The sequence below is a fragment of the uncultured Alteromonas sp. genome (assembly GCF_963976965.1).
GTDB lineage: Bacteria > Pseudomonadota > Gammaproteobacteria > Enterobacterales > Alteromonadaceae > Alteromonas > Alteromonas naphthalenivorans.
The window spans coordinates 115,343-173,013 of record NZ_CAXBMP010000003.1 but is presented as its reverse complement, the minus strand read 5'-3'; the positions used below and the strand labels follow the sequence as shown (position 1 = coordinate 173,013).

Here is a 57,671-nt window from a genome sequence, read left to right as displayed (position 1 = left end):
ATTTAAAATACCCACCGTGTTCTCTTGCTTGATTTGCCACCAATCGACTGTAAGGGTTAACGCTTTGGTAGGCGTAAGTACTACACCAAACGAGTAGTTTTCACTTTCTTCGGGGCTTAAGGTATCGCTACCATTTCGAAGTTCTAGCGTACCGCGACTCGTTTGTGTCAACGGATCGGTTCTGGTATTTGAACGGGCAACATTTACTGCTGTGGTTTGTGGCAACCCTGGCGCTTTGAAGCCCCCTGAATAAGCACCACGAATTAACGCGTTTTCATTTACCGTCCATGCAAGGGCAAATTTAGGTTTAAATATGCTGCCTACGTCAGAGAAATCTTCGTATCGGCCAGCCACCTGCAAATTCAAACTTTCAATAAAGGGTTTATCGGCCAGCAACGGAATAGCAAATTCCGCGTACGCAGATACCACATTGCGACTTCCGCTGGCATCAGGCGTGGGGCTACTTCCTAATACTTGGCTAGCAATTTCAGACGAAGTGCCACCCACTACGTCACTGAAAAACACCGTGCCGTTCAAATCATCGGTACGTTTGTCGAAAAAGCTTTCATAGCGATATTCAATACCTGCGGCAAAACCTACATCACCGGCGGGTAAACTAAATAAATCTGGTCGAGATACTTTGGCATCAATTGAAGCAAGTTCTGTTTCTGACTCCCGCTCAACGTCTACCATAAAGCTATCGATAACACTTTGTGATACCGGCGTATCGTCAACCGTATTTGGGTTAGTTACACTGGCGCCGCTAAAAATATTGTAAGCCGTGCTTTCATCGGTACTATTAACCGCTTGTTGGAACAAGGTGGTGTTAATTCGATTTGCGGTATCGATAGTATTGGCTTTTGAATACAACACGGCTGAATCGAAGTCCCAATCGCCGATATAACCCCGAAAGCCTGCCAATAAACGATAACTGTAGTCATCGACTTCGATATTTCGTGGGCCTGTATCAATGGGACGATAGCGACGCACTGTCACGTCCTCACCAAAAGGGTTGTAAAATGCGTCAGCCGACACCGTAAAACGCTGTGCTGTTAGATTGCCCGATTGTTCACGAATACGTTTTGCCGTTGCTGAGTAGTAAAGGGCTTCACCGTATATCTCAACGTCATCGTTGATTTGATGATTCACCAAAGTGTATAGGTTCAGCCTATCGACTTCAGAGCTCAAGCTACGCTGTGAGTTTGAATCGAAGCGCATATCTCGAGGTGTTGACCCGGAAGACGCGCATACATCGTCGCTAGCGTCTGCGATACAGTCGTTGTATGAGGCTGGCTCTAAATGAAATGTACCTAAAGTGTCAGTCGAAAACTCGCCCCAAGGTGTTACCGTTGAACGGTTATCTAGTTGCGTATCCCCGACAAAATCAGCAGGTACTTCGCTGTAGTTACGTAAGTCAGAACTGGCTGAATAATCTCTCTCACTCGCCATGACCATGTCACGATGATAGTACCCACCACTAAAAGTAACGTGAGTTTTATCATTATTAAATAACCAGCCACCAGCGCCTGATAAATTGATTTGGTCGCGACCTGTACCTTGACTACTACCATATTGGGCTTGAAGCTCACCGCCGGTATACTTATCGTCTAATACATAATTCACTACACCTGATATGGCATCAGTACCGTAAATAGCCGCAGCGCCATCGCGTAACACTTCAACGCGTTTTAGCCCTTTAACTGGCAGCGTATTTGAATTCACAGTAGTAACAGGCACTAAGTTTTCGGCTTGCGTACCTGGGTGCAGCACTAATCGGCGACCATTCAACAGCGTAAGTGTGTAGCCTGTACCTATACCACGTAAGTTTACTGATGAGACATCGCCACGTGCGTCGTTAACACCACCAACTACACGCTCGCTATTAAAATTTACGGCACCTTGTTGCGGTAACTCCGCTAAGATTTCAGCGCCACTGCTTAAGCCCAAACCGTCAATATCTTCAGATGACATCATGGTAACCGGCAAAGCGCCAGTATCTTGCATACCACGGATGTTCGAACCGGTAACTTGAATACGCTCTACGCTTGCTTCTTGCTTTTGAACGTCAGTAGGAGCAGAGGTAGCAGGGCGCGTACCTGATTGGCTCTCCTCTTTATTTTCAATTGGAGTAACAATGTAAGTGCTTTTAGATGTCTGCTTGTAGGTAAAGCCAGTGTCTTTAAGCAAGGTAGAAAGTGCATCCTGCAAATCCATACTGCCTTCTAGCTTAGGGCTTAGTTTTTGCTTTATTCTAGCGTCTGAAAACAGAATTTGAATTTCACTGTGCTGTGCCAGTGAGAGCAATGCGTTATCGAGTGTGGTGGCTTGAATTGAAATGTTGTCTATTTGCTGTGCTTTGATACTTGCACTTAGTGATAGTGCGACACACAGAGCTAACGTACTTGTTGTGGTTTTTGGCAACTTCATGGCTGCTCCTATAGTATTTTGTTGTGTTCCCATAAGCTAATACGCAGCCAAAAACAAAATCCTCCGCTATTTTTTCACTAATTTAACCTTTTCATTCTCTTTTTTTATTTCTACAGGCAAGGTCGCTTCAAGTGCCGTTAAAATAGCATCACCATCTGAAAGTTTAAAAACGCCACTAATACGTAAATCAGCAATCTCTTGGCTAATCACTATTTTTTTGCTTCTATAGCGGTTAAAACTGGTAATCACTTTCTCTAGCCGTTCTTCATCAAAACGTAAGTAACCGGTACGCCAACTTTGCGCTTTTACTACACTGTCCACACTTTGTTTTGCGATAAGAGCACTGGTATCATTGAACGACGCGACTGCGCCGGCTTCCAATAACACTTGAGTATCATCTTTCGCTGGTTTGTCGGTGTTCGGCTCTGCCTTTTCTTCTATGGCAACGATACCTTCTTCTACTGCGATATTAAATCCAGCCTGTGATAGCTTAATATTAAACTTCGTTCCTACGACTCTCACCGTCTTGTTTGCGGTATGAATTAGGAATGGACGAGACCGATCTTTAGCAATATCAAAAAATGCCTCACCTTGTTCTAGCCAGAGCTCTCTGTGCGCTTCACTAAACTTTATATTAATGCGGGTATCTGTATTTAACGTAATGGTAGAGCCATCTGATAATCCAACATTGCTTACCTCGCCAATGGCAGTAGAGTAATTATTGGCAAGCTCACTGTTATCAATACTTTGGTCAGGCGCATTGTGATGAGTGATGAGTAAAAAGCAGAACGATGCAACAACAATAGATGCCGCTAGATAGCGCATTCGATAGAAGCGCTTTTCCAGCTTTTGCCGCCAGCCTACATGAGGAGCAATTTGAGCTGAAGTTTCCCACAAATAAAGCGCATCGTTAAAAGCAGCTTGATGTGCGCCTTTCGCATCGCACCACTCAAGGATCTCACTTTCTTCTTTAGCTGTCAGTTCACCAGAGTAAAGACGCACAACATATTCGCTTGCACGTTTATTAATTGAATGCTGGTTCAAAGCCGTAGCCATTAATCTTGCACCTTATTTCGAATAGCCATCAGTGCGGCTGAAATATATTTTTCTACTGTACTCACAGAAACGCCTAATATGTCGCTGATTTCCCGGTAAGCCTTACCTTCAACGCGGCAAAGCACAAATGCAGATTTGTGATGAGGGTTAATATTTTCAAGCACGTTTTCAATTTCAATTAGCTTCTCAGCAATCCCTGCACACTTTTCCGGCTCATTGTTCCACGTAGAATATAGAGTATCAGAAAATGGTTCGTGAGCATCATGAGCGCGCACTTTTGCCCGCCGTTCCCTATCTATAATTAAATTAGTCACAACGGTAAACAAAAAGCTTCGAAACGTATCTTGTCGCGCTTCAACCTTCTGTGCCAATTCATCAAGTGAAAAGAGTTTGGCGTACATTTCTTGAAGTATGTCTTCTACCTCAGGGGCATTCGCACGGGCTCGAACACGAATAAACCGACGAAGCGCGGGCTCATGTTCAGAAATGAGTTCGTAAAGCATAGCATTGTCGCTTTGAGACTGCGCTATAGCTGATTGAGTATTTAAATAAACGACTTTCACACTAATTCTTCATTCATTTCTGGCTTAACTACTAATACGCAGTAGAGCATAACCCCCTCCACTATTATTCATTTTATTAGCGCCAGAAAATAAAAAACCCGGCATGAGCCGGGTTTTTTGCACAATATATAAAACGTAAAATTAACGTTTTGAGAATTGTGGACGCTTACGTGCTTTGTGTAGACCCACTTTCTTACGTTCAACTTGACGAGCGTCACGAGTAACGAAGCCAGCTTTACGTAGAGCAGGACGTAACGTCTCATCGTACTCCATAAGAGCACGAGTGATGCCGTGACGAATTGCGCCAGCTTGACCGTTAGAACCACCACCTTTAACAGTGACGTATAGGTCAAACTTTTCCAACATTTCAACAAGTTCTAGAGGTTGACGAACAACCATGCACTCAGTCTCGCGACCAAAGTACTCGTCTAGAGCACGTTTGTTTACTTGAATGTTACCTGAGCCTGGACGCAGGAACACACGAGCGGTAGAACTTTTGCGGCGGCCGGTGCCGTAGTATTGAGTATCTGCCATGTCGATTGCCCCTTAGATGTCCAAAACTTGTGGTTGCTGTGCTGCGTGCTTATGTTCAGCACCAGCGTAAACTTTCATTTTACGGAACATTGCACGGCCTAGAGGACCTTTTGGCAGCATTCCTTTCACTGCTTTCTCAATAACCATTTCTGGTTTGAAAGCTAGCAGCTTTTCAAAGTTAGTTTCTTTCAGACCACCTGGATAGCCACTGTGTGCATAATAGATTTTGTTCAATGCTTTACGGCCAGTAACCGTAATTTTATCAGCATTGATAACTACAATGTAATCACCAGTGTCCACGTGAGGCGTGTACTCTGGCTTATGCTTACCACGAAGGCGCAATGCGATTTCTGAAGCCAAACGGCCTAGAGTTTTGTCTGTGGCGTCAACCACGTACCAGTCACGTTGTACCGTTTCTGGCTTTGCAACAAAAGTTTTCATTTAAATATCACCCGAATAATATCGTCGTTACTGATTTCTGAACACCAGAAATCACCATAAAATCAACACAAAGACCCCTTCGAGCCGGTCGATTCTTCCACCTTCCCAAAGGTGGGCGTAACTGGGCAGGGCGCGAATTATACAGGTTTTGACGAAAATGCGAACCCCTAATTTGCAATTATGGGTTCTTTTTCTGCACAAATTTTCTACAGAAACCGTGACAAGCCTAATTAATTCCGTTAATTTCAAGTAGAAGATTTTTCTGAAGAGAATGAATAGGGAAATAATGCGTTTATCGGCCTTGGTTTTAGTTGTGCTTCAATTTGTGGCAAGTACTCATGTTAAAGCCGAATTTAATGATGTCACGCTCACACAGGCATTCGCCGATGACAACTATGGTTTGTATCAGCAAAAAGTCCTTGAGGCTGTTTTTTCGGCAACGCCCGAATATGGTGAAATACAGATTTCGCTACATCCTCAACCAATGTCACAAAGTCGACAAGTAGTAACTCTGTTAAAAGGTGATGCCCATGTAATGTGGAGTGTGACCAATGCTGAGCGTGAGAAATTACTCACCCCAATTAAATTCCCCCTCTTAAAAGGATTGGCTGGGTACCGAGTATTAGTGATTGCAAAAAATGCCCAACACAATTTCCAACAGACATTAACTACCGATGAACTTAAAACCCGCACCTTGGTGCAGGGGAACGACTGGCCTGACTTACACGTACTTAAATCGAACGGGTTTAATGCGGAAGGCGAAGAATGGAGTTTATGGTTTACATCAATGTACACCATGGTGGAAAAAGGTATCGTGGACGGCTTTCCTCGAAATGTTACTGAGGCAAACAGAGATTTAATACGTCATGCCGATAAAGCCGTTACTATCGATAAAAATCATCTATTTATTTACCCCAATTACGAATACTTCTTCGTGCACCCTGATAACAGCGCTCTAGCAAAAAGAATTCGTGTTGGCCTGTCACGACTGATTGAAAACGGTACCCTTGAAGCCCTGTTCAATCAATTCGAGTCTCATAAACTCGCCCTTACATTGGCGGACGACCCTCATCGCGCTAGGCATTTACTGCAAAACCATTCTTTACCTTATGTGCTTGATTACGCCCGATGGGATTTAGAAAAAGCAAAAGCCATTAAGGCCCTTTTAAGCGAATAATTACCTCGTGTGGCCATTTTTCTTGTTTTATACCCCGTATTACTGGTAAAACACCCGCCTAAAACTCTACTTACCATCAATTAGGAACCCCACAATGCGCAGTAAACGTGGACTTATCTCGGTTTGTATCTCTCTTATGGTTTATGCCAATCTTACCTTTGCTGACAACAGCAGCACATTGCTTAATATCCAGCAGCAGTGGGCGTCAATCAATTATGACGCTGATAGCAGCGAAAAAGAAAAAGCCTTTATAGCGCTTATCGCTGATGCTAGAGCCTTTGTTGCATCATCGAATAACAGTGCCGAAGCCCTCACGTGGTTAGCCATTACCCAATCTAGTGCTGCGAAAGCTAAAGGTGGCCTAGGTGCGCTCGACTTTGCAAAAGCAGCTAGAGCAAACCTTGAAAAAGCATTAGAGCAGGATGAGCAAGTATTACAAGGTACAGCATTAACTGTATTAGCGGCGCTATATCACAATGTACCTGGCTGGCCGGTTGCGTTTGGCAGTGACAAAAAAGCAGCGCGCTTGTTTGACAAAGCGCTAGCGCTTTACCCAAACAGTATGGATACGCACTACTTTTACGCAGAATACTTGTTTGATGATGGCGAGTATGAAGAGGCAGCTCGGCATTTGACATTAGCCAAAAGCGCGCCTGAAAAACAAAACCGTCCTATTGCGGATAAAGGCCGCAGAGCAGAAATAGAAAGTTTAGAGGCCAAGGTAGCGAACAAGCTTTAAAAGTAGCGAGCAAGCTTTAACGGCTAAGCTTTAGTAAGACCGGTAAAGCGTTATGAATTAGCAGTAGTGATTTTTGCTTGCTGCCATAGTGCTTCCATCTCATCAAGCGTCATATTAGCTAATGGTGAGCCCTTACTCTCGGGCCCGCCTTCTATTATCGACAAGTTTTCTGAGTCTATTTTATGGGCTGATTGTGCTTTGAAGGCTAAAGACTCTACCACTTTAAAACGTTTGGCGAATTTGTTACTGGCGTTACGTAACGCCGTATCTGCATCGACTTTACAATGTCTTGCCAAATTAACCATAGCAAACAACGCATCGCCAATTTCTTCTTCTAAGGCTTGCTGATTCAGGGTTTCGGCGTCAAGTTCTTGTTGAATTTCTTCAACTTCTTCTCGCACTTTATCTAAAACAGGCGCAACGTCTGGCCAATCAAAACCCACCTTTGCACAGGCTTTTTGTAATTTTTGGGCATACATTAATGCCGGCATTCCCACTGGCACATCATCAAGTAGACTCGGGAAAGTCGGTTCATTATCTTTACTCGGCGATGTAGAAGTCAGTTTTTGCTTTAAAGCCCGTTGCCTTGAATTCTCATGCTTTAACGCTTTTTCTTGCGCTTTTATACTGTCCCACTGTGCAGTTAAGCCTTCTTCGCTACTTGGCTGCGCTGAAGCATTGCCGAATACATGTGGATGACGGCGGGTCATTTTGTCGCTAATGCTTTTCGCAACATCGTTAAAGGTGAAATTGCCTTCTTCCTCTGCAATACGGGAATAGAACACCACCTGAAACAACAAGTCACCCAGTTCGTCCCGAATATCTGAAGGCTCCCCTTTCGCGATAGCATCAGCCACTTCGTAGGCTTCTTCAATGGTATAGCGGGTTAGGCTTTCCATCGTTTGCTGAATATCCCACGGGCAGCCAGATTCCGGATCACGAAGCGTCGCCATTATTTCTTGAAGTCGCTTTATCTCAGGCAACTCAGAATTGTTTGCGTTTTGCATCCGTAATGCCTTTTAACTGACGTAATCGTGCAAGTACTTTTGATAAGGTATCTAAGTCTTGTACTTCAATAGAAATGGTAATTAGCGCCGTTTGCCTATGTTTATCACTTAAACTGTTCACACCCAGTAATGGCACGTTTTCATTTGCCAGCACGGTAGTGATATCACGCAACAAACCGGTTCTGTCGTGACAAAAGATATCAACTGAGGTTTCAAAACCTACTTTAAGCTCTTGTGACCAGTTCACCTCAATTTGACGTTCTGGGTGCTGCTCAAGCAAATGCTGCAACTGATCGCAGCTTTCTTTATGTACGCTTACTCCACGCCCTTGCGTGATATACCCCATGATGGGCTCACCCGGAACGGGTTTACAGCAATTGGCCAACTGGCTCATCAAGTGGCCAACCCCTTGTACAACAACTGCGTCTTTCTTGCCTGCGCCTTTAGCCGTTCGCTTTGTTTTTACTTTAGGGCTAATTTCAGGCTCTTCTGGCTCAGGCTCTTGTAAGAAATGAATAAAGTTGATGACTTGCATCACCCTCACATCGCCCGTACCTATAGCTGCATACAAATCGTCAACGCAATGTCCATTGAACTTCTCGTATACTTCACTGGTGATCTTCAAAGGCAAATGGGCGCGATGCAATTCACGCTCTAGCAGTTCTTTACCCGCAGCTAAGTTTTTATCCCTGTCTTGTTTTTTGAAATAGGAATGGATAGTAGCGCGAGCGCGAGATGAGTGAACATAGCCCAAGCCTGGGTGCATCCAATCGCGACTGGGGTTAAGCTCTTTGCCAGTAAGCACTTCCACTTGATCGCCGCTATGCAGCTGATAAGTAAAAGGCACAATTCGTCCATTGGCTTTCGCCCCAATGCAGCGATGCCCTACATTGCTGTGAATATAGTAGGCAAAGTCGAGGGGCGTAGCGCCTTGTGGCAAGTCGATAACATCGCCTTTTGGGGTAAACACATACACACGGTCATCAAATACCTGACTGCGCAACTCTTCCACCATATCACCAGATTCGGCCACTTCTTCTTGCCAGGCTAATATGCGGCGAAGCCAGTTTATGCGTTCATCGTAGCCCGACTGTTTACCCGTACTGCCTTCTTTATATTTCCAATGCGCTGCAACACCTAGCTCGGCGTCTTGATGCATTTTGTGAGTACGAATTTGGATTTCTACTGGTTTACCTTCAGGACCCACAATAACGGTGTGAATAGACTGATAGCCATTCGCTTTAGGCGTGGCAATATAATCGTCGAATTCATTGGGCAAGTGCTTGTAACTGGCGTGCACGGTGCCAAGCGCGGCATAACAATCTTGTAACCGCTCGGCGATAACCCGCACAGCACGTATATCGAAAAGTTGTTCGAAGGTAAGGCGCTTTTTCTGCATTTTTTTCCAAATGCTGAAAATGTGTTTTGGCCTGCCGTACACATCCGCGCGAATATTTTCGCTATTCATTAATGATTGAAGGTCATCAACGATGCCATCAATATAATCGGCTCGCTCTCGACGTTTACCGTCAAGTTGCTTAGCGATTTGTTTGTAGGTAATAGGATGCAAATAGCGAAAGGCTAAATCTTCCAATTCCCATTTTAACTGACCTATTCCTAAACGGTTGGCCAACGGGGCATAAATGCTGGCACATTCACGGGCCACCATAACCCGCGTTTCTTCATCCGCTTTTTTCGCTTGTTGAAGGGCGCAAATACGTTCTGCCATTTTAATCACAACGGCACGTACATCTTCAACCATAGCAAGCAACATACGACGAATACTATCTATATGTTGTTCATCAGATTTTTCGTTGAACGGCGAGCCATTATTTTTTCTAGCGTGTAAGGTTTTAATGGCGTCCATACGCCTAACCCCCACGACTAAGTCACGAATTTCAATATCGAATTCTTGCTCAATATCAGCTTCGGTTAAACAGTGTTGTTCGCAGTAAGGAAAGACCAATGCCGCCTGCAAGGTGACGTCATCCATATTTAACTGACAGAGTATTTCGACCATTTCTTGGCCTACTAGAAGACGCTCTGGCATAGAAGACACACTGCGTAGTTTGTCTTTCGTTTCTTCACTTAAATCGAGGCTGTCTAGCCACACCTCAAAAGGAGGCCTATCGGCTGCATGCACTTTTCTTGTTGTCACCATAACCGCTGCTCGCTATTGCTGTTGGCGTGTAAATAGCGCCATCGTTTCCATGTGATGGGTAAAGGGGAACATTTCAATCACACCCGCTTTTTGCATTTGATAACCTCCATCTATCAGTACACGCGCATCCCGCGAAAAAGTGTTCGGGTTGCAAGAAACATACACTATCGTACTAGGAGTTGCTCGAACCAGGGCATGACAAACCGTCAATGCTCCTTCTCGAGACGGATCAAGCAAGACTTTATCGAAGCCACCCGCTAACGCTTTATCCACTGATTTTTCATCAGCCAAGTCAAGCTGCATCCAATCCACGTTCGTTATGCCCTGTTCAAGGGCGTTACTTTTGGCGCGCTGCACCATTTCAGCAACCCCTTCTACCGCGCTTACGGTGGCGCCACTGTTGGCAATAGGCAAAGTAAAATTACCTAAACCACTGAACCAATCGGCTATACGTTCACCGGCTTTTGGTGCTAACCACGACAGGGCTTGCGCCACCATTTTAGTATTTACTTCTGCGTTCACCTGAACAAAATCATTAGGCCCAGGTTGCAAATAGAAGCCATCTACTGTGTTACAGGTAATTGGCGCTATTTCATGCAAATGAGTAAATTCGCCATTACCGTCTTCGATTGTCATATTCACGTTTTGTTCCACAGCGAACTGGGAAAGCGACGCAATAAAGTCGTTGGCCAATGAACGGGTATGCTTTACCGTGACTTGCACCGCGTTTTCTCCGGCCAACAAGCTGACATGCCCAACCAAGCGAGCGCTAGCATAGCCAGTAATGGCAGATTTAAGTGGCGCGATAAGTTGGCTTAACGATTCAACTAAAACTGGGCAGCCTTCGATATCAACAATGTTTTTGCCTGCATTTTCTCGAAAGCCAAGTTTTATTTTATCTGGATTTCTTGCATCAATTGCTAGTCGAGCTTTACGGCGGTAGCGTGGTCGATTACCACTGACGGGCGCTTGCCAGGCCCCCTCGTTGAAACCGAGTTTACGCTGGAACATACTTTTAAGCGCATCGTCTCGCAGTGCGAGGGCTTCCTGAGGCTCTACGTGCTGGAGCTGACAACCACCGCACTGATTTGCCACCCCGCAAAACGGTTTTTGGCGGTGCTCTGAGGGTGTATTCACTTTAGTGACTTTCGCGTTAACAATCTGCTTGTTGCTTGAAAGTGCTTTTATTTCTACGGTTTCACCAGGTAAAGCGCCATCAACAAAAAATAAGGTTTCACCCCGAGCAACGCCCTGCCCCTGCCAATCCATACCATCAATGGTTACCGCTTCATTAGCAGTATTAATGTCATCAACCGAGGGCCATGATTGTTTAGTTTTTACAATGTGCTGCTTTTCACCTGAGCCAGCGCCGCGCACTCGCCCTTTCAGATTACTTTTGTTTTTGCCTTTGCTCGGCTTATAAAATATGGCCACGTGGTGCTCCCGTTACATTAATTTTCAAGAATAACGGTAGCAACCGCATAGTGAGTTTCATCGGAAATGCTGATAACACTAGAGGTAATAGCTCGCTGTTCACACAGCATGGCAACCTCTCCAGTAAAATGAAGTTCTGGCGCGCCTAAAGCATTATTGCGCACTTCAATATGTTGCCAACTGACGCCGTTACCAATACCTGTCCCTAACGCCTTCACTGTTGCTTCTTTAGCGGCGAATCGCTTGGCTAAATAGCGCACGGGCTCATTACTAGCAACATAAAGGTTAAGCTCGTAAGGCGTGAGTACACGTTTGGCGAGGCGCTCGGTAGTAGCGTCGCTTTTATTCAAACGTGCAATTTCAATAATGTCTGTGCCTAATCCAGCTATGGCCACAAGGTATTCTCTTTTTGGTTTTTAGCGTTTACTTTCAATTTTACTTGTTTAGCAACTTAAACGGATGTGACGTTAGATTCCACTTCTTGCTTCTAACATGAGCTTACGCATATCAGCCACCGCAGTGGCTAAGCCATCAAACGCCGCTCTTGCGATAATTGCATGGCCAATGTTCAGCTCAATAAGTTGAGGGATAGCCGCAATCGGTTTCACGTTATGGTAATGCAAACCATGACCAGCATTCACTTTAAGACCTCGTTTATCGGCATACTCAATACCTTCCACTAATCGAGCTAGCTCTTCTTCAAGTTCGGCTTCACTGGTTGCTTCAGCATACTGGCCAGTATGAATTTCTATATAAGGCGCACCGCACTCAACCGCTGCATCTATTTGTTGTTTATCTGCATCGATAAACAAAGACACCAAAATGTTCGCGGCCGCCAAACGCTCGCATGCTTGTTTCATCACGGCCAAATTACCCGCTACGTCAAGACCGCCTTCAGTGGTTAGTTCTTCACGCTTCTCGGGCACTAAGCAACAAAATACCGGTTTAACTTCCTCGGCAATCGCTAGCATCTCGTCGGTAACCGCCATCTCCAAGTTTAGGCGGGTATTGATAGTTTGCGCCAAAATGCGTACATCTCTGTCTTTTATATGGCGACGATCTTCACGTAAGTGAACAGTAATACCGTCCGCTCCAGCGCGCTCCGCAACATCTGCTGCATGCACAGGATCGGGGTAGTTGGTACCACGGGCATTTCGAAGTGTGGCAATGTGATCGATGTTAACGCCAAGAAGAAGTGTACTCATTAACAGATACCTATAGTAGAACAAGCCTTTGGTAATCAGCGCTTCATAGTAAAGGCGCGTATTACCTATCTAAAATTGATTAAGCGCTATTGTAACAAACTTTCGAACCATCACATGGCAAAAAGCGTGATTAAATATGCGTAACACTTATTGTTTTATTACTTTCTAACCACAAACAATTCTCTACTTTTTAGTGGTTTATCGCCAATAAGCGGCTTGAGTAAATCACGGCATAGCACTTTGGCCACACGTTTACTCATAGGCGTAAATTCACCTTGTGCTAGGGCGAGTAGCGCACTACCCGGCAAGCCCTTGCGAGTATGGCTATTTGACACATCATCTGGCAGCGCACAAAAGCCAAATTCCGGCTGCAGTACATAGTGCTTTTCGGCCTCGATGGGCATTTCATATTCTACATCTTCAGTGAAATCAGGCAGTAATCCCATTTCATCTAGAAGTGACAGTTCAAACTTTCGCAGGGTAATTTCAATGTCATCATCGCTAAATAGCGCCGTAAGCGCCTGTCCGTAAGCCTCAAATACCGCATCACTGGCAAGGCCAGCAGGCATTATTCGATTGGTAAGTTCATTGAGGTACATAGCACAAAATAGCGGCGTGCCCACTAAATTAATGGATGGCGCAGTGCTTTCGACATGCCGCAAGTTTTTTAAATCAGATTTACCGGCAAGTTGTAGTTTGAGAGCTTGAAAAGGTTGAAGCAGACTTTTTTTATCAGACTTGCTGTTACGTACACCTTTCGCCACGGCACTCACTTTGCCTTGTTCTAGGGTAAAGAAATCGACGATATAACTGGTCTCTCTATAGGCTCGGCGGTGCAACACAAAAGCAGTCAACCAGTCGTTATTCATTCATTTTCCCGTATGTATTAGCAACTCTAACAGAGTAATGGGCTTAGCTTCGTTTAATGCGTACCACTTTCATGGTTTCAAACTCAATCCCTGCCACCTCTTCTACCTGTCGGTAGTAAGTGATATTGACCCGCGCCCCTTTTAGGCTTTGGTATAGCTTTTTTCGGCGATAAATAAACGGCACATCAATGCCTTCTAACATTACGGTGTTGCGCACCCAATCATCTTCTTCACGCTGGACGTGCGACACCACCTTCATATTATCTGATTGATTTAATTGGCCATGCTTGCTGATTAATTTGTCAGTCTCTGATTTCATATTATTCACCTTGCACCGCGTTGTATTCTGATATGCGAACCTTAAGCGCTTTGCCTTTAAGTACTCTAGCTGTTTGATTTATGCGCTTTCTAGCTGTTCGATAATAAGCTGTACCGACTCCTGGCCGCGAAATACGTTTACATCTAATCGGTAGGCAATGCGTACTTGTTTCACCATGGCATTGGGCCACGCTTTAATATCAATATTAAAGGCAATCGCATCCACTTCGCCAACCGAAGGCTCTCGTAGTACCAACTTTAAGTGTTTTTCACCCACCAGTCGCTGTTGCACTACTTGAAACTCGCCATCGAATAATGGCGATTCAAAGCCCTGCCCAAACGGGCCAGCTTGCCTAAGCAAATGGGCGAATGGCAACGATAGCTCTTGGCCCGTTAGGCTGCCGTCAGACAGTAACACTTGGTTACCGTCTAGTTTATCCATATGTTGCTTAGCAATATCGATGAACGCCTTTTGGAATGCGGCTAAATTAGCCACCGGCAAACTTAGCCCTGCTGCCATTGCATGGCCACCAAATTTGTCAATAACACCCGGAAAACGCGTATTCACTTCATCGAGTACATCGCGAATATGTACCCCTGGAATAGAGCGAGCCGAGCCTTTTATTGTCGTCTCGTCTTGATGAGCAAAAGCGATAACCGGTTTCAAATACTGTTCTTTTAAGCGTCCCGCCACAATACCAATCACACCTTGATGGAAATCGGCTTGATACACCACTAACGCGGCAGGAATATCGCCTTCGGTAAGAGACATTTTTTCTAGCACTTGTTCTGCTTGCGCCTTCATTCCGGTTTCTATTTCTCGGCGTTCACGGTTAAGTGCATCTAGCTCCGAGGCTATCATGCGAGCTTGCATCGTATCGTCTTCTAGCAGGCAAGCTATGCCTTGAGACATATCATCTAACCTGCCGGCAGCATTTAAGCGAGGGCCAATAACAAAACCTAAATCGGTTGAAGTAAGGTGAGCGCAATCACGGTTAGCCACTTCAACTAACGCTTTAATACCCGGTCTGCATTTACCTGCACGAATCCGCTGCAGGCCTTGATGTACCAAAATTCGGTTATTTTTATCTAAAACCACCACGTCGGCCACCGTACCCACGGCTACAATATCTAGTAACGATGCCAAATTAGGCGCTGGAAGATTCTTTTTAGTAAACCAATTTCGTTGTTGTAGCTCGGTTTTAAGTGCAAGCATGATGTAGAACGCCACGCCAACCCCCGCTAGGTTTTTAGAGGGGAAAGTACAGCCTGGTTGATTGGGGTTCACAATAGCATCGGCAGGGGGAAGGTCGTCACCGGGTAAGTGGTGATCAGTAACAATAACCTCTATGCCCAAGGCTTTTGCATGCGTTACTCCGTCGATACAGGCAATGCCGTTATCTACCGTAATAATAACGTCAGCGCCTTGCTGCTTGGCGATATCCACAATAGGGACACTAAGGCCATAACCAAAATCGAAACGATTTGGCACCAAATAATCAACCTTATTAAACCCCATCATATGCAATGAATGAATACACACTGCAATACTGGTCGCCCCATCTGCATCGAAATCACCCACAATAACAAGCGTCTTATCTTGCTCAATAGTGTCTGCCAGAATACTTGCTGCACCGGCCATGCCTTTTAGCTCATTGAAATGGGTAAGGCCCTTCAGCCCATTTTCTAATTCACTAACATCTTGCACATTTCTGCCGCGATAAATACGGTCTATTACAGGGTGCAAAGTAGAAGCAAGAGGGGCGTCACCAGTTTCACGGCGCACTACAGGCAATATCATCGACATTCATCACTACGGTTAATTAGAGGGTAATGATACCCAAGGGAATGAGGTAGGTAAAATCAGAACATAAAAAAACGCACCTAGCCTGAGTATTCACTTTTGCTACGGTGCGTTTTAAAAAATTAAAATTGGCGCTATTCGGCTTGCTCAATAGCCTGTGCAATCATACCTGCAGGTTGGTAACCTGGAATTAGCGAGCCATCTGGCAATACGATGTTAGGGGTACCATTTACACCTAGTTTTTGTCCCAACAAATATTGCTCTGCCACTTTGTTAGCACATTTAGCGGTTGCCACATCGTTGCCCGCTTTTGCATCAGTTAATGCTTTTTGCGGATTTGCTGCACACCATACCGACACCATATCTTGGTAATTCTGGCTGTCTAACCCTGCACGAGGAAAAGCCAAGTAGTTTACCGTAATCCCCATGTCGTTTAAGTCGCCCACTTCTTTATGAAGCTTTCGGCAATAACCACAGGTGGTATCGGTGAAAACACTGATCACATGCTTTTCGTTTTTAGCTTTAAACGTAATGGCTGATGATTCCATTTCCTTCACACCTTCGATGCGAAGGTCCGAATAGGCGGCTTCGGTTTCATTACGCATGCCTTCATCTATATTTAGAATACGCGCCTGAACCAAATATTTAGCATCATCACTGACATAGAAGAAACCACGATTGGTCGATACTTGTACCAAGCCTGGAATGGGTGAATCGGCAAGAGAGTCAACCTCTAGCCCCAGCATATTAGTCAGCTTACTCTTAATTGCCGTTTCATCTGCTGCGCTTGCGACACTCGCGAAAAGGCTCGTAGTGAACACCATTGCAACCAATAAGCTAAATTTTACTACTTTCACTATATTTACTCCGACAGCAATCATGCTTTCAAAATATTAAAATGGGATATAACTAAGACCGCCCATGCAAGAGAAAAATTTCATTTGCGCATTTCACTAAAGCGATACTTAGCGAGTATTTAACGTAATGCTATCACACCACTCGCTGGGTAACACTGAAGTTTGCCTTACCAATTAGTGGAGTTATCCCCTAGGGTGATGGCTGTGAATGAGCGTTTGTAAACGCTCGGTCGCCACATGGGTATAAATTTGGGTCGTCGACAAATCGCTGTGCCCCAACAACATCTGCACAACCCGCAAATCGGCGCCATGATTGAGCAAATGGGTGGCAAAGGCATGACGCAAAGTGTGTGGAGACAGATGCTGTTCAATATTCGCTTTAACAGCATAATATTTAATACGATGCCAAAAAGTTTGCCGCGTCATTTTTTGACCACGTTTGCTCAAATACACATAGTCTGATTGCTTAGTGGCCAGCACGGGGCGGGCAGTTTTTATATACGTTAATAGCCATTCTATGGCATCTTCACCCAATGGCACTAACCTGTCTTTATTACCTTTACCGGTAACCCGCACCACGCCTTGCTGTAAGCTTACCTCGCTCATTTGCAAACCGATAAGCTCACTTACCCGCAATCCTGTGGCATAAAGCACTTCTAGCATGCTTTTATCTCTGCACTCTATCGGGTCTTCTACTAAGGGGGCAGCGAGTAAATCTTCAACTTGGCGTTCACTTAAAGAGGCAGGCAAAGATTTAGGTAGTTTGGGATTTGATAAGGAAGATATAGGATTATCTACCCGTATTTGTTTACCGATTAGATACGTATAAAAGGCTCGTAGCGCACTCATTGCCCGTTGTGTGCTTCGCGCCGAAAGTCCCTTGTCGTGGCGGTAGGCAAGATAGTCTTGCATCATTTCGGTGGTCAGTACCGCAATGTCTTTAATGCCTTGGTTATTACAGAATATAGCCAGTTTAGTTAAATCGGTACGATAGCTTTGCTGCGTATGATCAGACAACCCCTTCTCAAGCCACAGCATGTCTATAAAGTCATCGATATGTGCCTGACTAGCAGCAGGCACATAAGTAAGCTCACGCGCCATTAAAAGCCACGCTTTTGCTTGATAAGCTCATAAGCAGATTGAATATCTTGGGTCTTTTTCTTCGCCATCTCCATAGCTTGCTCAGGTAACCCTTTCGAGACGAGTTTATCTGGATGGTGCTCAGACATACGTTTTCGGTAGGCACGCTTAATCGTTTTTTCATCATCTGATGCACTAACACCCAAAATACGATAAGCATCATCAAGAGATTGTTTTTCGGTATAGGCACTTTGTTGCGAAGAACGCTGGCGTCCATTGGGGCCTTGTCCATTGGGGCCACTTTGTCCGCCTCGCTGCCTAAAGCGTATTTCGGCTTCAAACATGGAAATAAGATAATCGAGATCACGGCGTCTAAAACCCAGCGGCTTCGCTACTTTTTCTAAAACCACATACTCTTCTTGGGTTAACTTGCCATCGGCAAATGCCGCTTGAATCAATATCTCCAAGAAAACTTGTAATATATCTCGGCGACCATGACTGGCCTCGTACAACCCTTTCAATGTATCAGTAATAGGGAAGTCTCTGGCTTTACCTTCACGAAACGCTTCTTGTGCTTCTTTTCGTGCATCACCGGTTAACTTCATGTCATCCATGAGTGCAGTAGCAATTTGAATTTCACGACTGGTTACTTTGCCATCAGATTTCGCTAAATGACCCAGCGCTGAGAACAAGCTATGAAAAAATACCGCTTGTTGCTTCATACTATTCTGATCGGTAAAGAAACGGCCAAACCCACCGAGTTGATTAAAGTCTTGGCTGTACGCCTTATCGAAGAAATGCCCTACGATTAGCCCTAAAATAGCGCCGGGGATTTTTAAAAACATAAACCCAAAAAGCACACCAAGGATTTTTCCCCACACGGCCATGTCAGTATTCTCCTGTAATCATTAGCGCATTATTGATGATGATTTTGCACTCAACCCACGTCTGAAATCGTTGTTTAAGCACTATGATCTGCAAGCCTTAAAAGGCTATAAAAATAAAGTAATCATTAGAAGTAGGTACAGCTTGACGCTTTTCAAGCTAAAAACTCGTCTATTCGCTTCATTAATTGAGACGATTTTTACCCAATAAGTCAGTAAATATGCGGTAAATCCCTATTTAGATAAAGAGAAATACGATTTTTTTAATCCAATGGTTGGTAAATACAACAGAAGTGCTTAGAATTGACGGCTAATTACATTGCGTTAACTGCCAACGCTACTAGGTTGGCGTATTATTAACTCTATGCAGAACTATATGTGCGCCTTAAGGTCACATCATTATAGTGTCAGCACCGAATAACAAAACAGGCCATTCACCACCGCATGAAAAAGACCTGCGCCATGCTTGTTTCCGCGACCTTGTCTACTCACGTCGCGTTTGCACAGGAAGCTAATCCAGAATCAGTCTCACCGCTAGCCTTTTGCTCGGTGGAGCCCATTGTCTTTAAAAGCTCAGCACTTATGCCGAAGGGGCATGTGAAAGTTGAAGCTAACCGAACTGAAATCATCGAAAATAAAGTAGCACTGTTTTCAGGTAATGTTGATATTACATCTGATAGCGCCATCATCAGTGCGTCTCAAGCACAAGTAAATGGCAATGGTGAAGACGTGCTAGCAAAAGGCGATGTGCATTTTCGCGATGCACAGTTAAGCGTAGAAAGTGATGCGGTGTCACTTCGTTCAAAAGAAGAACGCTTAGAAATGCAAAATACCCGTTATCAACTCACTGGGTTTGTTGGACAAGGCGCAGCCGAAGACATATTGGTTGATACCAATGAAGGTATTGTTTTAAAGGAAGTGAGTTTTACTACCTGCCCCGAAGGCCATGAAGATTGGATGATTCGGGCCAGTGAGATTAGCATTGAAAAAGGCACAGCATGGGGTAAAGCCAAACATACCCGCTTTTATGTCGCTGACGTTCCTGTTTTCTATCTTCCTTATTTCGCATTTCCAGTAAGTAATGAACGTCAAACGGGTTTATTGTTTCCCGAAATAACAAGCTCTAGCAATACCGGCATCGATTACACACAACCATTTTATTGGAATATTGCCCCTAATTTTGACATGACCATTTCGCCTCGAGTGATGACCCAGCGCGGTATTCAGCTAAATACAGAGTTTCGTTACCTAACCGAAAAAAGTGAAGGGACCGCGTACGTAGAATACTTGCCAAGTGACAGTGATATTGAAGGGTCTCCCGATCGTTATTTCTACCGTTTACAGCATCAAGGTCAACTTAACGATAACTGGGTACTGGGTATCGATTTCAATGGTTTGAGTGATGACAACTACATTGTTGATTTAGGCTCTGATTATTATAACAGCGCAGATACACACCTTTATCGTACCGTAAACTTGGGTTATTACACCCGAGATCTCACAGTAAATATGCAAGTAAAAGACTTCGAAATATTGGGTGATACCGCCGACAGTTATCGTGCGCTTCCTGAAGTTAAAATTGATTACCGTACGCCTTTTGGCCGCTATTTCGAATTTAGTGTTAACTCTGAACTAGCGTATTTTGACAACACTTCTGAAACCGCGCCAACAGCAACCCGCTTTCATGTAGCTCCCACCCTCTCTATGCCTATTCGTGCAGCATGGGGTGAATTTGTTGCTGAAACCACTGTGTTGCAAACGGTTTATAAGCAAGAAAATATTCAAGATACTGACTTAGAAGAAAATGTAGAGCGTACTTTAGGTCAAGCTCGCCTATTCGGCGCGCTGTATTTCGAAAAAGATTCCTCATGGTTTGGTCACGATACCGCCATGACGTTAGAACCTAAAATTCAGTATCTTTACACCTCATATGAAGACCAAACAGCGATTGGGCTGTATGATTCAACGCCTCTGTTAACCGATGTTGAAGGGCTATTCAGAGGGCAAGAATTTACCGGATTGGATAGAATTTCAGATAACAACCAAGTTACCCTTGGTATAACCAGTCGAATATTGGATAAAAACAATAGGGAACAATTTGTACTTAGCTTGGGTCAGATATTCTACCTTGAAGATAACAAGGTTATTGCCGCGACTAAAAATCAAGACCGTTCGGCGCTAGCCGCTGAGATGGACTGGCGCTTTAACAAAAACTGGTACGCCCATTCTGATATTCAAGTGACTACCGACACCGACAAAGTTGACTTAAGTAGTGTTGGCTTAGAATATCGACAAGATGCAAAGCGATTTATTCAGTTGAGTCACCGATATGTTCGTGATTTAAGTGGTGAAACCATTGACCAAGTGGGAATATCGGCGAGTTGGCCTATTGCTGAAAACTGGCAATGGGTGGGTAGAACTTACCGTGACATCGAGCGCGATAGAAGTATTGAGACTTATGCAGGTATTCAGTATGAATCCTGTTGTTGGGCAATACGCTTAGTGGCAGAAAGAAGTTTAAGCAACCGTTATGATTCATCGGGTGAACAATCTACCGACGATTTCGATACGGGTGTGTCATTACAATTTATATTCAAAGGTATCGGTACGTCTGGTACACAAAGAAGCATGTTACAAGATGGCATGTTTGGCTATCGTCAGCCATATAGTTTAAATTAATCCGTTGTAGCGTGGGGAGTAGCCCTACGTTAAGCATTAACCAATAATAAAAGAGTGAGTATGAAGTTCATAATCCGGGCCTTGTTAGTCAGTGCAGTGTTGTCGTTTAGCAGCTACGCGCAAGAAGTAATGCTTGACCGCGTAGCGGTTATTGTCGATCAGGGTGTTGTACTTCAAAGTGAAGTAGATGCACTCATGAATGACGTTAAACGTAACGCAGAGGCAAATGGGCAAGACCTTCCTTCTGACCGCGCACTGCGTACTCAAGCCATTGAGCGTTTAATCACCAAAAGTCTTCAATTGCAGATGGCACAAAGAATGGGTATTCAAATAAGCGACCCACAGCTTGAACAAACCATTGCAAATATTGCTGCAAACCAAAATACCACGGTAGATGAACTACGCAGACAATTGCGTTTAGAAGGCATCGCTTATGAAGATTACCGTGAAGATATACGCGAAGAAATCGTGATGGGTGAAGTACGTCGCGCGAATGTTCGCCGCCGTGTTTATATTACCGACCAAGAAAGAGAAACCCTTATTGAACTTATGGAACAACAAGGTGCAGAACAAGAAGAATACCGTCTAGGCCACATTCTTATTGGCTTTCCATCGGATCCTTCCGACGAACAAATCGATGCAGCAAGAGAGCGTGCAGACAAAGTACTTTCTCTATTAAATTCTGGGTCAGATTTTGCTAAAATAGCTATCGCATCATCATCAGGTAATGAAGCCTTAGAAGGTGGTGACATGGGTTGGTTGAACATTAACGCTATGCCTACCTTGTTTGCTGAAGCGATTCAGGGGAAAGCAAAAGACGAGCTAGTCGGCCCTATCCGAAGTGGTGCTGGTTTTCATATCTTGAAAGTATTAGATACTCGAGGCATTGAAAAAGTCACTATTGAAGAGGTTAACTCTCGTCATATCCTCGTTAAGCCTTCAATCATACTCAGTGAAGACAAAGCCAAAGCGATGCTAGTAAAATTCAGAGCTCAGCTTGAAGCGGGTGAAGTTGAATTTGAAGATCTTGCTAAAGAGCATTCAGAAGATCCAGGTTCAGCCCTTAAAGGCGGCGAGCTTGGTTGGTCAGATCCAAACAACTACGTACCAGCTTTTAAAGACGCCCTTGCGCAATTATCAGCTGGTGAATACAGCGACCCAGTACGTTCAGTACACGGTTGGCACTTAATCCAATTAATCGATAGACGTGTAGACGACGCAACAGAGCGCCGCAAAGAAGACAAAGCGTATCAGCTTATTTTCAACAGAAAGTTCGCAGAAGAAACGGAAAACTGGTTACGTGAAATGCGCGACGCTGCCTACATTGAAGTTATCGAGTAATATATAGAGCATAAATGACACCGATAAAAATTGCAGTAACACCAGGTGAGCCTGCCGGTATTGGGCCAGACTTAATTATCAAGCTGGCTCAAGAATCATGGCAAGCTCAGTTAGTGGTATTCGCCGATGGCGAGATACTTGAAACCAGAGCGAAAGCACTTGGTTTACCGCTTACACTGCTTCCTTATGATGCATCAAACCCGCAGGTTCAGCCTGCGGGTTCGCTGTTTATTAAGCAAATTGATAAAGCGGCCGATGTGGTTGCAGGAACCTTAGATAGTGAGAACGGGTTATACGTAGTAGAAACCCTTCGACAAGCGTGCCAAGCAAACATGGAAGGCGACTTTCATGCGGTAGTCACCGGACCGGTGCACAAGGGCATTATCAATAAGGCTGGCGTATCTTTCAGTGGTCATACTGAATTCTTCGCGTATCAATCCAATACGATTGATGTTGTCATGTTGTTGGCAACAGAAGGCTTAAATGTCGCACTAGCCACTACGCATATTCCTTTAGAATATGTATCTCGCGCCATTACTAAAGAACGCCTTCACAAAGTGCTCCATATTATTAACACCGACTTTAAACTAAAATTTGGTGTTCGTAATCCGCATATCTACGTGTGTGGGCTTAATCCCCATGCAGGTGAAGATGGTCATATTGGCACAGAAGAAATTCAAACCATTATTCCGGCGCTAAACGAGTTACGTGAAGAAGGGCTAAATATTACCGGGCCACTTCCTGCCGATACTATATTTCAGCCTAAATATCTGGAAGATGCAGATGTTGTTCTTGCGATGTACCACGACCAAGGCCTTCCCGTGCTAAAATATAAAGGGTTTGGCGCTTCGGTTAACATTACCCTTGGCCTTCCATTTATAAGAACATCCGTCGATCACGGTACTGCACTAGATTTAGCAGGCCATGGTAATGCCGATCCTGGCAGTTTCAGAAAAGCATTGGAAAAAGCCATTGAGCTTGCACATCATCAACAATGAGTAAAACACATTTAGGCCACACGGCCAGAAAACGCTTCGGACAAAACTTCCTTCACGACGACTATGTGATTGGACAAATCGTGTCGGCCATTAATCCGCAACACGAGCAAAACTTGGTTGAAATCGGCCCTGGCTTAGGCGCGCTAACCGATCCTGTTTGCGATGAAGTTGAAGCACTTACTGTTATCGAGCTTGACCGAGATTTGGCTAAGCGTTTACGAGAACATCCGTTTAACGGCGATAAGCTAACTGTTATTGAACAAGACGCCATGACCATGGATTTCACCGAGCTGGCTAAAACTATGCCCGTGAAAGATAAAGGGTTGCGCGTTTTTGGTAACTTACCGTATAACATTTCAACGCCGCTAATGTTTCACCTGTTCTCTCACGCTGCGTGCGTAGATGACATGCACTTCATGCTACAAAAAGAAGTGGTGAATCGTTTAGCTGCAGGGCATGGCTCTAAAAGCTATGGCCGATTATCGGTAATGGCCCAATACTATTGTAAGGTTATGCCGGTACTCAATGTGCCACCAGGTGCCTTTAAGCCGCCCCCGAAGGTTGATTCTGCGGTAGTACGTCTTATTCCGCACAAAACACCTCCAGTGGATGTGGTCTCAGTGGCTACCCTCGAACGAGTATGCGCACAGGCGTTCAATCAACGTCGCAAGACAATACGCAACTCGTTAAAAGAAAGTCTTACTGAAGCACAAATCAGCGCGCTGGGTATAAACCCAACCGTAAGGGCTGAAGTGCTATCCTTGCAGGATTTCGCCACTATAGCGAATGCAGTATCAGCGTTAGAAGAAGCACAAGAAAATTAAAGTTAGCTTATGAATGAGTCTGAAATTAAGGTGCGGGTGAAAACCCGTCACCTTCCCGAGCACCTACCTTCTGATTCGCCACAATTTGCGTTCGCTTATCACGTGACCATTGTGAATGACAGCCAGGAAACGGTACAACTTATTAATCGTTACTGGCAAATTACCGATGCTAATGGTAAAACCTCAGAGGTGAGTGGCTCAGGTGTTGTGGGTAAACAGCCCATATTAAAACCGGGCGAAGATTTTGACTATACCAGTGGTGCAGTACTTGATACCCCGGTAGGAAATATGCAAGGCTATTACGAAATGGAGCGTGAAAACGGAGAACGTTTTCGTGTTCCAATTGAAGTATTCCGTTTAGCGGTTCCCAACATTCTTCACTGATTTTTGAGATTTATGACTTATCGCAACACCTTCGTCGTGGGTGATATTCAAGGTTGTTATAGTGGGCTACAGCGACTGCTGGAGAAAGCCAAATTCTCTGCGGATAAAGATAAACTCTTCGCCGTCGGCGACTTAGTTGCCAGAGGCGAAGACTCGTTAAGCACCTTACGGTTTCTAAAAAGCTTAGGTAGCAGTTTTGAAACCGTACTAGGAAACCATGATCTTCACTTGCTGGCGGTCGCGAACAAAATTCGTAAACCTAAGAAAGCTGACAACCTACAGCCCTTGCTTGATGCTCCCGATTTAAAAGCACTACTAGATTGGCTTCGCCAATTTCCCCTCGCGAAAAAAATCAATGACAATCACACCATCGTACATGCCGGTCTCTACCCTCACTGGAGTACAGACATACTCGTCAGCTTAAGCGATGAAGTCAGTAAGAAATTACAATCGAAGCACTACACTGATTTTTTAAAAAACATGTATGGCAACACACCGGTTAAATGGTCTGATAAACTTGAAGGTGAATCGCGAACCCGCTTTATTGTAAACGCGTGCACCAGAATGCGCTTTCTACACGCAGATACTAGCTTAGAGTTTGAGACGAAAACCCACCCTGGTCAGGCTTCGAAATCTGTTGTTCCTTGGTTCAAGGTAGATAACCTCCATCTTAAGGCACAAGAACAGGTACTCTTCGGTCATTGGGCTGCACTTAACAGCGAGACGCAAGATGATCGTTTTGTCGCGCTAGATACTGGGTATGTTTGGGGTCAAGAAATGACCATGCTGGATGTCAATACAGGTAAACACATCAGAGTAAATGCGTAAATGACTTAATTGCTAAAGCAAACTACTAAATCGCAATTTCTTATGCTTTACTTGTTAACTTAATGGCTTACCTGCCGATACGTTGGTTATATACGTTAGTCTATAATCCCATTACCGTTCATGTTATACATTTTAATACCTTCCTCTAGGTCATTGAGGTGTATTTTGGACGTAGTGCGGGGTAGTATCGTCACGCAAAAGAATAAAAAATAGTCTAGGAGTTTCAATGAAGATTACAGTAGCCACTCGCGTAGTCGGCGGTTTTGTAGCAATTACTTGTCTACTGATTGTCATTAGCGTTGTTTCGTTGTTTAACCTCAATTCCATTGGTTCAGCAACCGAAGAAGTAAATGACGTTGCGCTTCCTACAGTAGCGGGTAGTAACGCCTTAAAAGCGAACTTCCTAAACATGGGTAGATTGACATTCGAAGCCTATATTGAAGAAGATTTGTCTGGCCTTCAGGAAAAGCGTACAGCGTTCAATCAAAGCCGAGACATGTTCGAAACTGAATATAAGAAGCTAGCGACTGCAGTTGCCAATGAACCTGAACTTCAGAGTAAACTAAACAGCGTTCGAGCTTCCTTTGACAACTATATTAAAAATGTTGAAGCGGTCTATTTGAACCACCAAAAATTCATGGATATCCGAAACACCATTGACGACCGTTTAGGTGATGCTGAAGATAACGCTGACGATGCGTCTACTTACCTACTAGACTTTTCTGACCTTGACGCAGTGCAAAGTGACCCAAATCTTAGACGCGCAGCAGATATTGGTAGCCAACTAGAAACCTCATTACTTTCTCTACTTACCGTTTCTTATGAATACGTAAAGACTGAAACTATCGTACGCTCTCAAACCCTGGGTAACGAAGTGGACTTAGTGGTAGATAAGGTTGCTACTTTACTTAGCGATATGAGCCAAGCCGCTGGGCAGCGAGATCAGTCAGGTACGCTTAGCGATATTAATGAATTGGTTAACGATGCCCTTAATGCGATTACAGCCAGTGACGGCGTAATGGCGTTGCATGTAGAGAGGCTAGAACGCAGAAACGATTCTGAGGCGGCACTTAATGCATCAGATAAGAACATTGCAAATGGTATTGTTGAACTTGAACAATTACTAGCGCTTGCGGACGCCAAAGCAAAAGACGTAGAAAATCAAGTGAATGGTGCTATTACTACAGGCAATATCATCATTATAGCGGTGGTAATATTTTCAATTTTGATAGCCGCTGCGATTGGTTACGTGACGGTAAGAGCTATTACCCGTCCTCTTTATCGCGTGAACGAGTTGCTTACCGTGGCATCATCTGGAGACTTAACACATCGCCTTGACGATTCTGCTCAAGATGAATTTGGTCTGTTAGCTAAAAACTGTAATACCCTAATTGGCAACCTCAAAGAGCTGATTTCAGGAATTAATACCCGTGCCGAGCAACTTGCCGCGGCATCAGAACAAACCTCAGCCGTTACTGCGCAAACCACGCATTCGATTCAAGATCAGAAGTCGCAAATTGGCCAAGTGGCAACCGCCACTACAGAGATGCACTCTACCTCACAATTAGTAGTGCAAAACGCTGAAGATACGCTGAGCCAAATTCGCCATGCTGATGCCGAAGCTGAAAATGTACGTCAAATCTCACTTGAGAATAAACGTATTATCGAAATTCTCGCCAAAGACGTTCAAGACGCTGCCGATGTTATCAACAAGCTTCATCAAGACAGCGCTAGCATCGGGGGTATTCTTGATGTTATACGCGGCGTGGCCGACCAAACTAACCTACTTGCCTTGAATGCCGCCATTGAAGCTGCCCGTGCGGGTGAGCAAGGTAGAGGCTTTGCGGTAGTTGCTGATGAAGTACGTACACTAGCGAGCCGAACGCAACAGTCTACGCAAGAAATTAACGCGATGATTGAGGTACTTCAAGCGGGTGCTGAACGCGCGGTATCAGTAATGAATCAAGGTAAAGAGCAAACAGTAGCCTGTGTAGAGCAAACGGAAAAAGCGACACAAGCGCTAGATATCATCTCTGAAGCGGTACACAAAGCCCACGACGTAAGTTCTCAAATTGAACAATCCGCACGTGAACAAAATACGGTATCACAAGAAATTAGCGAGAAGCTTGAAACTATCGTTAATATTGCTGAAGAGACCACTTCAGGTGCCCAGCAAACCTCTGACTCTAGCCACGAAGTGGCAAGGCTTGCTGAAGAACTACAGCAATCTATCCGTCAGTTTAAGGTATAAAATCACACTGAGTATTTGGTTTAGTTTAATTGGATTGGATTAACTTAAACACTCAGCGTTAAATGAAAAAGGGAAGGTTAACACCTTCCCTTTTTTGTCTGTGAAAAACACATTACACGCTACTCAAAAAGCGCTTTATGTAAGTCCTTCACTATTTTATCGCTGTCAGTTTCATTCACTAAGAATGACAGGTTGTGCGGGTTAGCACCGAAACAAATCATGCGTAAGTTAAAGTCAGACACCGCAGCAAAAATCTTGCTAGACACACCAATGGCGGTTTGCATGTGGTTACCTACTACAGTGACTAAGTCGTAACCGTTCTCTACTTTCACATCACAAATAGTTTCAAGTTCTGCAATGGTTTCTTTGTTTAAGCGCTGTGCCACTGAATTGGCAGGGTTGTCTAAGGTAAACGACACCGAGATTTCTGATGTAGTCACCAAATCAACACTTAGCTTGTGCTTAGCGATGATGGCAAAAACCTGCTGTAGGAAGCCCTGTGCGTACATCATCTTAGGTGTTTTCACTGTTACCATAACTTGGTCTTTACGGCGAGTAATGGCACGATAAGGTGGCTCTTCTACACAGTCTCGAACAATCCAAGTACCGCCTTTTTCTGGCTCTTTACTTGAACCTACAAACACTTTAATGTTTTTACGAAGGGCTGGTTCCATGGTGGCAGGATGCAGCACCTTAGCACCAAATGTCGCCATTTCAGCCGCTTCTTCAAAGCTAAGTTCTGGTAATGGGCGAGCAGCAGCAGTGATACGTGGATCGGTAGTATAAACCCCAATCACGTCTGTCCATATTTCACAGGCGTCAGCGTCTAATGCTTCTGCGAGAAGCGCGGCAGTAAAATCAGAACCACCACGACCTAAGGTCGTAGTTCGGCCTTCATCATCAGCACCCACAAACCCTTGTGTAACCACAATAGCATTTTCAATTTCAGGGGCCAGCAATTGCTTTGCCAAAGCTTCAATGGTGTCTATCTGTGGCACTGCTTCACCAAATTCACTGTCGGTGCGCAAGACTTTGCGTACATCGAAGTTCATGGTAGTCACATTTTGTTCAGCTACTTTTTGTTCGGCTAAGACTGCACTGAACATCAATGACGACATGCGCTCCCCCATAGAAAGCAACTGATCTTTCAAATCGTTTCTATGTAAAATCTCTTCGTGAAATGCTAGGGATTTCATTTCATCCAGCAAATCATTTAGCTTGCTTTCAACCGAGCTTTTATCTGCAAGCTTGTTGAGAATGGCAAGTTCAATATCAACAATAGACTGGCAAGTAGATTCTATTTGCTCTTGGGTAAGTGGGCTGTGCGCTAAATTCACCAGGTGGTTTGTCACCCCTGCTGATGCACTAACAACCACGATACGGGTCGCACTGTTTGAGGCAACAATTCGCGCACAGTTTTGCATCACTTCATAGTTCGCAACACTGGTTCCGCCGAACTTGGCGATGGTTAAAGCATTTGCCACGATTTTACTCCGAATTTCTTTTACCGAGCATAGTGCTCGATAATGACCGGCGAATAGGTTATTCGCACCGGTTTAACGATTAATTTCTATCTGGTCACCCACACTGATATTGTGTGAAGCGAACCACCCTTGGTTCATTTCTAGCGCGTAGAGTACCTCTTTAGTTGCCTGCACAGACGTTAGGTCGTGAGGCTCTAGAGGTTTTATATCTGTAATTACGCCATTTCTGTCGATATAGGCGACATCTAAAGCAATATTCGTATTCTTCATCCACATGCTGGCGTATCGCGACGATGCAAACTTAAAGAACATTCCACAGTCATCACACAGAGATTCTCTGAACATTAACCCTTGGGCACGTTGATCAAAAGAGTGCGCGTATTCCATTTGGTAAAGTTTTCCATCAATCGTTAAGGTGATTTGATCAAACTCTACGCTAGGTTCCATTTGTGCGCTGGCATTAAAAGCGCCATATCCTAGAAGCACAAATAGCGCGATTGCGATGAAAGTAGTTTTAGCCATTAGACATTCCTTTTACCCATAAAAAAAGCCGGACACTTACGGTGCCCGGCTTTGTAGTTTATACACTAAATCAGGCAACATTCAATGTTGGAATGATATTGGCCTTTGCCTCTTCCTCAGCCTTCTTGAAACTTGGCATTTTATCGAAGTTTAAGTAGCGGAATACTTCAGACGACATGGAGTTAATTTTGCTCGCATATTCCATGTATTCTTCTGCCGTTGGAATACGACCAACGATAGCACCTACCGCCGCTAACTCGGCCGACGTAAGGTACACGTTCGCCCCATCACCTAAACGATTAGGGAAGTTTCTGGTAGAGGTAGACAGCACCGTAGCACCTGCATTTACACGTGCTTGGTTACCCATACACAATGAACACCCGGGCATTTCTGTACGCACGCCCACTCGCCCATAAATGTTGTAGTAGCCCTCTTCCATCAACTGAGCCTTATCCATTTTCGTGGGTGGCGACATCCACAAACGGGTAGGTAAGGTTTTATTGAACTGCTCAAGTAATTTACCGGCCGCTCTAAAATGACCAATGTTAGTCATACATGAACCGATAAAGACTTCATCTACGTTCTCACCAGCAACATCTGATAGCGTTTTCGCGTCATCAGGGTCATTCGGGCAGCACACAATAGGCTCTTTAATGTCGTTGAGGTCTATCTCGATAATTTCCTTGTACTCAGCATCTGCATCGGCGCGCATAAGTTCAGGGTTGGCCAGCCACTCTTCCATCTTCTGAGCACGGCGTTCAAGCGTACGTGGGTCGCCGTAACCTTCGTTAATCATCCAACGAAGCATAGTGATGTTTGAATTAAGGTATTCAGCAATAGACTCTTCTGAAAGGTTAATACTACAGCCCGCCGCTGAACGCTCTGCCGATGCGTCAGATAATTCAAATGCTTGTTCTACCGTTAGGTGTTCCAGCCCTTCAATTTCAAGTACGCGACCAGAGAACGCATTAATTTTGCCTTTCTTCTCTACGGTAAGTAAGCCTTGCTTAATACCGTATAACGGAATGGCGTGTACTAAATCACGCAGGGTAATGCCAGGCTGCATTTCGCCTTTAAAACGAACCAGAATGGATTCAGGCATATCTAGGGGCATCACACCGGTTGCTGCAGCAAAAGCCACTAAGCCAGATCCTGCTGGGAATGAAATACCTAATGGGAAACGAGTGTGTGAATCGCCACCGGTACCAACTGTGTCTGGCAACAACATGCGATTTAACCAGCTGTGAATAATGCCGTCGCCGGGACGAAGGGATACACCGCCTCGGTTCATCATGAAGTCTGGCAAGGTATGCTGTGTTTCAATATCAACAGGCTTAGGATACGCCGCAGTATGACAGAACGACTGCATGGTTAAGTCGGCAGTGAAACCAAGACAGGCTAAATCTTTTAGCTCATCTCGCGTCATAGGGCCTGTAGTATCTTGCGAACCAACCGTGGTCATCTTAGGTTCGCAATAAGTACCAGGGCGAATGCCTTCAACGCCACACGCTTTACCTACCATCTTTTGGGCAAGGGTGTAGCCTTTACCAGTATCGGTAGGTTGTTCTGGAGTGCGGAACAAATCTGTTGCACCTAAACCTAATGTTTCTCGTGCTTTTTCAGTAAGCGCGCGGCCAATAATAAGGTTAATTCGTCCACCAGCGCGTACTTCATCTAAAATGACTTTAGATTTGTATTCGTACTCCGCTAACACTTCACCTGTTTCATGGTTGGTAATTTTGCCTTCAAACGGGTAGATGTCGATGACATCGCCCATGTTCATTTTTTCTACATCAGCTTCAAATACCAAGGCCCCTGCGTCTTCCATAGTATTGAAGAAAATAGGTGCTACTTTGCTACCAATACATACACCGCCACCGCGCTTATTTGGCACGCCTGGTAAGTCTTCACCAAAGAACCACAACACTGAATTGGTGGCCGATTTACGTGATGAACCTGTGCCTACCACATCGCCAACAAAGGCAACGGGATAACTTTGGTTTTTTACATCTTCAATTTGTTGCATTGGCCCTTTAACGCCATGTTCTTCGGGCTCTAAGCCATCACGGGTCATCTTATAAGCGGCTAAGGCGTGAAGAGGAATGTCTGGGCGCGACCACGCATCTGGGGCGGGAGACAAGTCGTCGGTATTGGTTTCACCGGTCACTTTAAATACAGAGTAAGTGATCTTATCGTCCATTAATTTACGCGACGTAAACCACTCTCCTTCTGCCCACGACTTAATAACGTCAGTGGCAAATTGATTTCCGGCTTTGTGCTTTTCTTCAACATCATGGTAGGCGTCAAACATCAGCAGCGTGTGCTTAAGTTCTTTAGCCGCTAGTGGCGCTAGGCTCTCATCGTCGAGAAGCTCAACTAATGTCACGATGTTGTAGCCACCATGCATGTTGCCTAATAGCTCAATGGCCTTTTCTTTTGAAATTAACGAGCAGCTATCTTCGCCTTTAACGATAGCACTTAGGAAACCGGCTTTAACGTAAGCGGCCTCATCTACGCCAGGTGGAACACGTTCAGACAACAATTCTAGTAAATTGTCTGCTTCGCCTTCTGGTGGATTTTTAATTAACTCAACCAAGCCTGCTACCTGTTCAGCATTTAGCGGCTTAGGAGGGATCCCTTCAACAGCACGTTCTTCTACGTGTTTGCGATAGTCTTGTAACACGATGTCTTCCTCTTGGTTTAGCTTGCGCAATGGGAATAACGGTCTTGTACGATCTTGACGCAAGGTCTGATTAAAAATACTTCATAAGTATAACGATTAACCTGCCTAAATTAAATTTTTGAGGCTTATTATTCGTTTATAGTCGCCATTCAGCGCACTTGATATTGAACGATTAAAGCTATTAAAAACTTTAAAATTAAACCCTAAAAGCAATCGAAGTTATTAAATGTTATTGAGCGCTATTGCTCCCTATTATTATTTCCTGTCTTTATTGAAATGGAGTCGATAACCGTGAAAACCAAGCTCGGCTTGAACACCACAAGGGCATAACGTCTTATAAATCTGGAAGGTCTTTAGCTGGACGCACATGCCTAAAGCTCGCAAAGCGGGGAATGCCCTTCTTTGTTACGCCAAAGTATTTAAAGGTGATCCAACTGTTCATGGGTGGCGGATATCGGCGCTGTTTCATACTAAACCCTGTGCCGATTTTAAATTGTATCCCCGCTGGCGTCTCGACGATAAGCGAGCCCATCATGCCGGCGAACTTCCCTTTACCTTTTACATAGCCAATCACTTTGGCTTCAGCATCGTTGAACCGTTTTACCTTTAATAGCTGATTACTGCGTCCGTCCTGATAAAAGGCAGCTTTGTGATGCAGCATTAGGCCTTCACCGCCCTTTGCGGTGACCTCATCTATTTTCGCTTCGAGAACCCGCTGAGAACCTAAGGTAAACTGGGGGATCATAGTTAAGCTATTACTATTTGCTTGCCTTACCAGTGTCTCCATCGTAGACAAACGTGTGGCAAACGGGACATGACTGACGGGCATATCAAACAGCATCATCTTCACCGTCCTCCAGCGTTCATCAGGCGTATGGCTAAGTACAATAGAAGCGATAGCTTCAAAACTGCTTCGCTGTGTCCATAGCTCTCCATCAAGAACTACATCAGGCCAGTTCTTGGTAAACCACTCAGGTGCGTGAATTTTATTACCGTTTCGGGTAAGAAGCTGCGTACCCGTCCAGCGGGCACGCACGCCATCTAACTTTTCGCTAACCAAATACTCAGCAATATTGATGTAGTCACTCTTATTGTAGGTCGCTGCCAATTGGATAGGCGTTACCCCCTGCTTTATCACGCGTTTAATGGGGCTAAACACTGGCTTGGCGACGTTAGCCATCGACTTAGCAGTATCAGAAATTGGCTTAGCAAAGTCAGACATTGGTTCAGTTGTGTCAGACTTTAGGTAAGTGCCTGGAGTGGCAAAGGGGATGGCAACGGGTGTGGCAAATGAAACGGTAGGCAAACTTATCGCCAGTAGTAGTATCGAGATAAAATATTTAAAATTCATTTTGGCATTCTTGTTAAAAAACAAAAAAGCTTACGCTTATCAACTCGTGAGTAAACTGGGCTTAAGACTGGTTTACATGAAGGCTTTGAATACAGGCGGAATACAGGCGGAATACAGGCGGAATACAGGCGGAAATACAGGTGGGAATAGAGATATAAAAAAGCCCCAACCGAGGTTGAGGCTTTATATGCTAGTTGCTATTTAGCGTAAGGTTAAATAGCGTTTTAGCCTACTGTTTTAACAGCAACGCTTGGCTCGAACTTAGCTTTAACGCTCATGTCTTCTGCTGGCGGCGCGAAGTCAGTAAGGTTAATACCCTCAACCGCAGCTTTGTACTCTTCCATTGTTGGGAAGCGACCTAGCACAGCAGATAGCACGACTAATGGTGTTGAACCAAGAAGTGACTCACCTTTCTTCTCGTTAGAGTCGGCAACAACACGACCTTGGAATAAGCGCGTAGAGGTAGCAATTACCGTATCACCAGGTTCTGCCTTTTCTTGGTTACCCATACAAAGGTTACATCCTGGACGCTCTAGGTACATGATGTTGTCGTACTTGGTACGCGCAGATTCTTTTGGCTTGTCGTCGTTAAACTCGAAACCTGCGTACTTAGTAAGAATGTCCCAATCGCCTTCCGCTTTTAGTTCATCAACAATGTTGTATGTTGGTGGTGCAACAACAAGTGGTACGTTAAACGACACGCTGCCATTTTGCTTTTCTAAATTACGAAGCATTTGAGCGATAATCTGCATGTCACCTTTGTGAACCATACAAGAACCAACAAAGGCTAAATCAACAGTTTTGCCGTCGTAGAAAGAAACTGGGCGAATAACGTCATGGGTATAACGCTTGGAAACGTCATCGTTATTTACGTCTGGGTCAGCAATCATTGGCTCGTCGATTTGGTCTAAATCAACAACCACTTCTGCGTAGTATTTTGCGCTGTCATCTGGTGCAAGCGCTGGCTCTTCGCCAGACTCGATTTCAGCAATACGCTTATCAGCAAGGTCAATCAAACCTTGAAGCATGCTGGCATCGTTTTCCATGCCCTTATCGATCATTATCTGAATGCGGCTCTTCGCCACTTCTAGCGACTTGATCATAGTCTCGTCGTTAGAAATACAGATTGAGGCTTTCGCCTTCATTTCTGCTGTCCAGTCGGTAAAGGTAAACGCTTGGTCAGCAAGCAAAGTACCGATTTGCACTTCAATAACACGACCTTGGAACACATTCTCACCGCCAAATTGCTTCAGCATTTGAGCTTGAGTAGCATGAACAACGTCACGGAAGTCCATGTGGCTCTTCATGTGGCCTTTAAAGGTCACTTTAACCGACTCTGGAATTGGCATCGCCGCTTCACCTGTCGCAAGCGCTACCGCTACCGTACCCGAGTCAGCTCCGAACGCGACGCCTTTAGACATACGTGTATGTGAGTCACCACCAATGATAATAGCGCGATCGTCAACGGTAATATCGTTCAATACTTTGTGAATAACGTCAGTCATTGCATGGTAAACCCCTTTAGGGTCACGTGCCGTGATTACGCCAAAGTTATTCATGAAAGACATAAGCTTAGGAATATTAGCTTGGGCTTTCTTATCCCATACCGACGCTGTGTGACAGCCCGACTGGTATGCACCGTCTACAAGCGGAGAAATAGTTGATGCTGCCATCGACTCTAGCTCTTGGCATGTCATCGGGCCGGTTGTATCTTGTGAGCCTACAATGTTTACTTTAACGCGAACGTCTGAGCCAGCGTGAAGCGGAGTCTCAGACTTAACGCCTACCGCATTGCGGTTAAAGATTTTTTCAACAGCTGTTAGACCTTGGTTCGCTACAGATACTTCTTTCGAACGTGCATAAACTTCAGGTACGTCTGTACCTAACACTTTTGCAGCAAAAGTTTGTAACTGCTTACCAAACGTTACCGCGTAAGAACCACCGGCTTTCATAAACTCCATTTTTTGCGGAGTGAAAGCGCTTGATATATCAGCAAGTTCTTCTGAGCCGTTAAACAGTTTCTTCGCTTTAGTGTCGATGGTAAGCACGGTGCCTGTAGCAACAGAATATGCTTCTTCTAACACTGGGTCGCCGTTAGCATCGCGAACCACATCACCGTTAGCATCCGTCTTTTTAACCCAGTTTTTAAGGTCTAAACCAATACCGCCGGTAACGTCTACGGTCGTTAAGAAGATAGGCGCGATACCGTTGGTACCTGCAACTACTGGCGCTTTGTTCACAAATGGAATGTAAGGGCTTGCTGCCTCACCGGCCCAAAGTGCAACGTTATTCACACCTGACATACGCGAAGAACCTACGCCCATGGTGCCTTTTTCAGCAATAAGCATTACTTTAGCGTTAGGGTGCTTTTTACCTAGCTCAACAATTTCTTGCTGTGCTTCAGGGGTGATCATGCACTGACCGTGTAGCTCGCGATCTGCACGAGAGTGAGCTTGGTTACCAGGAGAAAGCAAATCAGTAGAGATATCACCTTCTGCAGCAATATAAGTCACTACATCAATTTTTTCTGGAACGTCAGGCAGTTTAGTAAAGAACTCTGCTTTTGCGTAGCTCTCTAGGATCTCTTTTGCTATCACATTACCTGCGTTGTAAGACGCTTCTAAACGTTCTGTATCAGCTTCGTATAAGTAAACCTGTGTTTTAACTACTTCAGCAGCAGCCTTAGTGACGGCTTCGTTGTCTGAAAGCGCCAAATCAAGAAGCACTTCAACAGACGGACCACCTTTCATGTGTGAAAGCAGCTCTAACGCAAACTCAGGTGTAATTTCAGCAACAACTGACTCACCTAGTACGATTTCTTTAAGGAATGCAGCTTTAACACCTGCAGCACTTGTTGTACCTGGCAGTGTGTTGTAGATGAAGAAGTTAAGAGAGTCTTCACGGTGCTCGTTATTCGTATCTTTAATTTGAGCAATAATTTCTGACAGTAAATCGGCACTGTCGATAGGCTTAGGGTGTAAACCAAGCTCCGCTTTACGGGTCTCGATTTCGGCCATGTAATCTGAATACAAACTCATATAATTCTCTCGGTCTTGGTTATACGTAGGTATTTTTATACGCAGGGTTTAATTATACGTCGGTCTTAGCTATACGCATGAAATTATAGTGGTTATTTTAACTGATTTTTAAGCGTCAGGTAATCATTAGAAAACCGCAGAATGGCGCAAAGCCCTATTTACACTTTTTATTAACTTCGGCGTATTTACAATTTTCTTACTTGTCAGTTAAAAGCCAATTGACTAAAACAAAAAATAGTTACTAATTATCATTGAGTTAGAATAAACAGTTAGCGTTAAACTACTTTTATACTGCTTCTTTGGGCAATATGAAAAGCGAGCTATACAAAGTACGACTTATCTTAGGTATTTCTCGTATTTATGGTCGAACCAGATGAAATAATAAACAATAATGTAGTAATTTTACAATATTTTCTAGTTATTGAATTCTCTGTAACTAATCTAAGTTTGTTTCAGCGATAAAAGGGTTAGGGGGGAGTAACTGTATCAGCTCGGCTCTTTCCCCATCAGTCAGCACATAAACGCCGCCATCGTTTCCTACCGCAACATCACGAACCCTTTGATTTACCGAAGAAAATACCTTTCGATATTGAAAAGACTGGCTTGATAAGTCAACCGCATAAAGCGCCTTCGCTTTTAAGGCCGAAACAAGCAAGTGATTAGAGAGTGCCGGAAAAGTATTGTGGTTGTATATCGCCATAGACGATGGCGCTATAGATGGCGTCCAATCCACCAGCGGATTCACCATGCCTTCGTAATGATTAAAGGGGGAAATGGTTGCCCCTGAATAATCTTTACCTAGCGTAACCACCGGCCAACCATAGTTCATTCCAGGCGTAAGCTTGTTTAACTCATCACCGCCATCAGGGCCGTGCTCATGCAAGTAAATATCACCATTTTGCAATTTCACTAACCCTTGTGGGTTCCTGTGCCCCAAGGTATAAACAAACGGTGCATTATTAAAAGGCACATTTGAGACAGGCTCTCCTTCTAAAGTAAAACGAAGCACTTTCCCTAACTGTGAACTTAATACTTGGGCCTGCTCGCGGTAATCGAAACCATCGCCTGTGGTTACCAACCAAGTACCATCTTTCATGGCGACAAGCTTACCGCCAAAATGCACAGGCGTAGCTTTACTGTCTTTAATTTCCATTACTGGTGTGAGTGCTTTAATTTGCCCATCATCAGCCAAAACACCCCGCATCACTGCCAAACGATTAGCGTCGTCGGTACCCTTCGAGTACGAAAAAAGAATGATTCTCGAGGTGCTAAAATCAGGAGAAAGCGCCATGTGCAGCAGACCGCCCTGCCCTTTTTGATAAAGCTGTGGAAGGGGTAATTTTTGTTGAGCTAAGGTTTTTCGAGCTGATGCTTGTGCTGAGCCGGCTTGTTGGGGCGAAGAAGGTTTGCCAGAACTATTAACAGTATAAGGTACAGTGACAATCGTGCCGTCTCGTTCTGCCACTAGCCAGCTGCTATCGGGCAATTGCAAAAGTGCTTTCGGATAATGTAAATCTTTGGCAATTGCCGTCGTTATTGCTGTATCAGACGTTTGCGCCTTAAGAGCACTTTTACCTGATATATTTGCTGAAACACCAAACGCTGACTGTACATTCAAAAACATGAGCAACAAAATGGCTACATGTCGTGAAATCGATTGTGTCCGATGTTTTTTAAATCCGCTTATTTTGTAAACTCGCATTTTATTAATAGCCATTTTATTACCTAGTCTTGCCGACTCACTATTGCTAAACAGCATTCCCTTACCCTATTTATTACGCTACCTTAGCATGCAATAGTAGTTTGATTGTTATAACACCTTAAAATAGCGGAAACAGCGGTTATGTGGTCTTTTATCAAAAGTTTTCTTCCTGCGTGGTTAGCAACCTTTCTAGTGGCTAGCAGTTTACACACGTTTCAAGTACTGAATGCACTGTCCAGTATTGGGGTAGAAATATCATCCACTGAGTGGTTATCTGCTGCTTGGAAGGATGCCGTAGGCTTGCTACCCACCTACGGCATTATCATCGCTGTTGCACTGTTACTTGCGTTCTGGGTTGTCACTATCATTCGCAAATACGCGATAAAGCACGACATTAAAAAACCTCGCTTTATCACGTTAACGAGTGTAGCGGGTGCAAGCAGTATTGCCGTCGCGTTACTTGCCATGCAGCCTATTCTTAACGTCACGCTTATTGCGGGAGCGCGCGGGTACGATGGCTTTTTACTTCAATGTTTCGCAGGACTATTAGGTGGTTTCATTTATGGCTTATTGCGGGCAACGAGTGAGTCGGGTGCACTTTCAAATAGGTAATAGCCGCCACTCCCAACGCTAATGTCACGCAGGATCCACGCTTAAACCTTTCTCAAACCAGCGATCCCCAGCCCCATTCAAATTTATTCAAACTGTCAGCAACCATCACTGAGGTGAATATTTAGCTATAATGTAATAGGTATGTAAATAAAAATGAACATTTGTTACTGTAGCGACATAGTCATCTTTCATTGAAACCTCTCATTCAGGATAAAGCATTATGTTAACGTACCCAGAAAACGTTACTTGCCTGGCCGACAATATTGAAGCCGTTCTTACTAAGCATGCTGATAAGCCTGCGTATACCGCATTGGGTCAAACCCTTACCTTCAAAGAAATAGACGAAAAATCTGCTGCCTTAGCGCGCTACTTCACTCATGAAGCCAAGCTAGAAGCCGGCGACAGAATTGCTATCCAGCTGCCTAACCTTATTCAAAACCCTATTGCCGTTTATGCTGCTTTGCGCGCAGGCTTGGTAGTGGTTAACACTAACCCGCTTTATACCGAGCGGGAAATGAAGCACCAATTTACTGATAGCGGCGCAACAGCGTTAGTTATCTTAAGTGATTTACTGCCAAAATTTGATGCCATTAAAAGCGACACTCAAATTAAAACCGTTGTTGCTACATCGGCGACTGAATTATTAGATGCTGCTACAGCGCCTACTTTAACAGGTACTGTATCGTTAACTGATGCGATTAACGCCGGTGCAAATTTGCCCGCCGTGGTAAGACCTAAAACAGAGTTTGAAGCCCTTGCCATGTTGCAATACACGGGAGGAACTACAGGGGTATCTAAAGGCGCAGCCCTTAGCCATAAAAACGTTATGAGCAACAGCGTTCAAATGCTTGACCACCTAGGCGGGTTCTTCAAGGAAGGTGAAGAAGTGGTAGTTTGTCCACTTCCTTTGTATCACATTTATGCCTTTACTGTTTGTATGATGGCACTATTCGCGAAGGGCAGCCATATCGTGCTTATTCCGAATCCTCGTGATATCGACGGTTTCATTCAAACATTAAAGCCGCATAAAATTACCGCGTTTGCGGGTATCAATACTTTGTTCGTTGGTTTGGGTCGTCACCCAGAATTTGCCAAGCTCGACTTTTCAAAACTGCATTTAACCATGTCTGGTGGTACAGCCCTCGCTCAAGGCGCAGTATCTATATGGAAACAAGTAACAGGCAATACTATTACTGAAGGTTACGGGTTGTCAGAAACCGCGCCAGTGGTTTCTTTTAACTTACCTGGCGAAGAAGAAGTTGGTACCGTTGGTAAACCACTGCAAGATACTGAGGTAGCTTTGCTAGATAGCTACGATAACCCAGTAGGCGAAGGCGAGTCAGGGCAAATTGCGGTTCGTGGACCACAAGTGATGCTGGGCTATTGGAACAGAGACGATGAGACAGCAAAAGTCATGACCAAAGATGGCTACTTTAAAACCGGTGATATCGGCGTTTGGGTAGCATCTGGCGCACTTAAAATTGTCGATCGCTTGAAAGACATGATTATTGTTTCTGGTTTCAATGTGTACCCTAATGAAGTAGAAGATGTACTCACTGCCCACCCAGATATTATGGAAGCCGCTGTAGTCGGTAAACCAGATGAAAAATCTGGTGAGCGAGTATGCGCGTTCATCACCGTCAGCAAGCCAGTTACTAACGATGACATCATTGCGTTTTGCAAAGAAAGCTTAACCAATTACAAAGTCCCTAAGGAACTTACCGTTTTAGAAGAGCTGCCTAAATCTACCGTTGGGAAAATTCTGCGTAGAGAGCTTCGTTCAGTCTAAATTGTCTTGGCGATAATTGCCGTTAATATGAATAAAATCAGGTTATTGCTACCAAAGAATAACCTGATTTGTTTGCTGCAATACCATTTTCATTCTATACATAATCTATTAGGCCTAACGTAAGTCTGCTCCCAACGCTGTGAACTCCCTTTTAATCAAGCAAATCAAAGCTGCTTTTTCTTGTGAAAACAACGAAGAAGGCGAACTTTGGTTAGACGATATACTTAATAAAACCTCTTTATTAGACAACCATGATGCATCCCGCCTTACCACGGGCCTTAGTGCATTGCTCGCCTCTATTGACAATACATACCGCCAACATGGTCTTGAAGCAGAAGGTAAGACAACAAGCGGCGGTTATGCACGTCAAAATAATATGGATAGGCCACCTGTAGCTCAGGGGCAAACTTCGCCTCAAGAATTAGCAGCCATAACCGACAACCTTGTTCAATCGGTAAATACATTATTAACAGCGCAAGCGCGCCCCGAAATTGATGACGACATTGCTAGCTTAACGTCGCTGTCTACCTTGGTATTAGACTTAATTACTGAGCAGCAACATAAAGAGAACGACATGCTGATCCAAAGGCGAGCTATGGATGAGCACAGCATAGTGGTCACGCTCGACTTAAATGGCACTATCTTAAGCGCTAATGATAAATGTTGTCAGCTATCTGAATTTACTCGAGGCGAGCTTATCGGGAACAATGCGGATATGCTCAATGTTAAAAACGTTCCCCTGCCCACACGCTTAGCCATTCTGCAATCCTTATTTAAAGGAGAGATTTGGCACGGCGAGCTTCAAAGTGTCACGAAATCCGGCACCCCTTGGTTTGTATTTTGTACCATTGTTCCCAACGTTAATGAACAAGGCCGTGTCGAAAACCTCGTTGTACTCTGCACAGATATTTCCAATCAAAAAAGGTTAGAAAAAAGGTTAGAGACCGGTAGGCAGTTTTATCAAAGTATTACTAACAGCATCGGTGAAGGTGTATATGCCGTAGATGCTAAAGGCAAAACCCAATTTCTCAACCCTGAAGCATCTCGTTTGTTAGGGTGGGAATTAGCAGATTTACAAAGCCACAGGTTCCACAATGCTGTTCATTATCAAAAAGAAGATGGCACACTTTTATCTCGAGATGAATGCCCCGTAAACCATGCGATCTGTAAGGGAAAAACCTATAGCTCTGATGAAGACTTCTTTACCGATAAGCGAGGACGCATCTTTCCAATTTCAATTGTTGCAGTACCTCTTGAAGACATTCATGGCGAACCCAACGGCCACGTAGGCGTGTTTAGAGATATAAGTGGACGTAAAGGGTTAGAGCGACAGCTGCAACATGCCTACAAAGAAGCGGCTAATGCCAACAAAGCCAAGGGTGACTTTTTAGCCACAATGAGCCACGAAATTCGCACCCCAATGAATGCCATTATAGGCTTAACCCACTTAGCACTTGAAACCGACAATTACACGCAGCAGCAAAGTTACATGACCAAGGTAAAAGGCAGCGCCACCTCGTTGCTAACGCTAATAAACGGCATTTTGGATTTTTCCAAAGTTGAAGCCCAACAAATTGAATTACACCATGCTGATTTCAACCTTGCCGATATGATGAACAAGCTCGCACAGGTGTTTCAACATAAAGCGCGCCAAAAGCATTTACAGTTACTATTCGACATGCGCTTAGACACAGACGTTACCTGTAACGGTGATAGCGACAAGATTTATCAGGTATTGGTTAATTTATTGGGAAATGCAATCAAGTTCACTCGTCACGGATTCGTTAAATTAACCGTCAGTAAAGAAAAAGACGCCCTTAGTTTTTGTGTGAGCGATACAGGTATAGGCATTGATGCCGACAACAAAGAAAAACTGTTTAACGCCTTCGTACAGGCCGATGCGTCTATTTCAAGGGAATATGGCGGTACTGGATTAGGCCTAGCGATTAGCAAGCGCTTAGTTGAACTGATGCATGGTGAACTTGAATTTACCAGTGAGCTTGGTAAGGGAACGCAATTTTGTTTTGCTGTTCCGGAATTGGTTCATGAGACGGCTAATGAAATTAGCCGTGAAAAAGTAAAGCCAGCCATACCCATATCGAAATTGGATCACCCCTTACTGTGTGCGAACACAAGCCAGGATATGGATGAAGCGAACAATATTTTAGCACACACACTGTCGCGACTCTCCATACCTTGCACCTTTGTTAACCCAAATACAGATGCGTTCCCAGTTACACGGCATGATGCAATGGTGTTGCTTCCCGCTAAGCCAGCAGAATGGCAAAAATTCGTCAACCATATAAAACTTGGTGAATATGAAAACCTCAACCTTGTATGTATTGTAACGCCTATCGACACCGAAGAAGCTAAACGTCGATTACAATCTGTCAAACTCAACACGCTTAATATTATAGAGTTACCCTTTACTGACGTTCACATCTTGCGGGAATTATTCCCTACCTCTAGCTCCACTTCGCCAACTCACGCTGATGGATTGGAAAGCAAGATATGGCGTAAGCGACGACTAGCAGGAAAGCATGCCTTGTTGGTTGATGATGACAGTATAAGCCTTGAAATAGCGCAGCAAATTTTACTTGATGCAGGCTTGAGTGTGACCACAGCAACCTCTGGCGAGCAAGCCTTGGCACTGGGCAATAGTAACGACTTCGACGTGGTACTACTCGATTGCATTCTTCCAAATATGAGTGGATTCACTGTTGCTGAGGAACTAAATAATTTAAATGGCTGGCACTGTCCTATCATTGCACTTAGTGCAGATGGTAGTAGCGAGAATAAACAAAAAGCATCTAGCGTTGGTATGTGTGCGCACTTGTTGAAACCCGCAAGCGCGGCTGAAATATTACATGTCATCGACATCAATATTCACACTACTGCCAATCTAAATAACATGCATGACAGTAGCGACCCCTTCCTCACTTCCCTGGCTGAATTTTACTCTAATTACGGAAATGCAGAGTTACTCGCACAGCTTATTAATATTATGATTGAGAATGACTCAAAGCATGATGCTATTAACTCGCTATTGGCCGATGCCAGAAAAATAGGGGCTAATACCTTGATTACCGCGTTGGAAGGGCTACCAAACAACCTTGAAAACAACACTAATTATGCACATAAAATATCCAACATCTCTTTCGCTTTAGACGCCACTCTTCGACTTATTGCGCATACGCTTTCATTGCCAAAAGAGTATGATGAATACGAAGTAGAAGAGACTTTATCGCTCTCAGATTTGTCAGCGGTGATCACTAGCCTTGAGTCATACGATGCCGAGGCGGTGTCTATGCTATCAGCGCTTTACGATAAACATGCATCATCAACATCGGCATCGGTACATGCATTAAACCATGCAAGGCAACTTGTTAGTGTTTACGATTACGGCCGAGCACTTGAAGAACTTTTACGCCTAAGGGATACATTGCTAAATGGCTGATAACCAGAAATCGAGAAAAACGGACTTTAGCATTTTAGTCGTTGACGACGAGCCTGCAAACATCGATTTATTACAGGGTATTCTGTCGCCTTATTACCAAGTAAAAGTAGCGCCCACTGGGCATATTGCGTTGAAAGTCGTAGAGCAGTTCACTCCAGACCTTATTTTACTCGATATCATGATGCCGGGTATTGATGGCCATGAGGTATGCAGACAGATTAAAACTTCCCCAGCGCTTGCCCCAAGACTGGCTAAGGTGCCTATCATATTTGTAACGGCTTTGGGTCAAGGTCAAGATGAAGAGAAAGGATTTGAATTAGGTGCAGTGGATTATATTACTAAGCCTATCTCACCGGCTTTGGTGCTTGCTAGAGTAAAAACTCACATCTCGTTAGCACATCAAGTGAGAGTAACTGAACAAGAAGTTAAAATCAGAACTCAAGAGCTACTTCGTAGTCAGCAAAGTGCTATTAGTATGTTGGCCGCAGCCGGACATTACAACGATACTGACACCGGCCATCACATCTGGCGCATGGCCGCTTATTGTCAGTGTTTAGCGTTAGCCTCCGGTTGGTCACCCGAAGAAGCCTCTTTGCTGGCACAAGCCGCGCCTATGCACGATACCGGGAAAATAGGAATTCCTGATAGTATTTTAAAAGCCCCAAGACGACTTACCTTTGATGAAATGGAAGTCATGCGCACTCATGCGGCAATTGGCTATGAAATATTAACCCGCAGTAATTCACCCTTGTTTAGTTTGGCGGCAGAAATTGCACGCTATCATCATGAAAAGTGGGATGGCAATGGTTACCCTGATTCATTACAGCGTGAACAGATTCCAGTAAGCGCACGCATTGTGGCAATTGCAGATGTGTTTGATGCTCTGACGATGAAGCGGCCTTATAAACAAGCGTGGCCAGATGAAGAAGCATTTGCCTACATTGAAAGTGAATCGGGCAAGCACTTCGACCCGGAATTAGTGTCCACTTTTATGTCTATCAAAGAAGATGTGTTGAAAACAAAAGTTTACTGGAATGAACTTGAAGCTAGAAATGAACTCCCATCAATTGAAGCCTTTCTTCCCTGAGCCTTTATTCTTGGCGCCTTCTGTGAAAGGCGCTAATCAGCGAAAGCAGTTTATTGCGCAAAAAAGTACGATGAAACGACGGGTTTTAGCGTTAATCTGTTAGTTCGTTTTCCTCTAAATTATCAGAATAAAATTGTCATATTTAATCGAATAAAACACGTCTTTTTTTAGAATTGGGTTACCGATGTTCCTCCCTCATATAGGGCGTTGGAGGAACACACTATGACTAACACACACATCGTTACATTTACGGCATTACTCACACTATTACTTACCCCACTTTCTGCTAGTAGCAGCGAGAGCCAATCGACTAGCCTATGGCCCACACAAACACAAAGCGCCCATGGCTATGCTATCGACTTTATACGCGGGGAAGGCGCTGTAAATGGCATCAAATTAGCTTATCAATATAATATCGACCAGCCTTTAAACGTAAGTTGGCCTATGACTTTAACCATGGAAACCAGCGCAAACTTTTGGGAGTATGGCGACGATAACCAGTACGACTCAAATGTCGTACTCGCCCTTTCACCTATTTTACGGTTTCCACTGACCACAGTGTTTGATAAACCTATCGATTTAGAGTTGGGTATTGGGGTGTCGTTGCTAGACGATACACAATTTGCGGGTAAAGACGTGTCTACCCATTATCAATTTGAAGATAGAATTGGATTTTCAACGACGTTTGGACAATACCAAGAATACCGCGTGTCATTGCGCTATTTTCATTACTCCAACGCCGGCTTTAAGAAGCCTAACCCTGGATTAGATTTTGTATCATTATCTTTTAGCCAGCGGCTTTAAGGGTAACGACTCAGCCTAGTAAGCCATTAATTACGATGGCCCAAACAAAAACGCCGCAGGCTCGTTTAGATGCCTGCGGCGTTTCTACTACCACGTATAAACGTGCTAACTGTTGCGTTTAACTATTACCAAACTCAGTTTCGATGATTTCAGCTTGTCTCTTTTCAGATTGAACAAACTGTTTCCACTGCTGCGCCATAGCTCGGCTTTTCTGATGCTTTTCAGCTTCAGCAAGCTGGTTAAGCGCCAGTGCGTACTGCTTTTGATTATAAAGGGCCATGCCTTTAATCAAATACACCAAGCCTGGGTTACGCATCTCACCTTTTTCAACGGCGCGATCTGCCGCTGCAATAGCGTCGTCCCAGCGTTGTTCGTTAAGTAGGATTTGCGCTAACTGAGCATCTAACTCACCATCTTCTGATAATTCTGCTGCTTGCATCATCACCGGAATGGCTTTGTCTTGCTCTTTGGCTAGCGTCCAGCTTTGCCCTAAAAACTTAAGATTTCGAAGGTTTTCTTCCAGCACGCCCTCTTTCATGGCTTGTTCCATCAACAATGCACCTTTATAAGGAGCACGGTGATAGTAATAAAGCTGCGCCATGTTGAAGATATCCGCTGGAGACTCTACAAAACCCTGTTGGTAAGCCGTTTCCATAATCGCAAGCTGCTTACGCTCTTCACCTAACTCACCGTACATACCAGCCAGTTGTATCCAATATTTCGGTTCGCTGTACAGCTTTACCAGCTTAATCAAAATATCTTTTACTTTCTCAGGTTGCTTTAGTTCATAGTAAACCGCGCGTTGAAGAATAAGCCATGCTTCATCGGGTAACATGCCCTCGGCTTCATGTTCATCAATGGCCTGTGTTATCCAATCAGCAGACTCTTGATACTGCTTATTTTGATAGTAGGCTTGCGCTTTTAACACCTTATTTTTAGGTGGTATAACACCGTCGTTTAATACTTCCCAGCGTTCGATAAACTCAATCGTTCTGTCGTAGTTACCTTGCATCAAATGCAACTGCGCTAAGCTGAAAAGCGTCGACATTTCGAACTTCTCAGGAATAGGTTGCTGGTTAACCACGTTTTCAAACGACTCTAACGCTTTGTCGTAATTTTCATCGTTGTAGTAAATAAAGCCGAAAAAGTTATACATCATGGCTTTTTCGTAGCTATTCATCGAGTCAGATTTATCTTCCACCTCTTTAAGAATAGCTATAGCTTCTTCTACATTCCCCGCATCGTCGGCGGCTGATTGTGCTCGCGCTAACTGCTCGTAAACCTTTCCACGAAGTGTAGGCACACGACGGGTTTTCTTATCACTGGCTTTTTGTTCCTGAGCAACTGCATCACCGGCAACCAACAGAGTAGGAACAGACACAGTTGCGCAAACAACTGCAAACGCCAGTGCACTAAGCAATGTATTCGTTTGTTTTTTTCTCATGTCATTATCCGTCTATCTGGAAGGTAATACGGTTTTGAATACCAGACACTTCCGTGGCTTCGCCATTTACCACTCGCGGCTTATATTTAAACTTCATTGCGGCATCCATTGCTGCTTGTTCAAATATACCTTCTGGGTTGGCTTCTATCACGATAGGATCTCGTACTGCGCCTTGCTTAGTTACCGTAAATTCAACAATAACAAAGCCTTCAATACCACGTTGTAAAGCTCGACGAGGATAAACCGGCGCCACCTTAACAATAGGTAAATACTCGCCATCACCAGACTCAAGGGCTAACCCTCCGTCTAATGAAATATCATCACCAACATCTGCACCAAAGTCCATAGACGTCCCTTCCGCATCCGGAGTAGGTGAGTCCATTTGAGGTTGTTCCATTTGCGGTGGCGGCTGATCTGGCTTAGGCGGCTTCTTAGGCTTACGATCTTTTTTCTCGACCTGTTCGTCCTGCTTAACCCTAACAAAGTCAAGTACACTACCCTTTGGCGGTTCCGTTAACGCACTGCCACCCATCTTGATGAGTGATTGCATCAAGAAGAACAGGCCTAACGTGATCGCAAGGGATATAACAAATGCGATTATATATCGTGGCATGATTTATGGCTCTTGAGCTGCAATCGAAACATCAAAAACACCTGCCGCACGGGAGGCATCCATAACTTTAATAAGGGTTTCAGTCGTTGATTCTTTATCTGCTTGAATCACAACGGTACCCTGCGGGTTTTCAGCGTGAAGACGCTCGATGTTCGCCTGTACTGCACGCTCATCTATACGACGCTTATTGATCCAAATTTCGCCTTTGTCAGAGATAGCGATAAGAATGTTAGCCCGGTCTTTTTTAACAGCAGTGGCTGCTTCAGGACGGTTAACATCAATACCCGCTTCTTTTACGAAGGATGCGGTTACGATAAAGAAAATCAACATGATAAATACAACGTCCAGCATGGGCGTCATATCGATGGCTGCTTCTTCTTCATCAACTAGGTTTTGAAAATGTTGCTTCATAATTTTTACCTTACCTTAATGCCGTAGCATTAACGTTGAATAGTCAATGCATCCTCAAGATGCGTGCGTTCAGATTTCACCATACGGTTAAGCCATGTAGAGGCAAATACGCCTGAAAGTGCACCAACCATGCCCGCCATAGTGGGGATAGTGGCTTTCGATACGCCTGATGCCATAGAGCGGGCGTTACCCGAACCAGCAATGGCCATCACATCGAACACTTCAATCATACCGGTTACCGTTCCCATCAAGCCAAGTAGCGGACAAAGCGCAACCAAAGACTGAATAATCGGGATACTACCGTTAAGACGCATAGTTAACTGTGAAATCGTTTTCTGACGAACTTGCTGTGCAATCCAAGAAGCGCGGTCGTTACGTGCAGTCCACATAGACACCGCTTCTTTCTTAGCTTGCTTATGCCAAATCATCAGATACATGGCACGCTCGAGGATCAAAAGCCACATAACGAATATCAGCAGACCGATGACCAGGAGAACCTGGCCACCTGTTTCTGTGAAATCGCGAATTGCCTCCAGAAACTCGATCATGATTAGCTCCGCTCTGCGCGCTCTGCAATAACGCCAGACGCTTGTTCTTGAAGAATGTATACGATGTTCTTAGAACGTGTATTAAGCATGGCGTATAGCAAAGTCATCGGAATCGCGACTACTAGGCCAAGAACCGTTGTAACTAGTGCTGTTGAAATACCACCAGCCATTAGTTTCGGGTCGCCTGTACCAAACAAGGTAATTGCCTGGAAAGTATTAATCATACCGGTAACCGTACCAAGTAGACCCATAAGCGGTGCTACTACTGAGATAATCTTGATGATAGTAAGGTTACGCCCTAACTTAGGTACTTCACCTAAAATCGCTTCGGTAAGATGAAGCTCTAGTGCTTCAACATCAGCATTTGGATGCTCATCACGTACTTTAAGTACACGGCCTAGCGGGTTGTTAGTTTTAACTTCTTTGCTCTTAAGTTGCTTGTTCACTTTCATGCGAATAAGCGACAAGGTAATCAAACGCTCTATGGCTAGCAGTAAACCAAACGCACCAACGATAAGGATGATGTATCCAACCACGCCGCCTTGCTCTACACGCTCTTTCAGATTAGGCGCTTGAACTAACAAGCCTAGAATTGAACCACCGGTTGGGTCGATACCAAACTGTACAAGTTCACCGCTAGTCGATTCTTGAAGCTCTGCAGCAGAACTGTTGTAACGGTCAGCAGGCTGACGGATAAGTTCTGAAACCGTACCAGTCACACCGTTGTATTCAAGGTATTTACCGTCAGCAACTAATGCGAAAGGTCCTACGCGCACCACTTCTTTTGATACTTTCTGGCCACCCGCTTCAACTACGTCAGTAGTGAATTTGGTTACTTTACCTGACTCAGTCATTTCACGTTGCATTTCAAACCATACACGCTCAATTTCTTCGATAGAGGCAAGCTTTGAGCTAGAGCCCATGTCTTGAGCCATCTTATCTAAGAAGTCTGAGCGGCCTGAGATTTGCGCCGATACTACTGAGTTATAGAATTTGTTTTTTGTGTCGCCTGCAATTTGCTGTAGTACACCGAACAATTCTTTTAATGAACCTAAACGTGTATCTAGTGCACCGTTAAGGTCAGCTAACTTGAATTCATTTTCTTCGAATTGCGTTTCAAGCTGTTCTGATTGAGCTAGCATTTGGTCACGACGAGCACGGGTGTCACGCAATACTTGATCTTGCTCAGCACGTTGAGCGATGAAATCGCGCTCACGTTGTTTGTTTTGCTCAGACTGGGCAAATTGACCTTCTTCTAGCTGCTTAAGCAGGGCATCAAGGTCCATTGCGCGGTCGTTCTGTGCTACTGCACCAGCGCTTAAGCTAAGGGCGACTAGGCCAAAAGCGATACGTTTTACTGAATTAAACATTCTCATCAACCTCTTAGTCTGTGATAGCCACTGGTAGCATTAATAAGTCTGGGGCAAGTTGTTTCTTCGCCATGCGCAGACCTTTTGTAATTTGTGTGCGGTAGCTGCTGTTTAGCTCTTCCCACTGGCGAGTTTGCTTGTTCCAAACACCTTGTGAACTAGCATCACGAGTTTGATAAATAAGCGCTGTGCGACCTAGGCGCAAAAACTCAACGTCACGCTCTTGACCATTAATAGTATGCAAACCACTGTAAGCTTCCATGGTGCGGCCGTAGTCCATCTCAACTTGGTACGCTTCCATTACACGACGGAATTTTTCAGATGCGGCAACATCTGCGCGGTCCATCATGGCTTTCAAATCCATTACGCGATTTTTACGTTCTTCAGGAAGGAAAGGTACGTCTAGAGCAATGAACTGCTCCATGCCGTCAATCATGCGCATCATCAACGGGGTGATCTGACGCTCAACAACCGATACTTCATCAATAGCGGCGTTCAAATCATCCATTTCTTGTTCTTGGCTATTAATTTGCTTACGAAGTTGGGTGTTATAAACATCCAAACCTTCTATTTCTTTCATCAATGTTTTGAATTGCTGAAGTTTGCTGTCAATCTGATCGGTGATACCGTTGATTTTTTCCTGCGACTTCGCAGCAGATTCATTAATTTTCGCCGCCTCATCGATAACGGGATTTAGTACTTCATCGTCTTGTGCTAGTACAGGTGTCGCCACAAGCGCGCCTGCAATAAGCAAAGAATTGATAAGCTTCATACATTCAAACCTTTAAAGTTAAAAGAAATCGGGATTACCGACTATAAAATTCTGGGCGTAGGATAGGAGTTTTCCATGACAGTTTTATTACACAACCGTCACATTCAGTAGACTATCGCGCAATAAAAAGCCCGGATAATTCCGGGCTTTTTAAATTAGAAGTCGTACTTCACGCTAGCGCTAATGCCTGTGCCGACGGTTTCACGGCGTAACAGTAGCCCTTCCTGTTCAATTTCTTTATCCTCGTTAAGGATATTTTGAAACTTAACCTTAATCGTAGTATTGAAATCTGGATAGTAGGTGTAAACAAAATCTAAAGAATGGAAAGGGTTTTCAATACCATCTTCAAATCCGCGAACACCTGGCGCAATAATACGTTCACCAAACGAGTTATACACCAATGAAGCCGAGTGCTCTCCATTGTCTGAATCCCAACCTAGTTGAAGGTTAGCAACCCACTCTGAATGGCCCACTAAACGACGCTGGTCATTAGTAATAGTCGCTGTAATAGTACCGCCATAAGCTTCACGAGCTTGCTGTGAGAACAAAGAGTCTTGATCACCGCTGCCAATAGTCACTTCTGAATCCGATACAGTCATGTTACCGGATATAAAGAAGTTGCTCATTGAATCGCTGACGAAGCTAAGGTCGTGTAAAAACTCGACTTCAAGCCCGTACAACTCACCTTCTTCACCGTTAGCGGTAAGTAACTGAGGTACACCCTCACCACCATCGAACTGAACCATCTCGATAGGGTTTTCCATGTCTTTATAGAATAATGCTACAGATACGTTATTCCCCTGAGACATATACCATTCCCAGCGAACGTCTATGTTCATTAGCTCTGTTTCTACCAAAGATGGTGAGCCACGAACAAGGAATTCGGTAAGCGGATCGATAAAGAATGTGGTGCTGATATCACGTAAATCAGGACGAATTAACGTTTGGCTGATGTTGAAACGATACTGCATTTCATCATTAGCAATATACGTCAACGCGAATGAAGGTAGGATGTCATCTTCGTTGTAAATACTATCAACAATTTCATCTGTCTCTGCTGCAAACTCATTCGAGTGTTCAACATAAGGGACTGAAATTTGCTGGAACTCTTCCCAACGTGCGCCACCACTTAGACGCCATTTCTTATCGATAAAGGCATCTACCATCAAGTAACCGGCAGTCAATTTACTTGCTGCAGAATACTTATCACCTTCACCGGTATTGTCTTGGAATAACGAGCTACCGGTTGAGCTTGCGTAGAAGTCTGGGTTATTAATATTTTCTTCTGAGAAAATATCATACAGACGGTTACCCACTTTAAACTCATCATTGATACCAAAATGACGAATAGCTAAATCGATATTAACGGCATCACGAGTTTTCTCGTAATAGTCGAAACCCGCTTTAATTTCAATATCATACCCGTCTCCATAGAAGGGGGTAGAGACATTAAAACCATAAGTATCAGATTCATCTTGAAGGCTTTGATATTGACGGTTTAAGTTAGTCCCTGAAGTATCATCAATACGTTCAAGCTCTAACGCACCTGCGTCGTCATAAAATAACTGGTAAGTGACTTCCATGATATCTGGCGCTTCACGTGAGGCACGACTTGTACCTGCATACCAATCAAAGAATACACCGTTAGCAATGTCAAGGAAGTTGTGGGTTCCTTTCAACTGTGACGATACCATTTCACGCTCTTCGAAAATGATATCCATACGGCTAAATTCTTCAACGCCTACCGTTGTTTCACTGTCGTCGAAGTATTCGCCATCGCGCAGGCGGTCGCGCATGTCATGCAGCATCATATTAACAAGTTCAATTTTGTGGTTGCTATTTAACTCGTAGCCCACGTTGAACATGCCGCTCCAACGAACATTTTGCTCGGTAGAAATCATGTCACGATATTTAGTAAAGCGCGGATTATCTTGTCCGCCACCAATATCATTACCCAATTGCTCTTCGGTAATTGACCATTCATTACTGTAAGAAACCGTCGCGAGAAAACCCAATACACTGTCATCGTCAAACGTGTAACGATTACCTAAGGTTGCGCCAAAATTGAAGTCTGGGTCGGCAGACTTACTTTCAGGGCCAATATCCCAATTGAACGAATTTAGTATTTCTTGTGTTTGCGCTAACGTGCGTGAAGAATCACCTTCAAACCCATCTGAACCAGAAGCCGCTAGGTTCGATGCTATGATAGACGGTAAGGCACGTGTTCCATCATCTCGTCCAGTCCAATCGTCGCTTCCACCGTCGTAGAAAAAACCATCGTTACTGTTTTCTGAATTCCAACCTGCTCCACCGGACACACTGAAAACAAATTCAGTAGGGATAGATTTAGTGCGAATATTAACGTTACCGCCACCAAAATGACCAGGCATATTGGGCGAAAACGATTTTTGAACGTTCAAGCTTTCAATGATGCTTGAAGGGAATAAATCTAGCGGAACCACCGAACGCGTTGGATCAGGGCTAGGTACTGTCATACCATTTAACTGTGTACTTGAGTAACGTTCACCCAAACCACGAACGTAGATGAACTTGCCATCTACCAATGTCAATCCAGTTACACGGCGAAGTGCCGCCGCAGCATCACCATCACCGGTACGTGCAATTTGATCTGCACCCATGATATCGGCAACAAACGCTTGGTTTTGACGTTCTTGCATTACCGCTGTTGCTGTCCCTTTTAATCGGGTTCCTGTAGCAACAACTTCTTCAATCACTTCATCTTCTGATTGTTGCGCCATTGCCGTGGTAGACAATAAGCTTGAACCTAGAATAGTAGAAATGGCAAGCGTCAGACTACCTAACTTGAATATTGACGATTGATTATTTTTCATTATGGAAACTCCTATGGGACTGTGGTTAGGAAGACCTTTCAGCACAAAAGCTAAGGCGCGCAAGCGCCTTAGCTTCAATGAATGATGAAAGTTTATTAGTCTTCAAGACCTACAGTTACCCAGCCTAGCGTCCAGTTAGCTTCGCCATCGAATGCACCTTTATAATCTGTGCTATCGAAGAAGCTATCTAGCGTAGACGCATCAAAACCAGAACCAAGTAACGCTGAATCACTGCTTGGAACATAACCGGTTGCATCATCGAAACTTAGCGCGTCAATGTCTGCTACAACGGTGTTACCGTCTTGTGCTTCAAACCATTCTTGGGTTGTTGCCGTACCAATTACGTCAGAACCAAATGCGCTGGTAGACTCACAAGCCACTGTAGAGTGAGTAACAGTAAGTGAAGCATCTGCTGCGTTTGCAATTGATTCATCACCGTTAACGCGTAGGCAGTTGCTGTAGTCAGCGCCGCCAGTTACTACTAAGTTCTTAATGGTTCCTGCGGTACCGTTGCGAAGACGTACGCCGTTGGTATCTGTAGAACCAATAATGGTTACATTAGAAACAGTAGGCGTTGTTAGTGGTGTCCAAGTAGGGTTATCTTCGTTGTTGTCAGCTTCAAATGCATTGTCGCCGCCATTAAGGCCCTGCTTGATAAGCACGTACTGTGCTTTACCCGTCCAACCGAAAGACCAATCTAGTGAGTCATCACCAATGGCAGTTAGCACTAGGTGACTAACGTTTACCGAGCCACCGAAGAACTCAACACCATCGTCTAAGTTTTCGTGCACTTGGATGAAGTCTACTTCTGTACCACTGCCAACACCTGCGAATGAGATACCGTTTAGTTCATCACCAGCAGCAAGTGCTTTACCTGCATGCTTAACAATAACGTAGCGGAAAGTACCAGAGCTATCTTCTGCATCAGCGCCGCCGTATAGACCAGCATCACCTTCAGCAGATACACCACATGATGCTAATTCCGCATCTGAGGTTGCGTCGTCGTCGCCTGTGTTACACAAGTTAGTAGGTGCATTACCTAAGATAACTAGGCCACCCCATTGACCGATAGTAGTTTCGCCACCCGTCATATCTTCAGATGAGGTGAAAGTGATAGGCAATGTTGCAGTACCAGACGCTTCCATTTTCGAACCGCGGCGTACTACTAAGAAATCGTCGCCATCTTCACCAAATACGGTAGTACCGCGTTGGATATAAAGCGTAGCGCTATCAGCGTTATCGTTACCTACAGCAGTGCGGCCTTTAATCAACCAATGAGCATCGTTGGTTAAAGAAACGTCTGCGGTAAAGATAGTATCAGCGGCTAGCTGATACACTGGCTTGTCAGTAATCGCGGCAAAGCTGCCTGAAACGTCAGTGGCCAAACCTTGCTCAAATGCGTTAGTCACATCAGAAGGAATTGAGTCGTTAACAGCAACAGTCCAACCGTCCATCCAGTTGTTTTCGCCGTCAAATGCACCGATGTAGTCAGTTGATGTGAAGAAATCACTGTCTGCAGACATGTCAACACCAGCGCCTAGCAATGGAGAACCAGAGCGAGGTGTGAAGCCATCGGTAGAAAGCATTAGTGCGTCAGCCGTTTGTACACTGTTTCCAGTTTGGCCAGTAAACCATGCTTCTGTTGAACCACCGCCGATTTCATCAGAACCGAAGTTGTCGTCAGTTTCACACGCAACTATTGAGTTTTCTACTGAAAGCGCACCAGACTCTGCATTCGCGATAGATTCAGCACCGTTAACACGTAGGCAATTTGAATAGCCTTCACCCGCAGTAACCACTACGTTACGCAGTGCACCTGCGGTACCATTACGTAGACGCACACCGTTTGTACCCTCGGCACCAACAATAGTTACGTTCGAGATAGTTGGGCTAGTAAGCGGCAACCACGCAGGGTTATCTTCGTTGTTATCCGCTTCGATAGCGTTATCGCCACCCGCAGCCGATTGCTGGATATAAACATTTTGTGCGTTACCAGTCCAACCAAATGACCAATCAAGTGAATCATCGCCAATATCAGTCAACACAATGTTACGAACGCTTACTGTACCACCGAAGAATTCAACTCCGTCATCTAGATTTTGGTGAACTTGGATAAATTCAACTTCAGTACCAGAACCAATACCTGCAAATGAAATTCCGTTTAACTCGTCACCTGCCGCTAATGCGCGACCTGCATGCTTAACAACAATATAGCGAAGCGTACCTGAGTTATCTTCAGCATCTGCACCACCGTAAAGCCCTGCATCACCTTCCGCTGCTACACCACATGCTGCTAATTCAGCGTCAGAGGTATCTGAATCGTCACCCGTGTTACATAAGTTAGTAGGTGCATTACCAAGAAGTACCAAACCACCCCATTGACCAATAGACGTTTCTTGACCTGTTAGGTCTTGAACCGACGTAAAGGTAATTGGCGCGTTGGCCGTACCCGCAGCTTCAATTTGAGAGCCACGACGCACTACTAAGAAGTCATCGCCTTCTTCACCGAAAACGGTTGTGCCTTGTTCAATGTAAAGTACCGCGTTGTCTGCGTTATCGTTACCAACAGCTAAGCGACCTTTAATTAACCAGTAAGCATCGTTAGTTAATGTTACATCACTGGTTAGTGTTGTATCTTCAGCAAGTTCATAAACTGGCTTGTCAGTTAATTCTGGGAAGTTAGCTGATACATCTGTCGCAAGGCCTTGCTCGAAAGCAGTCTGAATATCAGTTGGGAATCCACCGTTTACACCAACCGTCCAGCCTGTAGTCCAGTCTTCACCAGCAGGGTCAAATGCGCCAATGTAGTTTCCACTGTTTGCTAAAGGCGAAGCTGACGTAGGGAAATACCCGTTATCTTCAAAAAGAAGTTCAGAAGGTGTTAGTACACTATTGCCGGTTTGGCCTTCGAACCACGCTTGCGTAGAATCGCCACTAATTTCATCTGAACCAAAGTTGTTTGCGGGGGTTTCACAAGCAACTACCGAGTTAGTGATTGAAAGCTCACCAGACTCTGCATTCGCGATTGACTCGTCGCCATTTACGCGCAGGCAGTTAGCCGCTAATGTAGAGCCGGTAACGACTACATTAGATAGCACCCCTGCTGTACCGTTACGTAAACGAACGCCGTTAGTACCGTCGGCGCTTACAATGGTTACGTTAGAAACAGTTGGCTTGGTAAGTGGTAACCATGAAGGGTTATCTTCATTGTTATCCGCTTCAATAGCGTTGTCGCCACCGTCTGCAGATTGCTGAATATAAACGTTAGTTG

At 44.5% G+C, this 57,671-nt stretch carries 44 protein-coding genes (2 of these 44 running past the window's edge); 14 read left to right on the top strand and 30 right to left on the bottom strand.

What is annotated here, in order from left to right; translation table 11 throughout:
* The 5 genes from AAC006_RS03835 to rplM form a co-directional block, all read right to left on the bottom strand.
* Positions 1-2,427: the 5' portion of a TonB-dependent receptor gene (locus tag AAC006_RS03835; protein ID WP_185864153.1), read on the bottom strand. Its footprint begins 699 nt before the window's first position; only the first 2,427 of its 3,126 coding nucleotides appear in the window; the start codon lies at positions 2,425-2,427; the stop codon falls past the left edge of the window.
* A gap of 66 nt (positions 2,428-2,493) precedes the next feature.
* Positions 2,494-3,483: a FecR domain-containing protein gene (locus tag AAC006_RS03830; protein WP_126872490.1), complete on the bottom strand. Its 990-nt coding sequence runs from the start codon at positions 3,481-3,483 to the stop codon at positions 2,494-2,496.
* The gene (locus AAC006_RS03825; protein ID WP_013785376.1) at positions 3,483-4,046 is read right to left on the bottom strand and encodes an RNA polymerase sigma factor; all 564 of its coding nucleotides are present in this window, start codon (positions 4,044-4,046) and stop codon (positions 3,483-3,485) included. Before AAC006_RS03825 ends, AAC006_RS03830 begins: the two co-directional genes overlap by 1 nt.
* Positions 4,047-4,187: 141 nt before the next feature.
* Positions 4,188-4,580, bottom strand: coding sequence for a 30S ribosomal protein S9 (rpsI, locus tag AAC006_RS03820; protein ID WP_013785377.1), 393 nt, complete (start codon positions 4,578-4,580; stop codon positions 4,188-4,190).
* A 12-nt stretch (positions 4,581-4,592) separates the two neighbouring features.
* Positions 4,593-5,021: a 50S ribosomal protein L13 gene (rplM, locus tag AAC006_RS03815; RefSeq protein ID WP_013785378.1), complete on the bottom strand. Its 429-nt coding sequence runs from the start codon at positions 5,019-5,021 to the stop codon at positions 4,593-4,595.
* A 286-nt stretch (positions 5,022-5,307) separates the two neighbouring features.
* On the opposite strand from rplM, the gene AAC006_RS03810 reads away from it, so the two are divergent.
* A complete protein-coding gene (locus tag AAC006_RS03810; protein ID WP_126872489.1) occupies positions 5,308-6,198 on the top strand; it encodes a transporter substrate-binding domain-containing protein in 891 nt (296 codons plus the stop codon).
* Positions 6,199-6,292: 94 nt separating this feature from the next.
* Positions 6,293-6,937 carry a hypothetical protein gene (locus tag AAC006_RS03805; RefSeq protein ID WP_126872488.1) on the top strand — a complete coding sequence of 215 codons (645 nt, stop codon included), beginning with the start codon at positions 6,293-6,295 and terminating at the stop codon, positions 6,935-6,937.
* Between the two features lie 50 nt (positions 6,938-6,987).
* Here AAC006_RS03805 and mazG read toward each other — a convergent pair whose 3' ends face one another.
* From mazG to djlA, 11 genes are all read right to left on the bottom strand, one after another.
* Positions 6,988-7,944, bottom strand: a complete 957-nt coding sequence (gene mazG / locus AAC006_RS03800; protein ID WP_126872487.1) for a nucleoside triphosphate pyrophosphohydrolase — start codon at positions 7,942-7,944, stop codon at positions 6,988-6,990.
* Complete coding sequence (relA, locus tag AAC006_RS03795) at positions 7,922-10,105, bottom strand: GTP diphosphokinase (protein WP_126872486.1); 2,184 nt, start codon at positions 10,103-10,105, stop codon at positions 7,922-7,924. Before relA ends, mazG begins: the two co-directional genes overlap by 23 nt.
* 12 nt (positions 10,106-10,117) lie before the next feature.
* Positions 10,118-11,539: a 23S rRNA (uracil(1939)-C(5))-methyltransferase RlmD gene (gene rlmD, locus AAC006_RS03790; protein ID WP_126872485.1), complete on the bottom strand. Its 1,422-nt coding sequence runs from the start codon at positions 11,537-11,539 to the stop codon at positions 10,118-10,120.
* A 17-nt stretch (positions 11,540-11,556) separates the two neighbouring features.
* Positions 11,557-11,934, bottom strand: a complete 378-nt coding sequence (acpS, locus tag AAC006_RS03785; protein ID WP_013785384.1) for a holo-ACP synthase — start codon at positions 11,932-11,934, stop codon at positions 11,557-11,559.
* Between the two features lie 72 nt (positions 11,935-12,006).
* The gene (gene pdxJ / locus AAC006_RS03780) at positions 12,007-12,744 is read right to left on the bottom strand and encodes a pyridoxine 5'-phosphate synthase (RefSeq protein WP_013785385.1); all 738 of its coding nucleotides are present in this window, start codon (positions 12,742-12,744) and stop codon (positions 12,007-12,009) included.
* Positions 12,745-12,902: 158 nt separating this feature from the next.
* Entirely contained in the window at positions 12,903-13,613 is a 711-nt protein-coding gene (recO, locus tag AAC006_RS03775; protein ID WP_013785386.1) for a DNA repair protein RecO, read from the bottom strand.
* 43 nt (positions 13,614-13,656) lie between these two features.
* A complete protein-coding gene (locus AAC006_RS03770) occupies positions 13,657-13,932 on the bottom strand; it encodes a hypothetical protein (RefSeq protein ID WP_013785387.1) in 276 nt (91 codons plus the stop codon).
* Positions 13,933-14,010: 78 nt separating this feature from the next.
* A complete protein-coding gene (recJ, locus tag AAC006_RS03765) occupies positions 14,011-15,732 on the bottom strand; it encodes a single-stranded-DNA-specific exonuclease RecJ (protein WP_339890746.1) in 1,722 nt (573 codons plus the stop codon).
* A 137-nt stretch (positions 15,733-15,869) separates the two neighbouring features.
* A complete protein-coding gene (gene dsbC, locus AAC006_RS03760; protein WP_339890706.1) occupies positions 15,870-16,592 on the bottom strand; it encodes a bifunctional protein-disulfide isomerase/oxidoreductase DsbC in 723 nt (240 codons plus the stop codon).
* A gap of 183 nt (positions 16,593-16,775) precedes the next feature.
* Entirely contained in the window at positions 16,776-17,693 is a 918-nt protein-coding gene (xerD, locus tag AAC006_RS03755; protein ID WP_129736584.1) for a site-specific tyrosine recombinase XerD, read from the bottom strand.
* The gene (djlA, locus tag AAC006_RS03750) at positions 17,693-18,559 is read right to left on the bottom strand and encodes a co-chaperone DjlA (protein ID WP_208805348.1); all 867 of its coding nucleotides are present in this window, start codon (positions 18,557-18,559) and stop codon (positions 17,693-17,695) included. The genes xerD and djlA overlap by 1 nt, the downstream gene beginning before the upstream one ends.
* A 441-nt stretch (positions 18,560-19,000) precedes the next feature.
* On the opposite strand from djlA, the gene lptD reads away from it, so the two are divergent.
* The 7 genes from lptD (at position 19,001) to AAC006_RS03715 (ending at position 27,861) form a co-directional block, all read left to right on the top strand.
* Positions 19,001-21,235 (top strand): LPS assembly protein LptD, encoded by a 2,235-nt coding sequence (gene lptD / locus AAC006_RS03745; RefSeq protein ID WP_339890705.1) that lies wholly within the window; start codon positions 19,001-19,003, stop codon positions 21,233-21,235.
* A gap of 54 nt (positions 21,236-21,289) precedes the next feature.
* Positions 21,290-22,576 (top strand): peptidylprolyl isomerase SurA, encoded by a 1,287-nt coding sequence (surA, locus tag AAC006_RS03740; protein ID WP_256772040.1) that lies wholly within the window; start codon positions 21,290-21,292, stop codon positions 22,574-22,576.
* 14 nt (positions 22,577-22,590) lie between these two features.
* Positions 22,591-23,574: a 4-hydroxythreonine-4-phosphate dehydrogenase PdxA gene (pdxA, locus tag AAC006_RS03735; RefSeq protein ID WP_013785394.1), complete on the top strand. Its 984-nt coding sequence runs from the start codon at positions 22,591-22,593 to the stop codon at positions 23,572-23,574.
* The gene (gene rsmA / locus AAC006_RS03730; protein WP_126872480.1) at positions 23,571-24,398 is read left to right on the top strand and encodes a 16S rRNA (adenine(1518)-N(6)/adenine(1519)-N(6))-dimethyltransferase RsmA; all 828 of its coding nucleotides are present in this window, start codon (positions 23,571-23,573) and stop codon (positions 24,396-24,398) included. Before pdxA ends, rsmA begins: the two co-directional genes overlap by 4 nt.
* Before the next feature lie 9 nt (positions 24,399-24,407).
* Complete coding sequence (apaG, locus tag AAC006_RS03725) at positions 24,408-24,782, top strand: Co2+/Mg2+ efflux protein ApaG (protein ID WP_013785396.1); 375 nt, start codon at positions 24,408-24,410, stop codon at positions 24,780-24,782.
* A gap of 12 nt (positions 24,783-24,794) precedes the next feature.
* Positions 24,795-25,610: a symmetrical bis(5'-nucleosyl)-tetraphosphatase gene (locus AAC006_RS03720; protein ID WP_339890703.1), complete on the top strand. Its 816-nt coding sequence runs from the start codon at positions 24,795-24,797 to the stop codon at positions 25,608-25,610.
* A gap of 226 nt (positions 25,611-25,836) precedes the next feature.
* Complete coding sequence (locus AAC006_RS03715) at positions 25,837-27,861, top strand: methyl-accepting chemotaxis protein (RefSeq protein WP_256772038.1); 2,025 nt, start codon at positions 25,837-25,839, stop codon at positions 27,859-27,861.
* Between the two features lie 119 nt (positions 27,862-27,980).
* Here the strand turns inward: AAC006_RS03715 and lysC are convergent, their stop codons facing one another.
* From lysC to AAC006_RS03685, 6 genes are all read right to left on the bottom strand, one after another.
* Positions 27,981-29,345, bottom strand: coding sequence for a lysine-sensitive aspartokinase 3 (gene lysC, locus AAC006_RS03710; protein ID WP_013785399.1), 1,365 nt, complete (start codon positions 29,343-29,345; stop codon positions 27,981-27,983).
* Positions 29,346-29,417: 72 nt separating this feature from the next.
* Positions 29,418-29,867 carry a DUF192 domain-containing protein gene (locus AAC006_RS03705; protein ID WP_339890700.1) on the bottom strand — a complete coding sequence of 150 codons (450 nt, stop codon included), beginning with the start codon at positions 29,865-29,867 and terminating at the stop codon, positions 29,418-29,420.
* A gap of 70 nt (positions 29,868-29,937) precedes the next feature.
* Positions 29,938-32,550: a bifunctional aconitate hydratase 2/2-methylisocitrate dehydratase gene (gene acnB / locus AAC006_RS03700; protein ID WP_339890699.1), complete on the bottom strand. Its 2,613-nt coding sequence runs from the start codon at positions 32,548-32,550 to the stop codon at positions 29,938-29,940.
* A 334-nt stretch (positions 32,551-32,884) separates the two neighbouring features.
* Positions 32,885-33,901 carry a DNA ligase gene (locus AAC006_RS03695; protein ID WP_339890697.1) on the bottom strand — a complete coding sequence of 339 codons (1,017 nt, stop codon included), beginning with the start codon at positions 33,899-33,901 and terminating at the stop codon, positions 32,885-32,887.
* A gap of 224 nt (positions 33,902-34,125) precedes the next feature.
* On the bottom strand, positions 34,126-36,939 hold the full coding sequence (locus tag AAC006_RS03690; RefSeq protein ID WP_013785403.1) for a bifunctional aconitate hydratase 2/2-methylisocitrate dehydratase: 2,814 nt from the start codon (positions 36,937-36,939) through the stop codon (positions 34,126-34,128).
* Between the two features lie 436 nt (positions 36,940-37,375).
* Positions 37,376-38,698: a PQQ-dependent sugar dehydrogenase gene (locus AAC006_RS03685; RefSeq protein ID WP_126872475.1), complete on the bottom strand. Its 1,323-nt coding sequence runs from the start codon at positions 38,696-38,698 to the stop codon at positions 37,376-37,378.
* Positions 38,699-38,782: 84 nt separating this feature from the next.
* Between AAC006_RS03685 and AAC006_RS03680 the strand changes: the two genes are divergently transcribed.
* From AAC006_RS03680 to AAC006_RS03660, 5 genes are all read left to right on the top strand, one after another.
* Complete coding sequence (locus AAC006_RS03680) at positions 38,783-39,253, top strand: hypothetical protein (protein ID WP_013785405.1); 471 nt, start codon at positions 38,783-38,785, stop codon at positions 39,251-39,253.
* Between the two features lie 220 nt (positions 39,254-39,473).
* Positions 39,474-41,042, top strand: a complete 1,569-nt coding sequence (locus tag AAC006_RS03675; protein ID WP_013785406.1) for an AMP-binding protein — start codon at positions 39,474-39,476, stop codon at positions 41,040-41,042.
* Between the two features lie 139 nt (positions 41,043-41,181).
* Positions 41,182-44,499: a PAS domain-containing hybrid sensor histidine kinase/response regulator gene (locus AAC006_RS03670; RefSeq protein WP_260563485.1), complete on the top strand. Its 3,318-nt coding sequence runs from the start codon at positions 41,182-41,184 to the stop codon at positions 44,497-44,499.
* The gene (locus tag AAC006_RS03665) at positions 44,492-45,586 is read left to right on the top strand and encodes an HD domain-containing phosphohydrolase (RefSeq protein ID WP_126872473.1); all 1,095 of its coding nucleotides are present in this window, start codon (positions 44,492-44,494) and stop codon (positions 45,584-45,586) included. The genes AAC006_RS03670 and AAC006_RS03665 overlap by 8 nt, the downstream gene beginning before the upstream one ends.
* Positions 45,587-45,808: 222 nt before the next feature.
* Positions 45,809-46,390 carry an acyloxyacyl hydrolase gene (locus tag AAC006_RS03660; protein ID WP_126872472.1) on the top strand — a complete coding sequence of 194 codons (582 nt, stop codon included), beginning with the start codon at positions 45,809-45,811 and terminating at the stop codon, positions 46,388-46,390.
* Positions 46,391-46,508: 118 nt separating this feature from the next.
* Here AAC006_RS03660 and AAC006_RS03655 read toward each other — a convergent pair whose 3' ends face one another.
* The 8 genes from AAC006_RS03655 to AAC006_RS03620 form a co-directional block, all read right to left on the bottom strand.
* Entirely contained in the window at positions 46,509-47,834 is a 1,326-nt protein-coding gene (locus AAC006_RS03655) for a CDC27 family protein (protein ID WP_126872471.1), read from the bottom strand.
* A 4-nt stretch (positions 47,835-47,838) separates the two neighbouring features.
* Positions 47,839-48,447, bottom strand: coding sequence for an energy transducer TonB (locus AAC006_RS03650; protein WP_013785411.1), 609 nt, complete (start codon positions 48,445-48,447; stop codon positions 47,839-47,841).
* Between the two features lie 3 nt (positions 48,448-48,450).
* Positions 48,451-48,858, bottom strand: coding sequence for a biopolymer transporter ExbD (locus tag AAC006_RS03645; RefSeq protein ID WP_013785412.1), 408 nt, complete (start codon positions 48,856-48,858; stop codon positions 48,451-48,453).
* Positions 48,859-48,887: 29 nt separating this feature from the next.
* Positions 48,888-49,406, bottom strand: a complete 519-nt coding sequence (locus tag AAC006_RS03640; protein WP_013785413.1) for a MotA/TolQ/ExbB proton channel family protein — start codon at positions 49,404-49,406, stop codon at positions 48,888-48,890.
* 2 nt (positions 49,407-49,408) lie between these two features.
* A complete protein-coding gene (locus AAC006_RS03635) occupies positions 49,409-50,776 on the bottom strand; it encodes a MotA/TolQ/ExbB proton channel family protein (protein WP_208805326.1) in 1,368 nt (455 codons plus the stop codon).
* A 13-nt stretch (positions 50,777-50,789) separates the two neighbouring features.
* Positions 50,790-51,548, bottom strand: a complete 759-nt coding sequence (locus AAC006_RS03630) for a DUF3450 domain-containing protein (protein ID WP_288389299.1) — start codon at positions 51,546-51,548, stop codon at positions 50,790-50,792.
* A gap of 155 nt (positions 51,549-51,703) precedes the next feature.
* Positions 51,704-54,400 (bottom strand): TonB-dependent receptor, encoded by a 2,697-nt coding sequence (locus AAC006_RS03625; RefSeq protein ID WP_339890695.1) that lies wholly within the window; start codon positions 54,398-54,400, stop codon positions 51,704-51,706.
* A 95-nt stretch (positions 54,401-54,495) separates the two neighbouring features.
* Positions 54,496-57,671 carry the 3' portion of a hypothetical protein gene (locus AAC006_RS03620; RefSeq protein ID WP_129736549.1) on the bottom strand. It continues 898 nt past the right edge of the window, so only the last 3,176 of its 4,074 coding nucleotides appear in the window; the start codon falls outside the window, past its right edge; its stop codon occupies positions 54,496-54,498.

Excerpts from the sequence above, each read along its gene's own strand:
- AAC006_RS03830 (WP_126872490.1), bottom strand. The coding sequence starts at position 3,483 with ATGGCTACGGCTTTGAACCAGCATTCAATTAATAAACGTGCAAGCGAA.
- rpsI (WP_013785377.1), bottom strand. The coding sequence starts at position 4,580 with ATGGCAGATACTCAATACTACGGCACCGGCCGCCGCAAAAGTTCTACC.
- rplM (WP_013785378.1), bottom strand. The coding sequence starts at position 5,021 with ATGAAAACTTTTGTTGCAAAGCCAGAAACGGTACAACGTGACTGGTAC.
- AAC006_RS03810 (WP_126872489.1), top strand. The coding sequence starts at position 5,308 with ATGCGTTTATCGGCCTTGGTTTTAGTTGTGCTTCAATTTGTGGCAAGT.
- AAC006_RS03805 (WP_126872488.1), top strand. The coding sequence starts at position 6,293 with ATGCGCAGTAAACGTGGACTTATCTCGGTTTGTATCTCTCTTATGGTT.
- mazG (WP_126872487.1), bottom strand. The coding sequence starts at position 7,944 with ATGCAAAACGCAAACAATTCTGAGTTGCCTGAGATAAAGCGACTTCAA.
- relA (WP_126872486.1), bottom strand. The coding sequence starts at position 10,105 with ATGGTGACAACAAGAAAAGTGCATGCAGCCGATAGGCCTCCTTTTGAG.
- pdxJ (WP_013785385.1), bottom strand. The coding sequence starts at position 12,744 with ATGAGTACACTTCTTCTTGGCGTTAACATCGATCACATTGCCACACTT.
- recO (WP_013785386.1), bottom strand. The coding sequence starts at position 13,613 with ATGAATAACGACTGGTTGACTGCTTTTGTGTTGCACCGCCGAGCCTAT.
- AAC006_RS03770 (WP_013785387.1), bottom strand. The coding sequence starts at position 13,932 with ATGAAATCAGAGACTGACAAATTAATCAGCAAGCATGGCCAATTAAAT.
- recJ (WP_339890746.1), bottom strand. The coding sequence starts at position 15,732 with ATGATATTGCCTGTAGTGCGCCGTGAAACTGGTGACGCCCCTCTTGCT.
- xerD (WP_129736584.1), bottom strand. The coding sequence starts at position 17,693 with ATGGCGCGTGAGCTTACTTATGTGCCTGCTGCTAGTCAGGCACATATC.
- djlA (WP_208805348.1), bottom strand. The coding sequence starts at position 18,559 with ATGGCCGTGTGGGGAAAAATCCTTGGTGTGCTTTTTGGGTTTATGTTT.
- lptD (WP_339890705.1), top strand. The coding sequence starts at position 19,001 with ATGAAAAAGACCTGCGCCATGCTTGTTTCCGCGACCTTGTCTACTCAC.
- pdxA (WP_013785394.1), top strand. The coding sequence starts at position 22,591 with ATGACACCGATAAAAATTGCAGTAACACCAGGTGAGCCTGCCGGTATT.
- rsmA (WP_126872480.1), top strand. The coding sequence starts at position 23,571 with ATGAGTAAAACACATTTAGGCCACACGGCCAGAAAACGCTTCGGACAA.
- apaG (WP_013785396.1), top strand. The coding sequence starts at position 24,408 with ATGAATGAGTCTGAAATTAAGGTGCGGGTGAAAACCCGTCACCTTCCC.
- AAC006_RS03720 (WP_339890703.1), top strand. The coding sequence starts at position 24,795 with ATGACTTATCGCAACACCTTCGTCGTGGGTGATATTCAAGGTTGTTAT.
- AAC006_RS03715 (WP_256772038.1), top strand. The coding sequence starts at position 25,837 with ATGAAGATTACAGTAGCCACTCGCGTAGTCGGCGGTTTTGTAGCAATT.
- AAC006_RS03705 (WP_339890700.1), bottom strand. The coding sequence starts at position 29,867 with ATGGCTAAAACTACTTTCATCGCAATCGCGCTATTTGTGCTTCTAGGA.
- AAC006_RS03695 (WP_339890697.1), bottom strand. The coding sequence starts at position 33,901 with ATGAATTTTAAATATTTTATCTCGATACTACTACTGGCGATAAGTTTG.
- AAC006_RS03690 (WP_013785403.1), bottom strand. The coding sequence starts at position 36,939 with ATGAGTTTGTATTCAGATTACATGGCCGAAATCGAGACCCGTAAAGCG.
- AAC006_RS03685 (WP_126872475.1), bottom strand. The coding sequence starts at position 38,698 with ATGCTGTTTAGCAATAGTGAGTCGGCAAGACTAGGTAATAAAATGGCT.
- AAC006_RS03680 (WP_013785405.1), top strand. The coding sequence starts at position 38,783 with ATGTGGTCTTTTATCAAAAGTTTTCTTCCTGCGTGGTTAGCAACCTTT.
- AAC006_RS03675 (WP_013785406.1), top strand. The coding sequence starts at position 39,474 with ATGTTAACGTACCCAGAAAACGTTACTTGCCTGGCCGACAATATTGAA.
- AAC006_RS03665 (WP_126872473.1), top strand. The coding sequence starts at position 44,492 with ATGGCTGATAACCAGAAATCGAGAAAAACGGACTTTAGCATTTTAGTC.
- AAC006_RS03660 (WP_126872472.1), top strand. The coding sequence starts at position 45,809 with ATGACTAACACACACATCGTTACATTTACGGCATTACTCACACTATTA.
- AAC006_RS03655 (WP_126872471.1), bottom strand. The coding sequence starts at position 47,834 with ATGAGAAAAAAACAAACGAATACATTGCTTAGTGCACTGGCGTTTGCA.
- AAC006_RS03650 (WP_013785411.1), bottom strand. The coding sequence starts at position 48,447 with ATGCCACGATATATAATCGCATTTGTTATATCCCTTGCGATCACGTTA.
- AAC006_RS03645 (WP_013785412.1), bottom strand. The coding sequence starts at position 48,858 with ATGAAGCAACATTTTCAAAACCTAGTTGATGAAGAAGAAGCAGCCATC.
- AAC006_RS03640 (WP_013785413.1), bottom strand. The coding sequence starts at position 49,406 with ATGATCGAGTTTCTGGAGGCAATTCGCGATTTCACAGAAACAGGTGGC.
- AAC006_RS03635 (WP_208805326.1), bottom strand. The coding sequence starts at position 50,776 with ATGTTTAATTCAGTAAAACGTATCGCTTTTGGCCTAGTCGCCCTTAGC.
- AAC006_RS03630 (WP_288389299.1), bottom strand. The coding sequence starts at position 51,548 with ATGAAGCTTATCAATTCTTTGCTTATTGCAGGCGCGCTTGTGGCGACA.
- AAC006_RS03625 (WP_339890695.1), bottom strand. The coding sequence starts at position 54,400 with ATGAAAAATAATCAATCGTCAATATTCAAGTTAGGTAGTCTGACGCTT.